The organism is Mesorhizobium sp. M0601, from assembly GCF_040320845.1.
Taxonomy (GTDB): Bacteria; Pseudomonadota; Alphaproteobacteria; order Rhizobiales; family Rhizobiaceae; genus Mesorhizobium.
Genome location: NZ_JAMYQK010000004.1, coordinates 220,860 through 270,911, shown reverse-complemented (window position 1 = coordinate 270,911; position 50,052 = coordinate 220,860). Strand labels below are relative to the sequence as shown.

General features: G+C 63.0%; 45 protein-coding genes (1 of these 45 cut by a window edge). 31 read left to right on the top strand and 14 right to left on the bottom strand.

Annotation, left to right across the window (positions count from 1 at the left end):
- Positions 1-241 precede the first annotated feature (241 nt).
- Positions 242-1,144, bottom strand: coding sequence for a LysR family transcriptional regulator (locus NKI41_RS07060; protein ID WP_352542338.1), 903 nt, complete (start codon positions 1,142-1,144; stop codon positions 242-244).
- A gap of 102 nt (positions 1,145-1,246) precedes the next feature.
- Between NKI41_RS07060 and NKI41_RS07055 the strand changes: the two genes are divergently transcribed.
- Positions 1,247-2,236, top strand: coding sequence for a zinc-dependent alcohol dehydrogenase family protein (locus NKI41_RS07055; RefSeq protein WP_352682157.1), 990 nt, complete (start codon positions 1,247-1,249; stop codon positions 2,234-2,236).
- A gap of 17 nt (positions 2,237-2,253) precedes the next feature.
- Here NKI41_RS07055 and NKI41_RS07050 read toward each other — a convergent pair whose 3' ends face one another.
- Positions 2,254-3,156 (bottom strand): LysR substrate-binding domain-containing protein, encoded by a 903-nt coding sequence (locus NKI41_RS07050; protein WP_352682156.1) that lies wholly within the window; start codon positions 3,154-3,156, stop codon positions 2,254-2,256.
- Positions 3,157-3,247: 91 nt separating this feature from the next.
- On the opposite strand from NKI41_RS07050, the gene NKI41_RS07045 reads away from it, so the two are divergent.
- The 6 genes from NKI41_RS07045 to NKI41_RS07020 all read left to right on the top strand — a co-directional run bounded on the left by NKI41_RS07045 (position 3,248) and on the right by NKI41_RS07020 (position 9,728).
- Positions 3,248-4,798, top strand: a complete 1,551-nt coding sequence (locus NKI41_RS07045; protein WP_352569798.1) for a trimethylamine methyltransferase family protein — start codon at positions 3,248-3,250, stop codon at positions 4,796-4,798.
- Between the two features lie 41 nt (positions 4,799-4,839).
- Positions 4,840-6,489 (top strand): ABC transporter substrate-binding protein, encoded by a 1,650-nt coding sequence (locus NKI41_RS07040; protein ID WP_352682154.1) that lies wholly within the window; start codon positions 4,840-4,842, stop codon positions 6,487-6,489.
- A gap of 105 nt (positions 6,490-6,594) precedes the next feature.
- A complete protein-coding gene (locus NKI41_RS07035; protein WP_352682153.1) occupies positions 6,595-7,074 on the top strand; it encodes a DUF3828 domain-containing protein in 480 nt (159 codons plus the stop codon).
- Between the two features lie 4 nt (positions 7,075-7,078).
- Positions 7,079-7,636, top strand: a complete 558-nt coding sequence (locus NKI41_RS07030; RefSeq protein WP_352682151.1) for a hypothetical protein — start codon at positions 7,079-7,081, stop codon at positions 7,634-7,636.
- Between the two features lie 11 nt (positions 7,637-7,647).
- Positions 7,648-8,832, top strand: a complete 1,185-nt coding sequence (locus NKI41_RS07025; RefSeq protein WP_352682149.1) for a mandelate racemase/muconate lactonizing enzyme family protein — start codon at positions 7,648-7,650, stop codon at positions 8,830-8,832.
- 110 nt (positions 8,833-8,942) lie between these two features.
- Positions 8,943-9,728, top strand: a complete 786-nt coding sequence (locus tag NKI41_RS07020) for an alpha/beta hydrolase (protein WP_352617767.1) — start codon at positions 8,943-8,945, stop codon at positions 9,726-9,728.
- 14 nt (positions 9,729-9,742) lie between these two features.
- Here the strand turns inward: NKI41_RS07020 and queF are convergent, their stop codons facing one another.
- The gene (queF, locus tag NKI41_RS07015) at positions 9,743-10,204 is read right to left on the bottom strand and encodes a preQ(1) synthase (RefSeq protein ID WP_023674394.1); all 462 of its coding nucleotides are present in this window, start codon (positions 10,202-10,204) and stop codon (positions 9,743-9,745) included.
- A 113-nt stretch (positions 10,205-10,317) separates the two neighbouring features.
- Here queF and NKI41_RS07010 point away from each other — a divergent pair, with 113 nt between their 5' ends.
- Entirely contained in the window at positions 10,318-12,363 is a 2,046-nt protein-coding gene (locus tag NKI41_RS07010) for an oxidoreductase (protein ID WP_352473628.1), read from the top strand.
- A gap of 141 nt (positions 12,364-12,504) precedes the next feature.
- Here the strand turns inward: NKI41_RS07010 and NKI41_RS07005 are convergent, their stop codons facing one another.
- Complete coding sequence (locus NKI41_RS07005) at positions 12,505-12,912, bottom strand: hypothetical protein (RefSeq protein WP_023674396.1); 408 nt, start codon at positions 12,910-12,912, stop codon at positions 12,505-12,507.
- A 117-nt stretch (positions 12,913-13,029) separates the two neighbouring features.
- Between NKI41_RS07005 and NKI41_RS07000 the strand changes: the two genes are divergently transcribed.
- The 3 genes from NKI41_RS07000 (at position 13,030) to NKI41_RS06990 (ending at position 14,232) form a co-directional block, all read left to right on the top strand.
- A complete protein-coding gene (locus tag NKI41_RS07000) occupies positions 13,030-13,455 on the top strand; it encodes a MarR family winged helix-turn-helix transcriptional regulator (RefSeq protein WP_352542347.1) in 426 nt (141 codons plus the stop codon).
- A gap of 79 nt (positions 13,456-13,534) precedes the next feature.
- Entirely contained in the window at positions 13,535-13,777 is a 243-nt protein-coding gene (locus tag NKI41_RS06995; RefSeq protein ID WP_352542390.1) for a type II toxin-antitoxin system Phd/YefM family antitoxin, read from the top strand.
- A 17-nt stretch (positions 13,778-13,794) separates the two neighbouring features.
- Positions 13,795-14,232: a type II toxin-antitoxin system VapC family toxin gene (locus tag NKI41_RS06990; RefSeq protein ID WP_352473630.1), complete on the top strand. Its 438-nt coding sequence runs from the start codon at positions 13,795-13,797 to the stop codon at positions 14,230-14,232.
- Positions 14,233-14,243: 11 nt separating this feature from the next.
- Here NKI41_RS06990 and NKI41_RS06985 read toward each other — a convergent pair whose 3' ends face one another.
- Positions 14,244-16,316, bottom strand: a complete 2,073-nt coding sequence (locus NKI41_RS06985) for a putative bifunctional diguanylate cyclase/phosphodiesterase (protein WP_352682147.1) — start codon at positions 16,314-16,316, stop codon at positions 14,244-14,246.
- A 265-nt stretch (positions 16,317-16,581) separates the two neighbouring features.
- Here NKI41_RS06985 and NKI41_RS06980 point away from each other — a divergent pair, with 265 nt between their 5' ends.
- Genes NKI41_RS06980 through NKI41_RS06970 form a run of 3 tightly spaced genes read left to right on the top strand, consistent with a single transcriptional unit; the run spans position 16,582 to position 19,494 of the window.
- Positions 16,582-17,769, top strand: a complete 1,188-nt coding sequence (locus NKI41_RS06980) for a glycine C-acetyltransferase (protein ID WP_352617758.1) — start codon at positions 16,582-16,584, stop codon at positions 17,767-17,769.
- A gap of 48 nt (positions 17,770-17,817) precedes the next feature.
- Complete coding sequence (gene tdh, locus NKI41_RS06975) at positions 17,818-18,852, top strand: L-threonine 3-dehydrogenase (protein WP_352473633.1); 1,035 nt, start codon at positions 17,818-17,820, stop codon at positions 18,850-18,852.
- An 18-nt stretch (positions 18,853-18,870) separates the two neighbouring features.
- A complete protein-coding gene (locus NKI41_RS06970) occupies positions 18,871-19,494 on the top strand; it encodes a DUF4304 domain-containing protein (protein WP_352473634.1) in 624 nt (207 codons plus the stop codon).
- Between the two features lie 30 nt (positions 19,495-19,524).
- Here NKI41_RS06970 and NKI41_RS06965 read toward each other — a convergent pair whose 3' ends face one another.
- Positions 19,525-19,962 carry a MarR family winged helix-turn-helix transcriptional regulator gene (locus NKI41_RS06965; protein WP_352473669.1) on the bottom strand — a complete coding sequence of 146 codons (438 nt, stop codon included), beginning with the start codon at positions 19,960-19,962 and terminating at the stop codon, positions 19,525-19,527.
- A gap of 153 nt (positions 19,963-20,115) precedes the next feature.
- On the opposite strand from NKI41_RS06965, the gene hmgA reads away from it, so the two are divergent.
- The 8 genes from hmgA to NKI41_RS06925 are packed head-to-tail and all read left to right on the top strand — an operon-like array spanning position 20,116 to position 25,139.
- On the top strand, positions 20,116-21,429 hold the full coding sequence (gene hmgA / locus NKI41_RS06960) for a homogentisate 1,2-dioxygenase (RefSeq protein WP_352682145.1): 1,314 nt from the start codon (positions 20,116-20,118) through the stop codon (positions 21,427-21,429).
- Positions 21,430-21,439: 10 nt separating this feature from the next.
- The gene (locus NKI41_RS06955; RefSeq protein WP_352682144.1) at positions 21,440-22,303 is read left to right on the top strand and encodes an MBL fold metallo-hydrolase; all 864 of its coding nucleotides are present in this window, start codon (positions 21,440-21,442) and stop codon (positions 22,301-22,303) included.
- Positions 22,300-22,653, top strand: a complete 354-nt coding sequence (locus tag NKI41_RS06950) for a hypothetical protein (RefSeq protein ID WP_352682142.1) — start codon at positions 22,300-22,302, stop codon at positions 22,651-22,653. The genes NKI41_RS06955 and NKI41_RS06950 overlap by 4 nt, the downstream gene beginning before the upstream one ends.
- 17 nt (positions 22,654-22,670) lie before the next feature.
- Positions 22,671-23,693, top strand: coding sequence for a fumarylacetoacetate hydrolase family protein (locus NKI41_RS06945; protein WP_352682140.1), 1,023 nt, complete (start codon positions 22,671-22,673; stop codon positions 23,691-23,693).
- Entirely contained in the window at positions 23,690-23,983 is a 294-nt protein-coding gene (locus NKI41_RS06940; protein ID WP_352682138.1) for a hypothetical protein, read from the top strand. The genes NKI41_RS06945 and NKI41_RS06940 overlap by 4 nt, the downstream gene beginning before the upstream one ends.
- A 4-nt stretch (positions 23,984-23,987) precedes the next feature.
- Entirely contained in the window at positions 23,988-24,536 is a 549-nt protein-coding gene (locus tag NKI41_RS06935) for a DinB family protein (protein ID WP_352682136.1), read from the top strand.
- Positions 24,537-24,586: 50 nt separating this feature from the next.
- Positions 24,587-24,841 carry a BrnT family toxin gene (locus NKI41_RS06930; protein WP_352682134.1) on the top strand — a complete coding sequence of 85 codons (255 nt, stop codon included), beginning with the start codon at positions 24,587-24,589 and terminating at the stop codon, positions 24,839-24,841.
- Positions 24,828-25,139: a BrnA antitoxin family protein gene (locus tag NKI41_RS06925; RefSeq protein ID WP_352457131.1), complete on the top strand. Its 312-nt coding sequence runs from the start codon at positions 24,828-24,830 to the stop codon at positions 25,137-25,139. The genes NKI41_RS06930 and NKI41_RS06925 overlap by 14 nt, the downstream gene beginning before the upstream one ends.
- A gap of 19 nt (positions 25,140-25,158) precedes the next feature.
- Here NKI41_RS06925 and NKI41_RS06920 read toward each other — a convergent pair whose 3' ends face one another.
- Together NKI41_RS06920 and hppD are read right to left on the bottom strand one after the other, a co-directional pair.
- Positions 25,159-25,383, bottom strand: a complete 225-nt coding sequence (locus tag NKI41_RS06920; RefSeq protein WP_352682132.1) for a type II toxin-antitoxin system Phd/YefM family antitoxin — start codon at positions 25,381-25,383, stop codon at positions 25,159-25,161.
- A gap of 50 nt (positions 25,384-25,433) precedes the next feature.
- Positions 25,434-26,546: a 4-hydroxyphenylpyruvate dioxygenase gene (gene hppD / locus NKI41_RS06915; RefSeq protein WP_352682130.1), complete on the bottom strand. Its 1,113-nt coding sequence runs from the start codon at positions 26,544-26,546 to the stop codon at positions 25,434-25,436.
- A 141-nt stretch (positions 26,547-26,687) separates the two neighbouring features.
- Between hppD and NKI41_RS06910 the strand changes: the two genes are divergently transcribed.
- Complete coding sequence (locus tag NKI41_RS06910; protein WP_352682128.1) at positions 26,688-27,155, top strand: Lrp/AsnC family transcriptional regulator; 468 nt, start codon at positions 26,688-26,690, stop codon at positions 27,153-27,155.
- A 262-nt stretch (positions 27,156-27,417) separates the two neighbouring features.
- Here NKI41_RS06910 and NKI41_RS06905 read toward each other — a convergent pair whose 3' ends face one another.
- The 4 genes from NKI41_RS06905 to aztA all read right to left on the bottom strand — a co-directional run bounded on the left by NKI41_RS06905 (position 27,418) and on the right by aztA (position 30,531).
- Positions 27,418-27,756 (bottom strand): protein tyrosine phosphatase family protein, encoded by a 339-nt coding sequence (locus NKI41_RS06905; protein ID WP_352473646.1) that lies wholly within the window; start codon positions 27,754-27,756, stop codon positions 27,418-27,420.
- A 123-nt stretch (positions 27,757-27,879) separates the two neighbouring features.
- Positions 27,880-28,821, bottom strand: coding sequence for a zinc ABC transporter substrate-binding protein AztC (gene aztC / locus NKI41_RS06900; protein ID WP_352473647.1), 942 nt, complete (start codon positions 28,819-28,821; stop codon positions 27,880-27,882).
- Positions 28,822-28,843: 22 nt separating this feature from the next.
- Positions 28,844-29,719 (bottom strand): zinc ABC transporter permease AztB, encoded by an 876-nt coding sequence (aztB, locus tag NKI41_RS06895; protein ID WP_352542391.1) that lies wholly within the window; start codon positions 29,717-29,719, stop codon positions 28,844-28,846.
- A complete protein-coding gene (aztA, locus tag NKI41_RS06890; protein WP_352682126.1) occupies positions 29,719-30,531 on the bottom strand; it encodes a zinc ABC transporter ATP-binding protein AztA in 813 nt (270 codons plus the stop codon). The genes aztB and aztA overlap by 1 nt, the downstream gene beginning before the upstream one ends.
- A 211-nt stretch (positions 30,532-30,742) precedes the next feature.
- On the opposite strand from aztA, the gene NKI41_RS06885 reads away from it, so the two are divergent.
- Positions 30,743-31,087, top strand: a complete 345-nt coding sequence (locus NKI41_RS06885) for a RidA family protein (RefSeq protein ID WP_023674415.1) — start codon at positions 30,743-30,745, stop codon at positions 31,085-31,087.
- 163 nt (positions 31,088-31,250) lie between these two features.
- On the opposite strand, the gene hutC is transcribed toward NKI41_RS06885, so the two are convergent.
- Both hutC and NKI41_RS06875 read right to left on the bottom strand, forming a co-directional pair.
- Positions 31,251-32,012 (bottom strand): histidine utilization transcriptional repressor HutC, encoded by a 762-nt coding sequence (gene hutC, locus NKI41_RS06880; protein ID WP_352682124.1) that lies wholly within the window; start codon positions 32,010-32,012, stop codon positions 31,251-31,253.
- Positions 32,009-33,361, bottom strand: a complete 1,353-nt coding sequence (locus NKI41_RS06875; RefSeq protein ID WP_352682122.1) for a formimidoylglutamate deiminase — start codon at positions 33,359-33,361, stop codon at positions 32,009-32,011. The genes hutC and NKI41_RS06875 overlap by 4 nt, the downstream gene beginning before the upstream one ends.
- Positions 33,362-33,459: 98 nt before the next feature.
- Between NKI41_RS06875 and hutI the strand changes: the two genes are divergently transcribed.
- The 7 genes from hutI to NKI41_RS06840 form a co-directional block, all read left to right on the top strand.
- Complete coding sequence (gene hutI / locus NKI41_RS06870) at positions 33,460-34,710, top strand: imidazolonepropionase (RefSeq protein WP_352682120.1); 1,251 nt, start codon at positions 33,460-33,462, stop codon at positions 34,708-34,710.
- Positions 34,707-36,242 (top strand): histidine ammonia-lyase, encoded by a 1,536-nt coding sequence (gene hutH, locus NKI41_RS06865; RefSeq protein ID WP_352473653.1) that lies wholly within the window; start codon positions 34,707-34,709, stop codon positions 36,240-36,242. The genes hutI and hutH overlap by 4 nt, the downstream gene beginning before the upstream one ends.
- 385 nt (positions 36,243-36,627) lie before the next feature.
- Positions 36,628-37,446 (top strand): N-formylglutamate deformylase, encoded by an 819-nt coding sequence (gene hutG / locus NKI41_RS06860; protein ID WP_352473654.1) that lies wholly within the window; start codon positions 36,628-36,630, stop codon positions 37,444-37,446.
- Between the two features lie 32 nt (positions 37,447-37,478).
- Positions 37,479-39,149, top strand: a complete 1,671-nt coding sequence (gene hutU, locus NKI41_RS06855) for a urocanate hydratase (protein WP_352682117.1) — start codon at positions 37,479-37,481, stop codon at positions 39,147-39,149.
- Positions 39,150-39,157: 8 nt separating this feature from the next.
- Complete coding sequence (locus tag NKI41_RS06850; RefSeq protein ID WP_352682115.1) at positions 39,158-39,745, top strand: HutD/Ves family protein; 588 nt, start codon at positions 39,158-39,160, stop codon at positions 39,743-39,745.
- Positions 39,746-40,012: 267 nt separating this feature from the next.
- Positions 40,013-48,583: a glycoside hydrolase family 94 protein gene (locus NKI41_RS06845; RefSeq protein ID WP_352682113.1), complete on the top strand. Its 8,571-nt coding sequence runs from the start codon at positions 40,013-40,015 to the stop codon at positions 48,581-48,583.
- Between the two features lie 363 nt (positions 48,584-48,946).
- On the top strand, positions 48,947-50,052 hold the 5' portion of the coding sequence (locus NKI41_RS06840) for a glucan ABC transporter ATP-binding protein/ permease (protein ID WP_352682111.1). 664 nt of this gene lie beyond the right edge of the window; only the first 1,106 of its 1,770 coding nucleotides appear in the window; its start codon is at positions 48,947-48,949; its stop codon lies off the right edge, out of view.

Genomic DNA, 50,052 nt, shown 5'->3' with positions numbered 1-50,052 from the left:
GCACCGTCATGTGTCCGCCGCTCCGCTAAACACGGGGGCTGCGCGGCGGACACGCCGACGTCACCGCAATGCCACGCCATTTTGCAGAACTTGACGCACACAACTACTGTCGCCCAATGCGAGGCGCGAGCGGATCGATAGCGGCGCTGCCGAGCCGATCGACGAAGCCTCGCCTCGAACGGCTTGTGCTTGCGTCGAGTCGTTCTCGAGGAAATCCACGCAGATAACCGCGACCGTGCATTCAAGTCATGAGCTTGGGCAGCGCTGCCGACAGTGCATCGACGGCAAGGCGGACTTTCATCGGCAGATGAGGCGTCTGCAACCACAGGGCATGAACGTCGTAGAGAAACCAGGATTGTTCCGACAACAGCGGGACAAGTACGCCGGCTTGAATGCGCTGGCGAACCAGCCAGTATGGCAGCCAGGCGAGCCCCATGCCGGCGGCCGCGGCATCGGCGATGGCATCGAGGTCGTCGAGCCGCAATCTGCTGACTGGCCTGACCTCAATCGCGGGGTGGCCATTGCGCGGAAACAGCCACGGCTGAACGGCACGCCCGGAACGGCGGTAGATGATCGCGTGACGGCTGCCAAGGTCATCTATTTCCTGCGGCTGGCCGTGCCGGTCGAGATAGGACGGCGACGCGCAGACGACCATGTGCTGGCGCGCGATGCGACGCGCCATCACCCCGGCCTGGTCCTCCAGGTCGCCCGTTCTAATGGCAAGATCGCAGCCGTCCTCGGCGAGGTCGGCGATGGCATCGCTGAACGACAGGTCAAGTTCCAGCGCCGGATATTGCTGCGCAAACCCGAACAGGATCGGGGCAACGCAGCGCCGGCCGAAATGCACCGGCATGAGGACACGCAGCTTTCCGCGCGGTTCGGCAAGCTGGTCGGCGGCGAGTGCATCCGCGGCCTCCGCTTCGGCAAGCACCAGCCGGCAGCGTTCATAATAGGCGCGCCCGAAATCGGTCAGGCTTTGGCGGCGCGTGGTCCGGTTGATGAGGCGCACGCTCAGGCGCTCCTCGAGAAACCGGACATGCTTGCCGACCATCGGCCCGGACAGATCGAGAGCCGCCGCCGCGGCTGCGAACGAGCCCAGGTCGACGGCTTTGACGAACACGGCCATGCTCGTAAGGCGATCCATATTCAAAACCTACAGTTTCTGCTGATCTACTCAAGCGGCCATTTATCCGCCTGATGAGCGCTGGCATAGCTGATTCAGTTCAAATATTTTGGAGTTTGACCGATGGCACGTGTCGTTCGCTTTCATGAGCTCGGTGGTCCCGAGGTCCTGCGCATCGAGAATGTTGACACGCCTGCGCCCGCGAGCGGTGAGATTCAGATCCGCGTCAAGGCGTTGGGCATAAACCGCGCCGAGGCGCTGCTGCGTTCGGGGACCTACATCCAGACCGCGCCGTTGCCTTCCGGTCTTGGGCTCGAGGCGGCGGGTATCGTCGAGATGGTCGGCCAAGGCGTGGACGGGTTTGCGCCTGGCGATGCCGTCAGCATCGTGCCGCCATTATCGATGGCCCGCTGGCCCGCCTATGGTGAGATTGCCACATATCCCGCCGAGCTCGTCGTCAAGCATCCACCATCGCTGAGCTGGGAAGAAGCCGCCGCAGCGTGGATGCAATATCTCACCGCCTACGGTGCGCTGATCGACATTGCCAAATTCCAAAGCGAGGACTTTGTTGTCATTACCGCGGCCTCGAGCAGCGTCGGACTCGCCGCGATCCAGATCGCCAACATGATTGGCGCGATCCCGATCGCGGTCACACGGACATCCGCCAAGAAGCGGGCTTTGCTTGAGTTCGGCGCGGCCCACGTCATCGCCTCGGCAGAGGAGGACCTGGAAGCCGGGCTGAAGCGGATCGCCGGCCCGGACGGCGTGCGCGTGGTGTTCGATGCCGTCGGCGGCCCGATTTTCAAGCCTCTGACGGCAGCGATGGCACCGGGTGGCATTCTCATCGAATATGGCGGCTTGAGCCTCGACCCGACACCCTTTCCGCTACCTGCAGTGCTGGCAAAGACACTGACGCTGCGCGGTTATCTCGTCCATGAGATCGTGCGCGATCCGGTCCGGCTGCAGGCCGCCAAGGCGTTCATCCTCGACGGACTGAGCTCGGGTTCGCTGAAGCCGGCAATCGCCAGAACCTTTCCGTTCGACCAGATCGTCGAGGCGCACCGCTATCTCGAATCGAACGAACAGTTCGGCAAGATCGTCGTGACCGTTTGACCGGGCATTTATCGGCCTCACGCCTGCGCGGCCAGCCAGTCCCGCACCTTGCGGGCATTGTCGCTGAGCTCGCGGTTCCTCGACCAGATGACATGAAAGCCCTTGCCGGTCGTCATCGTGTGGCCGGTGACGCGCACCAGCAGCCCTGATGCCAGCAGCCGCTCGGCGAGGTGACCCCAGCCGAGCGCGATGCCTTGCCCTTCCATGACTGCCTGGATCACCAGCGCATAGTCGTTGATGCGCAAGCCGCGTCCGGCATCGGCGATGTCGACACCGGCCGAGGCGAACCATTCGTCCCAGCTCGCGGCCTCGCGAAACGGCTCTTCAAGATGGATAAGGCGGTGCGATTGAAGGTCCGCGACACGCTCCGGCAGCCCGAACCGTGCCACATAACTAACGCCGGCAACGGGGAATATCACCTCATCGGCCAGCGGCAGCGAATGATAATCCGTCCATTCCCTGGGCTCGCCGCCGCGGACGCCGAGCGGGATGTCTTCGGCGATGATGTCGAGATCGCGGTCGGCGGTCTGGATGCGCAGGTCGATGCCCGGCAATTCGTCGCGAAACTGCTGCAGGCGCGGCATCATCCAGAACGAGGCAAAGGCGGTCGAGGCGGCGAGTGTCACATGCGCGCCGACGGCGATCTGGCGCAGATCCTCCGCCGACTTGCGAATGTGCGACAGGCCGAGCGAGACGTCGGCATGGAAGCGGTCGCCGGCCTCGGTCAGGCTGACTTGCCGGTGGCGGCGCTGGAAGAGTTTGGCGCCGAGCTGCTCTTCGAGCCCACGGATCGCATAGGAGACGGCAGCCTGCGTCATGCCGAGCTCGCGCCCGGCGGCGGTAAAGCTCGACAGCCGCCCGGCGGCCTCGAAAACGATCAGGCTGCCGGCCGACGGCAGCAGGTGGCGCAAGCTTCGCATAAGCTGAGCTTATACAAGAGATCAGGATTTTCCAGCGTCACAGCCGCATTTTGTCTGGCTAGATTGGTCGAGACAGGAAGATGGAGCCTTCATGAACGCACCGGCCGTTGAAGTGAGCGAACACACCAACCGCCGCAGCGGCGGCCGCCTGGGGCGCAAGGCGCTGCGGGGCGCACCCATAGCGTCGTTTCCAACCCTGGTCCGTCAGATTCCCGTCTATCAGATGGTCCCGGACGAGGCGGTTGAGCTGATCCACCAGGAGTCGCTCTCCATCCTCGAAGAAGTCGGATGCGAGTTCCGCGACGACGAGGCGATCGCAATGTGGAAGGCGGCGGGCGCCGATGTCTCGGAGACAAGGGTCCGGATCGACCGCGCTCTGCTGATGGAGCTCATCTCGAAGGTCCCGTCGGAGTTCACGCTCAATGCGAGGAATCCCCAGCGTTCCGTACGTGTGGGTGGAAACAACTCCATCTTCGTGCCGATGTACGGGGCGCCTTACGTGCGCGACCTCGACAACAACAGGCGCTACGGCACACTCGCCGACCTCAACAATTTCCACAAGCTCGCCTACATGGCGCCGGCGCTGCACTCGTCGAGCTCGATCATCTGCGAGCCGATGGAAATCGCGGTGCCGAAGCGTCACCTCCACATCATCCATTCGGCGCTTAAGCACTCCGACAAGCCGTTCATGGGCATCGTGACTTCCAGGGATCGGGCCGAAGACACGATGGCGATGGCGGGCATCGTGTTCGGCGAGGATTTTGTCCGCGACAACCCGGTCCTGGTGTCGATCACCAACTGCAATTCGCCGCTGGTGTGGGACGCCACCATGCTGGACGCGATGAAAGTCTATGCGCGCCACAACCAGCCGCTGATCCTCGCCCCCTTCGCCCTTTGCGGCGCCTCGACTTCGGCCTCTGCCGTCGGTGCGGTCGCGCAGGTCAATGCCGAAGCGCTCGCGGGCGTCGCGTTCACACAGCTCCTGCGTCCGGGTTCGCCGCAGATCTACGGACAGTTCATGGTGACGGTCGACATGAAGACCGGCGCTCCCATGGGCGGCACGCCGGAGGCGGCCCAGATGATGTATCTGATGGGCGCGCTGGCGCGGAAGTATCGTCTGCCGTGGCGCACGTCAGGTTTCCACGTCGGCTCGAAGCTGAACGACGCCCAGGCGGGCTACGAGGCGAACATGCTGATGCATGCCGCCATCCTTGCCGGCGCCAACTACATCTGGCACTCCGCCGGTTGGCTCGAGGCCGGCCTGACCTGCGGCTATTCGAAATTTGCCACCGACTGCGAGCAGCTTGTCGGCTGGTACAAATATGCTGGCGGGCTGCCATTCGACGATTTCAAGGAGGCGATGGCGGCTATCCGCGAGGTCGGACCGCAGGGCCATTTCCTCGGCACCCAGCACACGCTTGAACATTTCGAGTCCGCCTTCTTCATACCGAGCATCATGGACTTCAATTCGTTCGAACAGTGGAAGGCGGAAGGAGCAAAGGACCACGACACCCGCGGCCGCGAGAAAGCGCGCAACATGCTCGCCGATTATGAGGAGCCGAAGCTCGATGAGGGCATCGCCGATGGTCTCAAAGATTTGATTGCGCGGCGCGAGGAGAAACTTCCGGACAGCGTTAGTTGATCACGGGCGAAGACCCGATGCGAACCATAAGGGAGGAAAAAATGACACTCTTCAGAAGCAACGGCGATCGCGTACCGAGCGCCATCGAAGCAATGGCCAGCGAGGCGCGCGCCGGTCGCGTCGACCGGCGGGAGTTTCTGGCCCTGGCAAGCGCTTTCGGCGCATCGACGGCCCTTGCCTACGGCATGATTGGACTTGCCGTGCCGGAGCGGGCTTTGGCTGAAGAGCCGAAGAAAGGCGGAACGCTGCACGTTTCGATGTCGGTGAAGGCGCAAAAGGACACGCGCACCTACGACTGGGTGGAACTTGCGAACATTTCACGCTGCTGGCTCGAGCCGCTTGTCCGCTACACCCGCCAGTTTACATTCGAGCCGGTTCTGCTCGAAAGCTGGGAGGTCAACGACGACGCCACCGAATATGTGCTGCATGTTCGCAAGGGCATCGCCTGGAACAACGGCGATGCTTTCAACGCCGATGACGTGGCCTACAATCTGACGCGCTGGTGCGAGAAGGCTGCCGCCGGCAATTCGATGGCCGCGCGCGTCGGTGCGCTGATCGATGCAAAGACCGGCAAGGCCAGGGAAGGGGCGATCACCAAGGTCGACGACAACACGGTGAAGCTGAAGCTGAACGAGCCGGACGTCTCGCTGATCCCGAACTTCACCGACTATCCGGCGCTGGTGGTCCATCGCAACTTCGACGCCGACGGCGCCAATCCGATCGAGAAGCCGATTGGCACCGGGCCGTTCGAACTGGTGTCTTATGCGGTCGGCCAGAAAGCGGTCGTCAAGCGTCGTGAGAATGGCAAATGGTGGGGCGGTGAAGCGCTTCTCGACGGCGTCGAATTCATCGACTACGGAACCGATTTCAACGCCTCGATAAATGCATTCGACTCCGGCGAAATCGACCTCAACTTCGAGACGCCGGCCGACTTCATAGACATCCTCGACAAGATGGGGCTGGTCAAATCGGAGGTCGCGACAGCGACCACGCTCGTCGCCCGGACCAACATCACGAACAAGCCCTATGACGACAAGCGGGTTCGCAACGCCCTCCAGATGGCCGTCGACAACAAAGCGGTGCTCGAACTTGGCTACGCCGGGCGAGGCACTGTTGGTGAAAACCACCACGTCAGCCCGATTCATCCGGAATACTATGCGCTGCCCAAGAAGACACGCGACGCCGCGGGCGCCAGGAAGCTTATGGCCGATGCCGGGCAGGACGACTTCGAGCATGAACTGATCACCGTCGAGGACGATTGGCAGAAGAACACCGGCGACGCTATTGCCGGCCAGTTGCGCGATGCCGGGATCAAGGTGAAGCGCACCGTGCTGCCGGGATCGACATTCTGGAACGACTGGACGAAATACCCCTATTCGATGACCATCTGGTACATGCGCCCGCTTGGCGTACAGGTGCTGGCGCTCGGCTATCGCACCGGCGAGGCCTGGAACGAAACCGGCTACTCGAACCCTGATTTCGACGCCAAGCTCAAGCAGGCTCTTTCGCTCATCGACGTCGAGAAGCGCCGCGAGGTCATGAAGGATATCGAGCAGATCCTGCAGGATTCGGGCGTCATCATTCAGCCGTTTTGGCAGAAGCTGTTCAGCCACATGAACGAGAAGGTGAAGAACTACGGTGTCCACCAAACCTTCGAGATGGATCTCCAGAATGTCTGGCTGAACGCCTGAGTTGCCAGCAGAGGACGCGTTGCAGGATTTCATGGACCGCAAGAAAGCCGACGTGCAAAATGCGTGGTACTGATAGCTTCCGTCAGTGAACAATCGGGGACACCCATGAAACTGCCACTTTTTGTTGCCGCGCTTTCGATGGCCGTGCCGGCGGCCGCGTTTGCCGGCCCTGCTGCCAACGCCGTGAAGTTCTTTTATGTCCCGTCGGTCAAGTTCGAGGCCGATGCGCAATATCGCGACCGCTTCACCGCACCGGTGACGAAACTGTTCGAACTGAACGACAATGCGGCAAAGAACCATCCGGATGAAGTTCCCTGCATCGACTTCGCCCCTGGTCTCGATGCGCAGGACTATGACGAGAAGACCGTGGCCAAGACGCTGACGCTGGCCGAAACGCTGGACGACGACAGCGCCGAGGTGACGGCGACGTTCAACCTTTTCCCGGAAGGCGATGATTCCAAACGCGAAATGGTCTGGTCGTTGAAGAAGATCGACGGCCAGTGGAAGATCGCCGACATTACCTCGAAGACCAGCGGCTGGACCCTGAGTGCGCTCGAATGCCTGGCCGGGCAGTCGCCGGAGTGATGCCGTGCTTCGCTGCCGTCCCTGGATTTTGGCGACTGCGTGCCTGCTGGCCGGATTGAGCAGCGCCGCCGCTCAAGGCCTGTTCGGCGCGCCACCCGCAAACGCGCCGGCCGACAGTGCGGCACCTCCGCCGGCAGTGTCGCCGCCGGCAGAAAACGCGCCGGCCGCACCCGTGCAGCCGGGCTCGCCGACTGCGGTAGTGAAGCCGTTCTACGAGCATGCCGGGCTCGAGGTCGATCCGGCTCAGCGGGGCCATTTCACCGACCCGGCAAAGTCGGTGCTCGACAAGAGCGACGCGCTGCGGAAATCGGGGCAGGGCGAGTGCCTCGATCCCAACATGGCGCTCGACAATTCCGAATACGACAAGGCGGAGATCGACAAGAGCCTGAAAACCATCGAAGCGGTCAAGGGCGACCAGGCCAAGGTCGTCGTCGCTTTTGTCGTCTCCGGCAATCCGCACCGGCTGGAATGGAAGTTCAAAAAGATCGATGGCGACTGGAAGATATCGGACCTGCTCTCGGTGACCGGCGAATGGGCGCTAAGCCAATACCAGTGTGAGTGAGAACGGAACCGATGAAGATCACCAACATCCGCGTCACCCACGTCAACGTCCCGCTCGATGCTCCGTTCTGGTGGACGGCTGGTCTCTACGGCGGCGCCTCGAAATCGATCATCGAGGTCGAGACGGACGAAGGCGTGGTCGGACTGGGCGAGGCGCCATGGTGGCATTTCGGCGAGGTGATCAAGGCCGAGATCGCGCCGGCGCTGATTGGCGCCGATCCGCTCGACATCGCCGACTGCGAGGCGCGCTGTGTGCCGCCCTGGCAGATTACCGCCAACACCGGCGAGAATGCAGCCACGGTGGCGTTCGGCGCCGTCGAACTGGCGCTGTGGGATATAAGAGGCAAGGTCTTCGGCATGCCGCTCTACAAGCTGCTCGGCGGCGCGGTGCGCAAGGACATTCCGTTTTCGGAATATTTCGCCTTTCGCCCCGCTCACGGCGGAGCCGGCGGCGAGATGACCGCCGAAGCGATCGTCGACTACTGTCTCGGCATGCGAGAACAGCACGGCTCGACGATTTTCGAGGGCAAGCTGATCATGGGCGATCCCGAGCTCGAGATCAGGACAGTGCGCATGCTGCGCGAGGCGCTTGGCGATAAAGCCCAGATCAAACTCGATTCCAACATGCAGTGGTCGCTGACCACAGCGCGCTGGGTGCTGCGCGAGATCGAGCCGTTCAACATCCGCAACTACGAGGATCCGGTCGCGACCTTCGAGGAGATGGCTGCGCTGCGCCAGCATTCGCGCATTCCGTTCTCGACGCACATCCCGGATCTCAGACGGGCAGTCGCGCTCGGTGCGCCGGATTACTTCGTCTGCAATTTCGCAGCACTCGGCGGATTGTCGAAAACTCTGAAATTCATCGCCGCCTGTGAGGCGATGGGCAAGGGGTTCTGGTGCTATTCGAACGATCTCGGCATCATGACATCGGCTTATCTGCACGTCGTGGCGGCGACACCGTGGATCACCGAGGCGTCGCAATCCCTGTTTCGCTGGCAGATCGGCGATGTCATCAAGGACGGTCCTTTCCGCCAGACGGGCAATACGGTGCGCGTGCCGGAGGGTGACGGGCTGGGCGTCGAACTCGATCCGGCGGCAATGAAACGCTGGTCAGCGCACTTTACCGAACACGGGCCGATGCACCATTTCAGCGACCCGAACAGCCCCAGCCGCTACCGGCGGCTGCCGCTCAACTGATGCGAAGTGCACGTGACCGATCGATGAGAAGAGGTCCTGTCGTGGTTGCTTTATTCGCGGCGGTTTGCGTCCTGGCCTGCGCTGTCACCTGGGAGGCAGGAAGCCACGCGGTGGCCCGCGTGCCTCAGCAAAGCTTCACGCTGCCTGTGGGGTTACCGGTGGAGCGCATCGTTCTGAAGCGGGAGGGCGCGCCCGACCTTGCCGGTTGGGTGGCGGATCGGCAGGACAGTTGCGGAACAATCGTGCTGTTACACGGACGTGGTTCAAACAAGCTGGCCATGGTTCCAAGAGCGAAGCTGCTTTTCGAAAGCGGCTACTCGATCGTGCTGTTCGATCTGTCGGGACATGGCGAAAGCGGCGGCGATATCAGAGGCTTTGGTTACATCGAACGGCAGGACGCCAGCCGCATCCTCGCCTTTGCCCGGCAACGCTTCGCCGGTCGCAAGGTGGCGGCCATCGGCTCGTCGCTCGGTGCGGCTGCTTTTGTATTTGGCGCTCAGCAGGAGCATGCCGACGCCTATGTCCTGGAGCAGCTCTACGCGACTTTGCTGGAAACCACGGCGTTGCGAGCGCCCTTGCCTATGTTGCGCGACGTACAGGCGACCATCCTCTTGGCGCAGATGCAGCTCCGCCTTGGCTTCGGGGTAGATGATGTCAGGCCGGTCGATCGCATCGGCGCGATTGATCGGCCGATATTGCTGCTAGCAGGCAATTCGGATCCGTTTGTCGCTCGCAGCCAGACACTGGCGTTGAAAGATGCGGCAGGCGCTGACGCAAAGCTGGTCTGGTTCGACGGCGCGCGGCATGTTGATCTCTATCGCTATGACCAACAGCGGTACCGCGACGCGGTGATGCCTTTCCTGGAGACCAACCTGTGCCGGACCGGGATCAGGTGAGCCGCTCCGTCCGATCAGCCGCGCCCGCGATAGGGGGCGACGCCGGTGTCGGGCAGCCACACACCTTCCGGCGGCGCGCCGGTTTGCCAGAACACGTCGATCGGAATGCCACCGCGCGGATACCAGTAGCCGCCGATGCGCAACCACAATGGCTTGGTCGCGGCGATGATGCGGCGGCCGATCATGACGGTGCATTCTTCGTGGAAGGCGCCATGGTTGCGAAACGAGGTCATGAACAGCTTGAGCGACTTCGATTCCACCAGCAGCGCATCGGGTGCGTAGTCGATGACGATATGGGCGAAGTCCGGCTGGCCGGTGACCGGGCAGAGCGAAGTGAATTCCGGGCAGGTGAAGCGAACGATGGCCGGCGGGCCGTCGCCGCGCGAAAACGGCACGGTTTCCAGGACTGCCGCTTCAGGGCTCTGTGGCGCCTCGACGTTGGTGCCGAGCTGGGTGAGGTTTTTCGTATCGGTCATGAGCAGGTTCCTTGCTGCATGTCGCCCAAAACTGCGCAGCGATTTTGGGACAGCGACATGCGTAAAAACAAAATTTGCCGCTCATTAGCACAATTTGAAACAGCAGGAAGACGATGACCAGCAACGACCCGCTCCTCCAGCCCTATCAGCTCAAGCATCTGATGCTGAAGAACCGGGTGATGTCGACCAGCCATGAGCCGGCCTATTCCGAGGACGGCATGCCGAAGGAACGCTACCGGCTCTACCATGCCGAAAAGGCCAAGGGCGGCATGGCGCTGACCATGACCGCCGGTTCGGCGATCGTCTCGCGCGACAGCCCGGCCGCTTTTGGCAATCTGCATGTCTATGACGACCGCATCGTGCCGTGGCTCGCCGAGCTTACCGATGCCTGCCACGAGCACGATTGCAAGGTGATGATACAGATCACCCATCTCGGCCGCCGCACCGGTTGGAACAAGGCCGACTGGCTGCCCGTGCTGTCGGCTTCGCCGGTGCGCGAACCGGCCCATCGCGCCTTTCCCAAGACTATCGAGGACTGGGATATCGAGCGCATCGTAGCCGACTATGCGGCGGCCGCGCAGCGCTGCCAGGCTGCCGGCCTCGACGGCATCGAGTTCGAAGCCTACGGCCATCTGATGGACGGTTTCTGGTCGCCGGCCACCAACCAGCGCGACGACGATTTCGGCGGCTCGCTCGACAACCGGCTGCGCTTCACCGGAATGGTGCTCGACGCGGTGCGTGCCGCGGTCGGCGAAAAGTTCGTCGTCGGCATCCGCATGGTCGCCGACGAGGATTTCGAGAAAGGCCTGTCGAAACAGGAGGGCGTCGAAATCGCCAGGCGGCTGGCCGGCTCCGGCAAGGTCGATTTCCTCAACATCATCCGTGGCTCGATCGAGACCGATGCGGCGCTGACCAAGGTCATCCCGGTGACCGGCATGCGGTCGTCGCCGCATCTCGACTTTGCCGGCGAGATCAGGGCAGCGACGAAATTCCCGACCTTCCATGCGGCGCGGATTTCCGACGTCGCCACCGCGCGTCACGCCATCGCCACCGGCAAGCTGGACATGGTCGGCATGACGCGCGCCCACATTGCCGACCCGCATATCGTCAAAAAAGTGATGGAGGGCCGCGAGCACGAGATCCGCCCTTGCGTCGGCGCCACCTATTGCCTCGACCGCATCTATGAGGGCGGCGAGGCGCTGTGCATCCACAATGCGGCGACGGGCCGCGAGGCTGATATCCCCCATATTATTCCGAAAACCGAGGGACCGAAGCGGAAGGTGGTCGTCGTCGGTGCCGGCGCCGGCGGGCTGGAGGCGGCGCGCGTCGCCGCCGAGCGCGGGCACCAGGTGACGGTGCTGGAAGCATCGAGCCAGGCCGGCGGCCAGGTGCGGCTGGCAACGCAAAACCCGCGCCGCAAGGAATTGATCGGCATCATCGACTGGCGCCTGGCCGAACTCGACCGGCTGGGCGTCGAGATCCGCTACGACAAATGGGCGGAGACGGACGACGTGCTGGCGCTGTCGCCGGACGTGGTGGTGGTCGCCACCGGCGGCCTGCCGCAGAACCCGCCTCTGACGGCGGGCGACGATCTCGTCACCTCGAGCTGGGACATCATGGCCGGCAGCGTCAAGCCGGCCGAGAACGTGCTGCTCTATGACGACAATGGCGGCCATCAGGGCATGGGTGCCGCCGAACTGATCGCCAATAGCGGCGCCAGGCTGGAGCTGGTTTCACCAGAGCGCTTCTTCGCCCCGGAAATGGGCGGCATGAATCATGTGCCCTACATGCGCGCCTTCCAGGAAAAGGGTGTCACGGTGACCATCAACACACGGCTACGTTCTGTGCGGCGTGAAGGCAACCAGCTGATCGCCGAGCTCGCCTCCGACTTCGCCGATGGCTGGCGCGGCGAGCGGCGGGTCGACCAGGTGGTGGTCGAGCACGGCACGCTGCCGCTCGACGATCTCTACCTGGCGCTGAAGCCGCTGTCGAAGAACGCCGGCGCGATCGATTACGAAAAACTGATCAATGGCGGCGACATCTTTCCTGCGCGCAATCCGCAAGGCGGTTTCGTCGTCTTTCGCATCGGCGACGCGGTAGCTTCACGCAATATCCACGCTGCGATCTATGACGGCATCAGGTTCGGCTTGCGAATCTGAGGAATATTTTGGATTTGATTGGTGGCGCGCAGCCGAACCTCCGTACGGAGAGCCACCACGGTACGTCGGTCCGGTCTGCGCGCCGCGCACGCCGCCGGCCATCGCCGGGCACCGTACGATCTTGCGATTGCGGCAGGACGTTCAAAACATCCTGGCGGTGGCCATGCAGAACACGGTGATGACCAGCAGGCCGCCGGCGATGCGTTCGCCCTTTGTCATCTTGGCGCGCAACTGGGTTTGCTTCGCCGCATCAGCGCCGGCCAACTGCCTGCTGGCGGAACCCACCAGCGCGCCCTGAACCCCGGCGGCGATTAACGCCGTCAAGATGCCGAGCGCCAAGACCTTCTCCATCGAGCCGAAAGAGCCGTTGTGGAAGAAATACCACAGCAGCAAGCCGGTGAGGAAAACCACGCCGGCTGCGCCCATTTGCGGCCGGAAGAAACGTTCCGCCCTGATCTCCGGTTCGCGCGCAACCGCGATAGTGGTGCCGGCCCAGAACACACCCGCCATGACGTGAAGGCCGAGGACGATGATGTAGACATATTGCATGACCGCATTTCCTCTCTTGCCCACCGTCAGGCATATTGATAGATATCAAATGATTAGATGTCAACGCATAAGCTCGAGCCGGTTCCATAGGCTTTGCCCTTGTTCTAGTGTCGGATCATGACGCCCTTTGACCGCCCGCCGATCGGGATGAATCTCGCGCGCACCGCCAAGCTGGTTGCGCAGGCTTTCGACGCTGCCTTGGTCGAGGCAGGCGGCACGCTGCCGGTCTGGGTCACGTTGCTGTCGGTCAAGTCGCGGGAGCTGGCCAATCAACGCGAGCTCGCCGGCATGATCGGCATCCGGGGCGCAACGCTGACCCACCACCTCAACGCTATGGAGACGCAAGGCCTGCTGATGCGCCGCCGCGATCCCGAGAACCGCCGGGTTCACCAGGTGGAGCTGACCCAAGCCGGAGAAGCGCTGTTCCTGAAATTGCGCACCGCCGCGTTAGCCTTCGACAAGCGGCTGCGGAAAGGACTGTCCGACGACAGGCTGGCAGAGTTTGCACAGGTGCTGGCCGCGTTGCGGGCCAATGTCAGTTGATACCGATTGGACCGCAACCCTTGTTCCAAGCCGTCTGCAATGTTATATGACCATGGTAGTCATATGCGAGGGTGGCAACATGCGCGAAATTCAGTTGAAAGACGCCAAGGCGACGCTTTCGGCAGTCGTCGATCAGGCAATTGCAGGAGAGCCTGCCATTATCACACGCCACGGTCGGAAGCAGGCCGTCATCCTGTCGTTCGAAGATTATCAGCGGCTGTCTCGGGTGCCGAGCTTCGGGCGGCTGCTGGCGGCTTTTCCCGGGGACAAGGACGACATTCCGCCTCGTTCCCGTAAGCCGGCTCGCAAGGTTGCGTTGTAGCGCGGCGACCAGCCCTGATGTTTCTGCTGGACACCAACATCATCTCGGCAATGGCTCCAGCCAGGAAGGTTGATCGGGCGGCGCTGATGGCATGGCTCGATATGGCGAGCGAATACCTGTTCCTATCCGTTGTGACTGCGTCCGAAATCGCGGCGGGGATAGCGAAGGCGGAGCGCGACGGCGCGACCACAAAGGCCGCGCTGCTACGCGACTGGTGGCAGGCAGTCGAGCACCTTTACGGGGCAAGGATTCTGCCCTTCGATTTGCGAGCCGCGCATGCCGCGGGTTCTATTCTTGATCGCGCAAGGGCTCATCGACCGGGATTTGAAGATATAGCGATTGCTGCTACGGCCGAGGTTCACGGCCTGGTGATACTGACGGATAACGAGCGTCATTTCGCACCACTTGGGGTGCCGATGCTCAATCCGCTGAGAAACCTGCCGCCATTGCAGTAGTTCCGACTTTCCTACGCCCGGCAGCCCTGCAGCACTGTCAGCCTGGCCTTCTTGGGCGTTCGCGCCACCAGCCATTCGCGCACGCTGTCCGGCGGCATCGGGAAAGCGATGGAATAGCCTTGCACCTGGTCGCAGCCGATCGCCATCAGCGAGTCGAGCTCGGCTTCGGTTTCGGCGCCCTCGGCGACGATCGAGATGCCGAGACCGCGGGCGAGCTCGGTGAGGGCACGCACGATCTTGGTGTTGCCGCTGTTCTCGTTGATGTTCTGGACGAAACGGCGGTCGATCTTGAGCCGATCGATCTCGTTTGGATTGACATGGCTGAGCGATGCGTAGCCGGTGCCGAAATCATCGAGCTCAAGATGGATGCCGGCGGCGCGAATGTGCCGCAGCTTTGCCGCGATACCGGTCTTGTCATCGTCGAGAATGACGGATTCGACGATCTCCAGTGATAGTTTGTGCGCTGGCAGGCCAGCCCTCTCCAGCATGTCGAACAGGAAGACTTCGAAATCTGTCTCGCGCAGCTCCGAGCCGGATACATTGACGGCGATCCGTCCGAAGGCGATGCCTGCGCGGTTCCATTCGGCTGCTTCGTTGATCGCCTTGGCAATGACGATGCGGCCGATCTCGGACATCAAGCCGCATTTTTCCGCGATCGGAATGAACTCGCCCGGCGCGATCATGCCGCGCTCGGCGTGTCTCCAGCGAACCAGAGCCTCGATGCCGCTGATGGCGCCGTTCGACAGCGACACCTGCGGCTGGAAATAGACTTCGAACGCCTTCTCGGAGATTGCGGTCCTGATGTCGAGCTCGAGCTGCTTGCGATAATCGAGTTCGCGTCTCAGCTCCTCGGAGAAGAACGACAAGCTGCCGCCGCCCTGCTTCTTGGCGGAATACAGCGCCAGATCGGCATGGACGAGCAGGTCCTGAGCATTGTCGGCATCGATCGGGTAGACCGCAATCCCGGCACTTACGCCCGGATGGATCGTCGTTCCCCGGAAAATGATCGGCTCATTGAGTTTGGCCAGCATGCGCCTGGCGACGATATCGATGTCCTCGGTGCTGCCGGCGTCGTTGAGGACCACAACGAATTCGTCGCCGCCGAGACGCACGTTGAGATCCGACGTACGGCACGAATCACGCATGCGCTGCGCAGCCGCCACCAGCACATAATCGCCGGCGGCGTGGCCGAACGTGTCGTTGATCTGCTTGAACCGGTCGAGATCGAACTGCACCACGGCAACCCGTTCACGCCGTCGCTGCGCAGCATTGATCGGCGTATCGAAATGCTCGGTCAAGAAGGTGCGGTTGTGCAGGCCGGTCAGCCCGTCATGCACGGCGATAAAGGCCATGGAATTGCGCGCATCGACCAGCTCGCGCGTCCTGCGCAGGATGGCATTCGACATTGGCCTGAAAATGAAAAGCGCCACCAGCACGATGACGCCGATGGTCGAGTAGAACAATGTGCGGTTAAGATCGAGAAGTGTTTCGGATCGCTGGTCTGCAAAGGCGCTGATGCGCTGGCCAAGTGCGGCATAGCCCGACAATGTTGCGTTGGCAACGGAAGCGTTCAGGTTGACGCGCTCCTCTCCGCCCTTGTAGCCACCATTGCCGGCCATGTTGAGCCGCGATTCGAATGACGAGATCAGGCGTTCGCCGTTGGCGATAAGCCCGACCGAGAAATAGTCGAGATGGTACGGCTTGGCGAAAAGTACGCTCTCGATCGATCTCGGATCGAACCTTGCCGGCGACGCCGGATCGGCGGCGGTCCGTTCGAGCAGCAGATCGTAGTTCTCCTCGAACTCCACCGTCGCTTGCTTGAGCGCGCTAACCAGGGCCGGCTGCTGGTCGCGTGAGGCGGTACCGGTGGCGCCGGCAAGGAAGACGATGCGCTGCGATAGGGCTTTTTGTGTGCTGACCACATCGAGCAGTGCCTGGTTGTGCTGCTGGGCCGCCATCATCTGCTGCAGCAGGATGAAGGAGGCCACGACCATGGCGGCGATGATCAGCAGAGCCAGCCAGTAGCCGGATTTGATCAGGAGTATGAGCCTGCCCGAAACGGCGTGCACCGGCTGCTGTGACATTTTCTGAGGCGGCCCTCTCGCCAACGAATTCTTGTGCGACAACCTTTGGCTTCAAAGTGTTAACAGGTTTGGGACGGCAGCATGCCGGCGGCGGCGACCGTGGCGAGAAACCCGCAAAGTGGTTATTGCAATCTTTCGCGGCGCCTCCGCATTTGAACATCGTGGCCTCTGCCGTGCCATTGCCGCCACCGAAGCGGTCGCTTTTGCGATGGATTTTTCGTCCGCGCGGCGCGACAGTCCTCATCGATCTCAACAGGGCCTGATCATGACCGAAGCATTCCTTTCCCACATCGACAGCGAGCTTGAAGGACTGAAATCGGCCGGCCTTTACAAATCCGAACGGGTGATAACCTCGACCCAATCGGCCGAGATCGAGGTCGGCGGCGAGAAGGTGCTGAATTTCTGCGCCAACAATTATCTCGGCCTCGCCGACAGCGCCGAACTGCGCGAGGTGGCCAAGCAGGCGCTCGACCGGTACGGCTACGGCATGGCATCGGTGCGCTTCATCTGCGGCACGCAGGAAGAACACAAGCAGCTCGAGGCGACCATTTCTGACTTCCTCGGCATGGAGGACACCATCCTCTACGGCTCCTGCTTCGACGCCAATGGCGGCCTGTTCGAGACGCTGCTCGGCGAGGAGGATGCGGTCATCTCCGATGCGCTGAACCACGCCTCGATCATCGACGGGGTACGGCTGTCGAAGGCAAAGCGCTTCCGCTACGCCAACAACGACATGGCCGATCTGGAAGCGCGGTTGAAAGAGGCGCGCGACTGTCGGTTCCGGCTGATCGCCACCGACGGCGTGTTCTCGATGGATGGCATCATCGCCAATCTGAAAGGCGTCTGCGACCTCGCCGACAAATACGATGCGATGGTCATGGTCGACGACAGCCATGCTGTTGGCTTCGTCGGCAGGAACGGCCGTGGCTCGGCCGAACATTGCGGCGTCGAGGGCAGGGTGGACATCATCACCGGTACGCTGGGCAAGGCATTGGGTGGCGCGTCCGGCGGCTACACGTCGGGCAGGAAGCAGGTGGTCGACTGGCTGCGCCAGCGCTCGCGCCCCTATCTGTTTTCCAACACGCTGATGCCGGCGATCGCTGGCGCTTCGATCCGGGTTTTCGAGATGATCCGCAATGGCGATGCGTTGCGCCAGCGCCTATATGCCAATGCGGCGCGGTTTCGCTCCGAGATGGGCAAGCTCGGTTTTACTCTGGCCGGCGCCGACCATCCGATCATCCCGGTGATGCTGGGCGACGCGACGCTGGCGCAGGAAGTGGCGGCGCGGATGCTGAAGCGCGGCATCTATGTCATCGGCTTCTCGTTCCCGGTGGTGCCGAAGGGCCAGGCGCGCATCCGCACGCAGATGTCGGCCGCCCATTCCGGCGCCGACATCGAACGCGCGGTTGAGGCGTTCGCCGCAGTCGGTCGCGAACTCGGCGTGATTTCCTGAGCGGCCGGATCAAGAGATTCAAGCGACTAAGGTTCTGGGGACAAAAGAATGTCGAACATGATGAAGGCGCTGGTCAAGGCCAAGGCCGAGCCGGGCATCTGGATGGAAGAAGTGCCGGTGCCGGAAATCGGTCCGAACGACGTGCTGATCAAGATCAGGAAGACGGCGATCTGCGGCACCGACGTACACATCTACAATTGGGACAAGTGGGCGCAAAAGACCGTGCCGGTGCCGATGGTAACCGGTCACGAGTTTGTCGGCACCGTCGCCGATTTCGGCACGGCGGTGACCGAGTACAAACTCGGCCAGCGGGTTTCCGGAGAAGGCCATATCGTCTGCGGCCATTGCCGCAACTGCCGGGCGGGCAGGGGGCATCTGTGCCGCAACACGCTCGGCGTCGGCGTCAACCGGCCGGGCGCCTTTGGCGAATACCTTGCGATCCCGCAGCACAATGTCGTGCCCATCCCCGACGATGTGCCGGACGAGATCGCGGCAATCTTCGATCCTTTGGGCAATGCGGTTCACACCGCATTGTCCTTTGATCTCGTCGGCGAGGACGTGCTGGTCACCGGCGCCGGGCCGATCGGCATCATGGGTGCACTGGTGGCGCAGTGCGTTGGCGCGCGAAAAGTGGTCATCACCGACATCAACCCGGTGCGCCTGGCACTGGCGAAAAAGCTCGGCGTCCAGCATGTCGTCGATGCGTCGAAGGAAAAGCTGCGCGACGTGATGCCGGCGCTCGGCATGACCGAGGGTTTTGACGTCGGCCTTGAAATGTCGGGCGCCGCACCTGCCTTCCGCGACATGATCGACACCATGAACAATGGCGGCAAGATCGCCATTCTCGGCATCGCGCCGACCGGCTTCGAGATCGACTGGAACAAGGTCATCTTCAAGATGCTGCATCTGAAAGGCATCTACGGCCGCGAGATGTTCGAGACCTGGTACAAGATGATCGCGCTGGTGCAGGGTCCTCTCGACGTCAGCGGCCTGATCACCCACCGCATCGGCATCGACGACTATATTTCCGGCTTCGAAGCGATGAAGAGCGGCAATTCCGGCAAGGTGGTGATGGATTGGTGAGGCATATAGCGGTGCAAGATGGCGGATAGTGAGCACGGTCGCATCATTGCCTCGCAGGCAAAGATCGGACTGAAGCCCGCCGGATTTCAACGCAAAGGGAAGTCTCGAATCTGGATCGCCGATCGCGGCTTCTGGCTAAGTGTAGTCGAGTTCCAGCCCAGCTCTTGGTCCAAAGGCACTTACCTTAACGTAGCAGTCCACTGGCTCTGGGGTTCGCTCCCTGAAACAGTTACCTTCGATCGTCCTCAGCGCATTGGACAGTTCGTTCCGTTCGAGAGCCCGGCACAGTTTCTGCTCGCGGTTGATCAAATGGCCAAGAAGGCCGTCGAAATCGATCGGGTTCACCGATCAATGTTCCCTTCCGTGCAGGCGACAGCGACAATCCTCGTGAATGAATTGCAGCCGGGCGCCTACGGCGAGTGGGCGGCCTTCCACGCCGGGGTGGCGGCCGGTTTGGCTGGTGATTTTGAAACGGCAAGGCGGCTGTTTGAAAGCGCTCAGAGACATGCGGCTTCGCAGGCGCAGCTTCTCTTGGGCTACATCGATGATCCGATAGCATTTCGAAGCCGTGTCAGAGGCTTCATTGTAGCCGAACGCGCCTACTACGGTCTAGGAGCGTTACCTGCCGCAATAGCGATCTGATTTCTACGACGGTCAAACCCATGGAGGATTTCAACCCACTGTGAGTTTTGCCTCCAGCGCCGCTACCCCACTGACAATCGCCGCCCGCTCTTCCGCACCAAGCCTCTCCAGCAGCTCCCGCTCGAACTCCTTCGCCAGCGGCACCATTTCGCGATAGGCGGCAAGCCCCGCTTTGGTCAGCGTCAGATGCTCGACGCGACGGTCTTTCTCGTCTGGCGTGCGGGTCAGCCAGCGGCGCCGCTCGAGTTCGGCGACCGCGCGCGAAACCTTGGTCTTGTGCATGGCCGATTGCTCGCCGAGCGCCGTCGCCGTCATCGTGCCGTGCTGTCCAAGTCCCGCAAGCGTGCGCCATTCGGGCCGGGTCAGGCCGTGGCGGTCCTTGTATATCCTTGAGAATTCGCGGCTGACGGCATCGGCAAGCCGATAGAGCCGGTAAGGCAGGAAGGATTCCAGCTCGAGGATTTCCATGGTTGGCCCTGACTGGCATGCTGGCGGCTCATGCCGAAATCACCGTTGATGGTTACATTTTCAATGGTTACAAATGAAACCGGTATGGTCAACTCGGAGCATCCTTGCGGATGCGCAAACGATGCTCCGAGACCATGAATTCGGGAGGATTCCATGGCCTATTCCTACATGCCGGGTTTCGGCAACGACTTCGAGACCGAGACTCTGCCGGGCTCGCTGCCGCAAGGGCGAAACTCGCCGCAGCGGCCGGCCTACGGCCTCTATGCCGAGCAGCTTTCGGGCTCTCCTTTCACCGCGCCGCGCGGCACCAATGAGCGCTCCTGGCTTTATCGGATAAGGCCCAGCGTCAGGCACACCGGTCGCTTCAAAGCGGCGAATTATCCGCTTTGGAAAAGCGCGCCGAACGTCGGCGACCATCAGCTCGCACTCGGCCAGTATCGCTGGAGCCCCGTGCCGATGCCGAAGGAACCGACCGATTTCATCGCCGGCATGCGCTCGATCACCACCGCCGGCGACGTGCTCGGCCAGACCGGCATGGCGGCACACGTCTATGTCGCCAATCGCTCGATGGTCGACGATCATTTCTTCAACGCCGACGGCGAGTTGCTGGTCGTACCGCAGGTTGGAGCCTTGCGCTTCGTCACCGAGATGGGTGTTATCGAACTCAGGCCGGGCGAGATTGCCGTGCTGCCGCGCGGCCTGGTGTTCAAGGTCGAACTGGTCGATCCGCAAGTGCGCGGCTATGTCTGCGAGAATTACGGCGCCAAGCTGACGCTGCCGGATCGCGGCCCGATCGGCGCCAATTGCCTGGCCAATCCGCGCGATTTCAAGACGCCCTGCGCCTGGTTCGAGGACAAGGACACGCCCTGTCGGCTGATCGCGAAATGGTGTGGCCAGTTCCATGTCACCGAAATCGACCATTCGCCGCTGGATGTGGTGGCGTGGCACGGCAATTATTCGCCCTACAAATATGATCTTGCGACCTTTTCGCCGGTCGGTGCGATCCTGTTCGATCATCCCGATCCATCCATCTTCACCGTGCTGACCGCGCCGAGCGGCGAGGAAGGCACCGCCAATATCGATTTCGTCATCTTCCCGCCGCGCTGGCTGGTCGCCGAAGATACGTTCCGCCCGCCCTGGTATCACCGCAACATCATGAGCGAGTTCATGGGCCTCATACATGGTCAGTACGATGCCAAGGAAGAGGGCTTCGTGCCCGGCGGCATCAGCCTGCACAACATGATGCTGGCTCACGGACCCGATGCCTCTGGCTTCGAAAAAGCCTCGCGAGCGGAGCTGAAACCGGTCAAGCTCGACAACACCATGGCCTTCATGTTCGAGACACGCTTTCCGCAAATGGTGACCCGCTATGGCGCCGAGGTCGAAACCCGGCAGGACAATTACATCGACTGCTGGGCCGGCCTGAAGAAGCGCTTCAACGGCACGCCAGAGGGCGACTGGTCTTGAGCGCCGTCGCATGACGGATCGTCTGGTGCTTCTGGGTTCGAAGGGTGGCCCGGCGCTGCGGCCGGGCGGCCCGTGGCCGAGTTCGTCGCTGCTGGAGATTGGCGGCCGCACCATCGTCGTCGATTGCGGGCTGGGCGTAACGCGCGGGCTGACCGATGCCGGCATCAGCCTGAAGGCGCTCGACCTGATCTTCATCACGCATTTGCACTCCGACCATGTTCTGGAACTCGGACCTCTCATCCACACCGCCTGGACCGCCGGCCTGGCGGCGCCCGTCACTTTGTTCGGCCCGCCCGGCATCGGCCATTATTGGCAGCGCTTTTGCCAGGCAATGGAATTCGATATCGAGATCCGCATCGCCGATGAAGGCAGGCCGGATCTCCGCGACCAGGTTTCGATCGTCGAATTTGGTGAAGGCCAGGTGGCCGAAGAGCGCGGTCTCAAAATATCGGCGCTGCGCGTCGACCACCCGCCGGTGACGGATTGCTTTGCGCTGCGCTTCGATCATGCGGGGCAAGGCGCCGTCTTTTCGTCGGATACGGCGTTCTTTCCGCCATTGGCGGATTTCGCCCAAGGCGCCGACATACTGGTCCACGAGGCCATGCTGGAAGTGGGTATCGAGCGGCTGGTCGCGAAGACCGGCAACGGCGCAAGGCTGAGGGAACACCTGCTTGCCAGCCACAGCTTTGCCGAGGAGGCGGGCCGCATCGCCAGCGACGCAGGCGTCAAAAGACTGGTCGTCAACCACCTCATTCCGGCCGACGATCCCGAGATCGGCGAGGCCGACTGGATTGCCGCCGTCAGGAAAACATGGGCCGGCGACTTGACGATCGCCCGCGACGGCCTTGTTGTGGGGCTTGGGAGTGAGACGTGACCAAAGACAAGCTTTGGGAAGAGGTGGGCAAATCCGAGGAGACATCCTGGGCGCAGCTCTCCTTGTTTCTCGACAGAGTGGAAGACTTGCCGTCTTTTGTCCGGTTCCTCGATGCGTTGAGGAGGGATCGGGAAGACGCCGACCGCAAGGAGACTGCGATGCCGGGACCATCCGATCCCGGCTGGAACGGTTGGTACAACGGCTCGATCAGCACCTTTCTCGAATCGGCAGTCGCCTGGGCCGTCACCTGGACCGAAGACAGTCGGCGCGGCGACCCGGCGTTGCTGGCAAATGACAATCCCTGGAGAGCCGCGGCCAGAATTATCTATGCCGGCAAATACTACGAATAAACGCATAGGGAGGACGCATGAAGCTTGCCACATTGAAGGACGGGACGCGCGATGGAAAGCTCGTCGTCGTCTCGCGCGACCTGACGCGGTTTACCGATGCTTCGTTCCTGGTGCGCACGCTGCAGGCCGCGCTCGACGACTGGCATCGCATCGCCCCGCATCTCGCTGCCATGGCGGAATCGTTGGAAAACAATGCGGTACCGTCCGCCCGCTTTCACGAGCACGACGCCCATTCGCCGCTGCCGCGCGCCTACCAATGGGCCGACGGCTCGGCCTATGTGAACCATGTCGAGCTGGTGCGAAAGGCGCGCGGTGCCGAGATGCCGGCAAGCTTCTGGACCGATCCGCTGATCTACCAGGGCGGCTCGGACGCTTTCCTCGCACCGCGCGACCCGATCCGCATGGTCGACGACACCCTTGGCATCGACATGGAAGGAGAGGTCGCCGTCATCGTCGACGATGTGCCGATGGGCGCAAGCCTCGATGAGGCGCGGGCGGCGATCCGGCTGGTCATGCTGGTCAACGATGTAACGCTGCGCGGCCTGACCGGACCCGAGCTCGCCAAGGGGTTCGGCTTCTACCAGTCGAAACCGTCATCTGCCTTTTCGCCGGTTGCGGTGACGCCGGACGAGCTGGGCGATGCCTGGGACGGCGGCAAGGTCAGCCTGCCGCTGCTGGTCGATCTCAACGGCAAGCCGTTCGGCCGGGCGAACGCCGGCATCGACATGACCTTCGACTTTCCGGCGCTGATTGTTCACGCCGCAAAAACGCGGCCGCTGGCCACCGGCACCATCGTCGGTTCGGGCACCGTCTCCAACAAGCTCGACGGCGGGCCGGGCAAGCCTGTCTCGGCGGGCGGCGCCGGCTATTCCTGCGTCGCCGAGCTGCGTATGATCGAGACCATCGAAACCGGCGAACCGAAAACGCCGTTCCTGCGCTTTGGCGATAGCGTGCGCATCGAGATGAAGGACAGGGGTGGGCATTCGATCTTCGGCGCCATCGAGCAGAGGGTCGAGAAGTACGAGGGGGCAAGAGAATGACGGGCGAGACATTCTATCTGCTGTGCGGTGTCTGGGCCCTTGTCATGCTGGCGATCTTCATCCAGGCGATCCGCCTGAGCTATCGCATCGAGGCGCGCTCGCCCGGCCTGACCAACCGCAGCGGCCTGCCGCGCAAGGCGATGATGTTTCACACCGTCACCAACACGAATGTCGCGCTGGACCAGGAAACGCAAGCCATGCGGCGGCACATGATCGGGCTGCTGCTGATTGTTTTGGCTGGGTTTGCGCTTCTATGGGCGGGTGTGTCGCTATTCCGGGTCGCGCCGTGAAGTCATGGACCTGCTGAACCATTTCCGCCGCATGGCAGCCAACAATCTGTGGTCGAACGACCGGCTCTACCGCGCCGTGCTGCAGCTTGAGCCCGGCGAATTCGAAGCCGAACGGACGAGCTTCTTTCCGTCGATCAAGGCAACGCTGAACCACATCCTGGCGGTCGATCACCTCTATCTCGATTTTCTCGAAGAGGGCGGCGTCGGCGCCGCCGCCCATGACGATTTTGTGCCGTTCAATGATGCCAAGGCGCTTTTTGTTGCACAGGCGGAGGCCGATCGGCGGCTGATCGCCTTTTGCGGCCGCCTGTCGGCGGACGATCTCGAGCGCCGCGTTCTCACCGACCGGCGCGAGGACGGCATGATACCGGAACGGATCGGTGACCTGCTCGCCCATCTCTTCATCCACGACATCCATCATCGCGGCCAGGTGCACGCGATGCAGTCCGGCACCTCGGTGAAACCGCCGCAACTCGACGAGTTTTTCCTCGATTATGATCTGACACTCAGGAAAGCCGAGGTCGAGAGGTTGGTGCTCGAAGGTCGCAATTAGTTGTAGTTACGAAAATTATTGACTTAATTATTGTAGGTACATAAATTCTGATGAAGATCGTTTGGAACGAACCAAAACGGTTGGCCAACATTGACAGGCACGGCGTGGATTTTGCGGCGCTTGGTGACGAGTTTTTTCTTGCCTCGACAATCCGCACTGCCAAGGCCGGACGTCTCATGGCAATTGGCGGGATCATCGATGGCATCGTTGCGGTGGTTGCCCGGCTCGGTTCCGAGGGCATCTCGATAATTTCGGTGCGCCCGGCAAGTCCCGCGGAAAGGAGATTGTTCAATGGCAAAGCGTAAGGTGCGCACCGAGTTCGAAGCTGGTCGCGGCTACAGCAAAGAAGATTGGGAAGCCGTTTCGGAGAATCCGGAATGGACAGAGGAGGATTTTCGAAACGCTCGTCCTTTCGCCGAAGCGTTCCCTGAGCTTGCCGAAAGCATTCGCCGTTCGCGCGGCCGGCCGGCTCTCGATAATCCGAAGAAGCAGGTAACACTCCGTCTCGACAGTGACGTAGTCGCCCGCTTTCGTGCCGGCGGCCCCGGCTGGCAGAGCCGCATCAACGAGATTCTGCGCAAAGCCGCCGGCCTCGCCAAATAGACGTTTGCCTGTGACAGCGTCATTTGGCATACCCGTCCCATTCGGGACCGAGTTCGTCAAAATCGTCGGCAATCCTGATTTTGCCCTTCATGGCGCCGATGCGAGGGAGGGACTCGGGCACGGCCGGCGGCACGAGGCGAGCCGCGACTTTGCCGTAACGGGTAATCACAATCTCTTCGCCAGCTTCCGCGCGGTTGACGAGTTCCGACAATCTTGCCTTGGCCTCTGCGATTGGAATGTTCATGGCCAGAGTCTGAGCTACTACTGACCGAATCGCAAGAAGTCTGGTGCAGCCTACTCCGCCGCCTGCACCTTCAGCACGCCGCGCTTGATCTGGTCTTGCTCGATCGATTCGAACAAAGCGCGGAAGTTGCCCTCGCCAAAGCCTTCGTCGCCCTTCCTCTGGATGAACTCGAAGAAGATCGGGCCGATCACCGTCTTGGAAAAGATCTGCAGCAGGATCTTGGTGGTGCCGCCATCGACGACGCCTTCGCCGTCGATCAGGATGCCGTGCTTTTTCATGCGCTCGATCGGCTCTTCGTGCCCATTCACGCGGGCATAAGACATGTCGTAATAGGTCTCGGGCGGGCCCGGCATGAACTTCAGGCCGTTGGCGGCCAGCCTGTCGGTGGCGCCGTAGATGTCGTCGGTGCCGACGGCGATGTGCTGGATGCCCTCGCCATTATACTTCTTCAGATATTCGGCGATCTGGCTGGTCTCGTCCTTGGACTCGTTCAGCGGAATGCGGATCTTGCCGCAGGGCGAGGTGATGGCGCGGCTGACCAGGCCGGTAATCTTGCCGTCGATGTCGAAGAAATGGATCTGCTTGAAGCCGAACAGGTCGCGATAGAAATCCCACCATTTGTCCATCTGGCCGCGATAGACATTGTGGGTGAGGTGGTCGAGGTAATAGAAGCCGACGCCTTCCGGCTTCGGGTCACGCTCGCCCAGCCAGTCGAACTCGGCGTCGTAAGCCGAGCCCTTCTCGCCGTAGGTTTCGATGAAATAGAGCAGCGATCCGCCGATACCGACGATCGCCGGCACATCGAGCGTCTTGTCGTTGCCTTCATAGGGCGTCGCGCCCTTGGCCACCGCGTGATCGAAGGCATGCCTTGCATCGACCACCCGCCACGCCATCGAGGCGGCGCAAGGGCCGTGCTTGTCGACGAATTTCATGGCATGCGAGCCGGGTTCGGCATTGACGACATAGTTGATGTCGCCCTGCCGCCAGACGGTGATGTCCTTGCTGCGGTGCTTGGCCACCGGCACATAGCCCATGCGGGTGAACAGTTCGGCGAGCTTTTCCGGTTTGGCATGCGCGAATTCGACGAACTCGAAGCCGTCGGTACCGGCGGGATTGGTTTTGCTGATCGTGGCGGGCGGTGCGTCGTGCGGGAAGGGACCCATGGCAGTGTCCTCCAAAGCTGTTGTTGGCCGGGAAAAGCCATCTCAACACAATGATAACGCGGACGCGGTGCATGGTGCTTGCATTCAAACGCTTGAAATGATCAGATAATGCGTGAATTGTGCATATGTTTGGAAAAATCCATGGATGACGCGCGCATCGACCGGTTTGACCGCAAGATAATGGCTCTGCTGCAGGGCGATGCACGGCTGACCAACAACGATCTGTCGGAACGGGTGAACCTGTCGGCGTCGCAATGCTCGCGTCGTCGCCAGCGGCTGGAGGAGGACGGCTATATCAAGGGCTACCGGGCGGTGCTCGACCGCGACAAGCTCGGTTTTTCCCTGGTCAATGTCATCTCGGTGACGCTCGCCACCCACAACCGCGACAATGCGCGGCGCTTCGGCGAATTGGTGGCGCGGCTGCCGCAAGTGCAGGAAGCGCACGCGCTGACCGGCGAGATGGATTATATATTGAAAGTGGTGACGCCCGACCTCAAATCATTGTCGGAGTTCGTCAACGGCGTGCTGCTGCCGCACGAATCGGTGCAGCATGTGAAGACGGCGATCGTGCTTGAGACATTGAAGGAAACCGGCGCGCTGCCGATTTAGCCCAGACGGCTTTTCGTTAGATATGGCGGAGGGACAGCACCCAGGACAGCACCCCCCTCTGGCCTGTCGGCCATCTCCCCCTCAAGTGGGGAGATTGGCAGCTCTGACCTCGCTGCCCACTCCGCAACGCTGAAAATTGGCGAAAGCCAACGCGACATCCAATCTCCCCACTTGAGGGGGAGATGTCCGGCAGGACAGAGGGGGGTGTGAAGGATCGCCACAGTGCGGAACTTGACTTCTTCCGCTCGGAACGTGAGGCCGTTCACCCCTTCGACTGCTTGATCAGCCCATAGAGATTGGTGCAGCGGGCGCCGGAGCGGCAATAGGCGAAGACCGGGCTTTCGAGTTCGTCAAGCGCCTCGGCCTGGTCTTCGACATTCTCGGCGGTGATCTGGCCGCTGATGACAGGGATGTAGCGGAAGGCGAGCCCGGCGCCCTCGACTGCCGCTTTGACGGTGTCGGCCGATGGCTGGCCGGGCTGCTCGTCGTCTGGCCGGTTGCAGATCACGCTCTTGAAGCCGGCGGCCTTGATGGTCGCGACATCTTCGGGCTGGATCTGGCCGGAGACCGAATAGTCCTCGCTGATCTGACGGTATTCCATGGCTGGGGTCCTCACAATCTGGCTAGCGGCAGTCTTGCCACTCCCGGACCCGGTCGGCAACCGCCATTAGATAGAAATCCGGCCGGGCAATTTCAGCCCGACCGGATGGAGTGACTAGACAGCTCAGCTGCCGAGGATCGCGCCTTTGATCTGGGCGATGTTGTTGTGCATCAGGTCGATATAGGTCGCGGCCGGGCCGTCGGGCTGCGACAACGCATCGGAATAGAGCGTGCCGCCCACCTTGATGCCGGTCTCGCTGGCGATCTGCTCGATCAGCCGCGGGTTGGTGATGTTCTCGACGAAGATCGCCGCCGCCTTGTCCTGCTTCACCTGGCTGACCAGCTTGGCGACGTCGGCGGCGGAGGGCTCCGACTCGGTCGACACGCCTTCCGGGGCCAGGAACGTCAAGCCGTAGGCCTGCTCGAAATAGCCGAAGGCGTCATGCGAGGTGATGACGACGCGCTTCTCCTGCGGGATCGACTGGATCGCCGCCTGCACTTCGCCCTCAAGCGCCTCGAGCTTTTGCGTATAAGCGGCTGCATTGGCCTTGTAGCTGTCGCAACCCGCAGCGTCGGCCGTGCAAAAGGCGTCGGCGATGTTCTTCACATAGATCTTGGCATTGGCGATCGACTGGAAGGCATGCGGATCGGTGACCGTCTTGCCGCCATCGGTTTCCGCGCCTTCGGCGGCATCGGCCTCGGCGAATTCGGGTTTGAAATTGATCGGCGTGACCCCCTTGGTCAGCACGGCAATCGAAGCCTTGGTGGCGCTGGCGTCGACCAGGCGCTGCAGAAAACCTTCGAAATGCAGGCCGTTGACCAGCACGATGTCGGCCTTGGCCATCGTCACAGCATCGGCGGGGCTCGGCTCGTAGACGTGGGCGTCGCCGTCCGGCCCGACGATGGTGGTCAGATCGATGCGGTCGCCGCCGACATTCTTGGCGAAATCGGCGATGATCGTGAAGCTGGCGACCACTTTCAACGGCTCTGCGAAGGCCGAAGATGCGCCAAAGGCGGTTAATGTTATAACGCTCACGGCCAAAGCGGCGCGGATCGATTTCAGCATGGACAGTTTCTCCTTGTTGGGATCAGGCAGTTCTGTGGCGGTGATGGACGATGCGGGCGCGCAGGATGCCGCGCGTGCCGAACAGGATCGAGGCGAAATAGACGACGCCGGCGGACAGGATGATGGCCGGGCCGGAGGGCAATGACGCATGGTAGGACAACAGCAGCCCGGCAATGCAGGAGGCAAAGCCGATTACTGTGGCCAGCACGCACATCGGCTCGACGCGCGAGGTCCAGAAGCGGGCCGCCGCTGCCGGCAGCATCATCAGCCCGACCGACAGCAAGGTGCCGAGCGCCTGGAAGCCGCCGACGAGGTTGAGCACGACGAGGCCGAGAAAGATGAAATGCACCGGGCTGCCCATCCGGCTGACCGAGCGCAGGAACAAAGGGTCGAGGCATTCGGCGACCAGCGCCCGCCAGAAGGTGGCGAGGCTGACCAGCGTCACCACGACGATGCCGCCGATCAGCGTCAGCGCCTCGTTGTTGAGCGCCAGCACGGTGCCGAACAGCACATGCATGAGATCGACGCTGGAGCCGCGGATCGACACCATGAGCACGCCGATGGCCAGCGAAATCAGGTAGAAGGCCGCCATCGAGGCGTCCTCGCGCTGGATGGTGAAGCGCGAGACGGCGCCGGCGCCGAGCGCCACGATGATGCCGGCGATCAGTCCGCCGATCGTCATCGGCAGGATCTCCAGGCCATAGAACAGGAAGCCGGCGGCGGCACCCGGCAGGATGGCATGCGCCATGGCATCGCCGGACAGGCTCATGCGCCGCAGCATCAGGAACACGCCGACCGGGCAGGCGCCGAGCGACAGCATCATCGAACCGGCAAGCGCCCGCTGCATGAAGGCGTAGTCGGCGAAAGGAGCGACGAACAGACCGTAAAGCACCTCCATCATGCTGCCCTCGGCCCGGAGCCGTGATAATGCTCGTGGTCATGGCTGTGCTCGTGGCCACCGTGCTCGTGATCATGCTCGCCGGGCTCACACCATGGCGCGTTGTCCTCCCAGGCTTCGTGGAAGCGGCGCGCGCGCAACAGATTCTCAGGCCGCAGCGTCTCTTTGGTCTCGCCCCAGGCGATCGGCTGGCGCGCCAGGAGCAGTGTTTCGGGGAAATTCTGCCGCACCAGATCGAGATCGTGGACCACAACCATGATCGTGCGTTCCTCGCCGTGCCAGCGCTTGATCAGCGCGATCAGGTCGCCGACCGTCTTGGCATCGACGGCGTTGAACGGCTCGTCGAGCAGGATGAGCTCGGCATCCTGCAACAGCACGCGGGCAAACAGCGTGCGCTGCAGCTGGCCGCCCGACAGTGTGTCGATCGGGCGCTTCTCGAAGCCGCCGAGGCCGACGGCCATCAGCGCCTTGCTGACCGAGTCGCGGTCTTCCCTCGTATAACGGCCGAGCATGCCGCGCCGCGGCCACAGGCCAAGCGAAACCAGGTCGACGACCCGGGCCGGAAAGGAGCGGTCGAGCTCCGATTGCTGCGGCAGATAGGCGGCGCGTACGCCGGGCGCCCGGATCACCGCGCCGGCCATCGGCTTCAGGACGCCGACAATGCCCTTCATCAGCGTCGACTTGCCGGAGCCGTTGGCGCCGACGACCGCCGTCAGCGATCCCTTGCGGATCGTACCATTGAGGTGGTGGACCGCAGGATGGCTATTGTAGCCCAGCGTCAGGTCGCGGAAGGTCAGGCAGGTTTGGCTCATGTGACGATCCATGGGGCGATGATCGGTGCTGCAGGGGCGGATTCGATATGTGATGTTATTACATTAGTCAACAAGCCAATCGGGCGGAATTGCGGCCGGGCCGTCTTGTTGTGTGCTTTGGCTTGGCTCAAGAAGTTCCGCTCGAGCGGCCTTGCCCCCGGCGAACCCGGCCCCTAAACAGGCGCAGCGACAAGAGGAGAAGGAATATCCAATGAGCATTCGTCGTATCGATGTAGGCCCGCGCATGAGCCAGATCGTCATCCACGGCAACACCGTCTATCTGGCCGGTCAGGTCGGCAAGCCGGGCGGAAACGTCGGTGCCCAGACCAGGGACATTCTGGCGGCGATCGACGAATTGCTGGCCAAGGCCGGCACCGACAAAACCAAGATCCTGCAGGCGATCATCTGGCTGGCCGACATGAGCACCTTTGCCGAGATGAACGCGGAGTGGGACAAATGGGTGCCGCAAGGCAACACGCCGGCCCGCGCCACCGGCGAAGCGAAACTTGCCGGACCGGAATATCTGGTCGAGATTATTGTTACCGCGGCGATTTGAGGGTCTTTACCCTCCCCCTCGAGGGGAGGGTCGGCGAGTAGTCGGAGCGAAGCGGAGACTGCGAGACGGGGTAGGGTCGGCGAGGTTGCACCGACCCCACCCCGCGTCACAAAATGCCGCCATGCGGCAATTTGCTCCGCGACCCTCCCCTCGAGGGGGAGGGTTACCCCCTTGACGGCGTGAACCGCGCCACCAGCGTGTGGTTCTCTGCCGCATAGGTGAACCGGACATGGGTGACGGGGTGCTCGGCGCTCCATGTCCGCCGCTCGATCACCAGGCACGGCGCACCGGTCTGGATGTCGAGCGCCGCCGCGATGTGCTTTTCGGCGGCAACGGCGCGAATCCGATGCTCGGCGGCACTCCACGGCACGCGCCCGATCAGCCACGGACCGGGCGCCGTGTCGAAAAACGCCTCTTCGACAGCCTCCGGCACGGCGGCCAGATTGATCAGCCGCTGCTCGTGGGCGAACGGCCGCTTGCCGGCGAAATGCCGGCATTCCAGCACCAGCACCGGCCCGGCGACGTCGAGTTCCAGCAGGGCGCGGTCGTCGGCGCTGCTGCGCCTTCTGTTTCGCGCCATGCGCTCATAGCGGTAGGGCAGGCCAAGTGCCTCGACCTCGATCCGGATGTCGTGGATTTCGAGAACGGCTGCCTGCGACTGCGGCTGGCGGACAAAACTGCCCGAGCGACGCCGGCGCTCGATCAGCCCGGCCTTGGCCAGTTGCGACAGGGCCTTGTTCACTGTCATGCGCGAACATCTGTATTCGGCCGTCAGTTCATGCTCGAACGGGATGCGGTGGCCGGGCGCCCAGGCACCCGACAGGATCCGTTCGCTGATGTCCGACAGGATGCGCTGGTGCAGCGAAAGAACCTCGCCGCCGTCCGCGCTTCCGGAATCCGCGCTTATTGTCCCGATCATGCTCATGCCGAAAGCGCCGTCATCACCTTGCGGAAGCGCTCGGCGATGGCATCGCGCCTGGCATGCATGCCGCCGCTGACCAGTTTCTTGCCATACACCCAGACGCAATCGACCTTGGTGCCGTTGGCAAAAATCCAGGCATCAAGGATTGCATCGCCCGTCTTGCCGGCCAGCGATGGATGCTTGCCGTCGAGCGAGACGAAATCGGCCGAGGCACCTGCTGCGATCTGCGAGAGGCCGGCGCCCAACGCGGCACTGCCACCATCGAGCGCTGCATCGAACAAAGCACGGCCGGTCGAGCCACCGGCCACCGCCAGCACGTTGCGGGCGCGGTGGGCGAGGCGCTGCGAATATTCGAGCTGCCGCAACTCGTCCGGCAGGCCGATCAGTACGTTTGAATCCGAGCCGATGCCGAAGCGGCCGCCATGCTGCATGAACAAGGACGCGGCAAAGGTGCCGTCGCCGAGATTGGCCTCGGTGATCGGGCAGAGGCCGGCAACGGCGCCGCTTTTCGTCATTTGCACCGTCTCGGTCTCGGTCATGTGCGTAGCGTGGATGAGACACCAGCGCCGGTCGACCTTGGCGTTGGCAAGCAGCCATTCGACCGGCCGCGCCCCGGACCAGGCAAGGCAGTCCTCGACCTCCTTCATCTGCTCGGCGATGTGGATGTGGATCGGCCCCTCCGGCGCCATCACCGTGATGTCTTCCAGTTCCTCCGGTGTCACGGCACGCAGGCTGTGCGGGGCGACGCCGACGACGCCTTGATTCAGCGCGCGAATGGAGTCTCGGCATTTGTCAACAAGCCGCGAGAACTGGTTCACATCGTTGATGAACCGGCGCTGGCCTTCATTTGGCGCAGCGCCGCCGAAAGAGGAATGCGCGTAGGACACGGGCAGCAAAGTCAGCCCGATGCCTGTCTCGGACGCTGCGGCAACAATGCGCTGCGCCATCTCGGCGATGTCAGCATAGGGCCGGCCATCACGGTCGTGGTGGAGATAGTGAAACTCGCCGACGCGCGAGAACCCGGCCTCCAGCAACTCGACATAAAGCTGGGCCGCGACCGCCTCGACCTGGTCCGGCGTCATCGACAGCGCGAAACGGTACATCACCTCGCGCCAGCTCCAGAAACTGTCGGCGGAAGGGCCGCGCAATTCAGCAAGGCCGGCCATGCCGCGCTGGAAGGCATGGCTGTGCAGGTTCGGCATGCCGGACAAAAGGATGGCACGGCGCTCGTCGCCGGGCAGGAGCGAGGTATTCGCCTCGACCGTGGCGATCCTGCCGTCGGAGATGACGATCCGCACATTGCTGTGCCAGCCGTCGGGCAGAAGCGCCTGTTCTGCAAAGATTGCTGTCACGTTTTTCTCCAAATCCCGGTCTGCCGTGCGATGATAGCGCTTGCAGTGCCTTTTCATATGTATATACATAATCGTCACCTATTGAAACGGAAAAGATGATGGCTGCAGAGAGCAAAAGCCGGGCAGGGGAGGTTCGCCTCTGGCGCAATGCGCGCCTCGCGACCATGGCCGAAAGCAGCCCCGGGTCAGGCGTTGTCGAGCACGGTGCAATCGCCGTGCGCAATGGCCGGATCGTCTATGCCGGGCCGGAAGCCGACATGCCGGCAGCGCTCCGCCCCAGAGCACTTGGCAAAGACGCCGAGGCGACCGACTGCGAAGGCCGCTGGATTACGCCCGGCCTGATCGACTGCCACACCCATCTGGTTCACGCCGACAACCGTGCCAATGAATTCGAGATGCGGCTGGCCGGCGCTACCTATGAAGAGGTTGCCAAGGCGGGCGGCGGCATCGTTTCCTCGGTCAAGGCACTGCGCGCCGCCGGCGAGGACGAGCTGGTCGCCCAGTCGCTGCCGCGCCTCGATGCGCTGATCGCCGAAGGCGTCACCACCGTCGAGATCAAATCCGGCTACGGTCTCGACCTCGAAAACGAGAAGAAGTCGCTGCGCGCCGCACGACGGCTCGGCGGTGAGCGGCCGGTGACGGTCAGGACCACTTTCCTCGGTGCTCATGCACTGCCGCCCGAAGCAAAAGGCGACAAGGACGCTTTTATCGATCTTGTCGCCAACGAGATTTTGCCGGCCGTCGCTGCCGAGGGCCTGGCCGATGCCGTCGACGGCTTTTGCGAAGGCATTGCCTTTTGGCCGGAGCAGATCGCCCGCGTGTTCGATGCCGCAAAGGCTGCGGGCCTGCCGGTCAAGCTCCATGCGGACCAGCTGTCCAATCTGCACGGCGCCGAACTTGCGGCGCGCTATGGTGCGCTATCGGCCGACCACCTCGAATACACCGACGAGGCCGGTGCGGCGGCGATGGCGAAGGCCGGAACCGTGGCGACCATCCTGCCCGGCGCCTACTACTTCATCCGCGAGACCAAGAAGCCGCCGATCGCCTTGTTTCGCCAGCATGGCGTCAGGATGGCCGTTGCCACCGACAACAATCCCGGCACGTCGCCGCTGACCTCGCTGCTGCTGACCATGAACATGGCCGCGACGTTGTTCGGCCTGACCGTCGATGAATGCCTTGCCGGCGTTACCCGCGAGGCTGCCCGCGCGCTCGGGCTGCTTGGACAGACCGGCACGCTGGAGGCCGGAAAATCCGCCGATCTGGCGATCTGGAACGTCGAGCGCCCGGCCGAACTCGTCTACCGCATGGGCTTCAACCCGCTGCATGCCCGCATCTGGAGGGGACAATGACCGAACTCAAGCTAAGGCCGGGCAATGCCACGCTGGCCGATTGGCGCGCCATCTATCGCGGCGCCGCACTGAGGCTCGACGATGCCTGCCGGCCGAAGATCAAGGCCAGCGCCGAGGCCGTCGCCAGGATCGTCGCCAAGGGCGAGCCGGTCTATGGCATCAATACCGGCTTCGGCAAGCTGGCCAGCGTCCGCATCCCCGCCGCCGATCTGGAAACGTTGCAGCGAAACATCGTGCTGTCCCATGCTGCCGGCGTCGGCGAGCCGATGCCCGTCGCAATCTGCCGGCTGATGATGGCGCTGAAGCTGGCCAGCCTGGCACAGGGCGCCTCCGGCGTGCGGCCGCGGACGATCGAACTGCTCGAGGCGATGCTGGCCAACGACGTTATCCCCGTGGTGCCGGCGCAAGGCTCGGTCGGCGCTTCCGGCGACCTTGCGCCGCTGTCGCACATGACCGCCGTGATGATCGGCGTCGGCGAGTGCTTTACCCCGCATGGCCGCTTTCCCGCCAAGGTCGCCTTCGTTTCGCACGGCCTGGAGCCGGTGACACTGGGTGCCAAGGAAGGCCTGGCGCTGCTCAACGGCACCCAGTTTTCGACCGCCTATGCGCTTGCCGCTTTGTTCGAGGCGGAAGTGCTCTACCAGTCGGCACTGGTCGCCGGCGCGCTGTCGACCGATGCCGCCAAGGGCTCCGACGCTCCGTTCGATCCACGCATCCATCTGCTCAGGAAACATCGCGGCCAGATCGAGACGGCCGAGGCGTTGCGCAATTTGATGGCCGGCAGCGCCATCCGTGAATCGCACCGCGTCGGCGACGAGCGTGTGCAGGATCCGTATTGCCTGCGCTGCCAGCCGCAGGTGATGGGCGCAGCGCTCGACGTGCTCCGCAAGGCCGCCGAGACGCTCGGCACCGAGGCCAACGGCGTCACCGACAATCCGCTGATCTTTGCCGAGGACGACTCCGCACTTTCGGGCGGCAATTTCCATGCCGAGCCGGTCGCCTTCGCCGCCGACATGATCGCACTCGCCGTCTGCGAGATCGGCTCGCTGTCGGAGCGGCGCATCGCTATGCTGGTCGATCCGGCGCTGTCGGGCATGCCGGCCTTTCTCACGCCCAAGCCGGGTCTGAATTCCGGTTTCATGATCCCTCAGGTCACGGCGGCAGCACTGGTTTCTGAAAACAAGCAAAAGGCCTATCCGGCCAGCGTCGATTCGATCCCGACCTCGGCCAACCAGGAAGACCACGTCTCGATGGCGGCGCATGGCGCGCGCCGCCTCATCGGCATGGTCGAGAATGCGACGGCCGTCATCGGCATCGAATTGCTGGCCGCCGCGCAAGGCTGCGATTTCCACGCACCGCTGGCCTCGAGCGCGGCACTGGAGGCGGTGCGCCGGCTGGTCAGGGCAGAGGTGCCGCATCTCGACAACGACCGGCACTTCCACCCCGACATGGAGAAGGCCATCGCCATGATACGCAGCGGCGCGGCGGTGAAGGCCGCGGGTGCGGTGAAACTGCCGGGCGTTGCGTCATGAGGCGGTGTACCGTCACAGGCCGCGTTCTGTCGCGCCCCCCTCTGTCCTGCCGGACATCTCCCCCACAAGGGGGGAGATTGGCCATCATCGAGTCTTTCGCCAATCTCCAACGTTGCAGGATTGAGCGAAGCGGCGAAGCTACCGATCTCCCCCCTCGTGGGGGAGATGTCCGGCAGGACAGAGTGGGGCGCTGTCCCGCCAACCTCAGCCCGGCAACAAAAAACCCGCCTCAAAGGCGGGTCGTCGGGCCGAATCAGCACCATACCGAATTTAGTAGCATAGCTGCCGGCACAAAGCAAGAACAAAATGCGTTGCGAGCGATAAAAACCGAAGTCGGTGTTCAAGGACGATTGCAAAGTCGCGTTCCTTCGCGCGGAGACTTCCGATGACCTCACCCTCCTGGCTCACCGTCACCCAAGGCACAGCACCCCTGCTGGTTTCGATCCCGCATACCGGCATCGATCTCGCCGGCCTCGACAGCCGGCTGGTCTCGCCCTGGCTCGGCCGCCGTGACGCCGACTGGTGGATCGACAAGCTTTATGACTTCGCCGAGAGCCTCGGCGCGACGGTCGTGCATACGGCGATTTCGCGCACCGTTATCGACGTCAACCGCGATCCGTCCGGCGTTTCGCTCTATCCCGGCCAGACGACGACCGGGCTCTGCCCGACAGAGACCTTTGACGGCGATCAGCTCTACCGCAAGGGCGGAGAGCCGGAACCGTCTGAGATCGACGAACGCCGCGAGAAGTTCTTCGTACCCTATCATGCGGCTCTGCAGGCCGAGATCGACAGGCTGCGCGCTTTGCACGGAAAAATCGTCGTCTATGACTGCCATTCGATCCGCTCGGTGCTGCCGCGCCTTTTCGAAGGCAAATTGCCGGTCTTCAATCTCGGCACCAATGACGGCAAGAGCGCCGATCCGACGCTGCAAGCGACGGTTGGCCAGATCCTCGCCGAAACCGGCGAGAGCTACGTCGTCAACGGCCGCTTCAAGGGCGGCTGGATCACGCGCCATTTCGGCCAGCCGCAAGCCGGCGTCCACGCGCTGCAGATGGAACTCTCCAACCGCGGCTATATGCGCGAGCCCGAAGGCAAGGGCGAACCGGCTAACTGGCCGGTGCCTTACGAGGCCGAATTCGCGGCGCCGATCCGCGTCACGCTGAAGAAGATCCTGGAAACCGCGATCGCCTGGGCCGAACGCTGACGCGCGGTGCACCTCACTCGAAAGGGACAATCATGACCGATCCTCGCCACAACATCCGTGAAGTGCGCAGCCCGCGCGGCAGCGAGCTCAACGCCCGCACCTGGCTGACGGAAGCGCCGTTGCGCATGCTGATGAACAATCTCGACCCAGACGTCGCCGAAAACCCCAACGAGTTGGTCGTCTATGGCGGCATCGGCCGGGCGGCGCGCACCTGGAACGATTTCGACCGCATCGTTGCCTCGCTGAAGACGCTTGGCGACGACGAGACGCTGTTGGTGCAATCGGGCAAGCCGGTCGGCGTGTTCCGCACTCATCCTGACGCCCCGCGCGTGCTGATCGCCAACTCGAATCTCGTGCCGCACTGGGCGACATGGGAGAAATTCAACGAGCTCGATAAAAAGGGCCTGATGATGTACGGCCAGATGACGGCCGGCTCGTGGATTTACATCGGCACGCAAGGCATCGTGCAGGGCACCTACGAGACCTTCGTCGAAGCCGGCCGCCAGCACTATGGCGGCAATCTCAGGGGCAAATGGATCCTGACCGGCGGCCTCGGCGGCATGGGCGGTGCCCAGCCGCTCGCCGCGGTCATGGCCGGCGCCTGCTGCCTGGCGGTCGAATGCGATCCCGACCGCATCGATTTCCGGCTGCGCACCCGCTATGTCGATGAGCGCGCCGACACGCTTGACGAGGCTCTGGAAAAGATCGAGCGCTGGACCAAAGCCGGTGAGGCGAAATCGGTTGGCCTGGTCGGCAACGCCGCCGACATCCTGCCGGAACTGGTGCGGCGCGGCGTGCGCCCTAACATCGTCACCGATCAGACCTCGGCGCATGACCCGCTCAATGGCTATCTGCCCAAGGGCTGGTCGCTGGCCGAGTGGCGCGAGAAACGCACCTCCGACCCGAAGGCCGTCGAAAAAGCTGCCCGCGCGTCGATGCGCGAGCATGTCGAGGCGATGGTGGCGTTCTGGAATACCGGCGTGCCGACGCTCGACTACGGCAACAACATCCGCCAGGTGGCGAAGGAGGAGGGGTTCGAGAATGCTTTTGCCTTCCCGGGTTTCGTGCCGGCTTACATCCGTCCGCTGTTTTGCCGCGGCATCGGCCCGTTCCGCTGGGCAGCGCTTTCCGGCGATCCCGAGGATATCTACAAGACCGACGCCAAGGTGCGCGAGCTGACCCCCGGCAACACCCATCTTCACAACTGGCTCGACATGGCGCGTGAGCGCATCGCCTTCCAGGGCCTGCCGGCGCGCATCTGCTGGGTTGGGCTTGGCGATCGCCACCGGCTCGGCCTCGCCTTCAACGAGATGGTCGCCAGGGGCGAACTGAAGGCGCCGGTGGTCATTGGCCGCGATCACCTCGATTCCGGCTCGGTCGCCTCGCCGAACCGCGAGACGGAGGCGATGAAGGACGGCTCCGATGCCGTCTCCGACTGGCCGTTGCTCAATGCCTTGCTCAACACGGCGTCCGGCGCCACCTGGGTGTCGCTGCACCATGGCGGCGGCGTCGGCATGGGCTTTTCGCAGCATGCCGGCATGGTCATCGTCGCCGACGGCACGCCCGAGGCGGCCAAGCGCCTGGAGCGGGTTCTGTGGAACGATCCGGCGACCGGCGTCATGCGCCACGCCGATGCCGGCTATGACATCGCGATCGAGTGCGCCCGGGAGAACCAGCTCAACCTGCCCGGCATTTTGGGCTGAGCCGCGCCTTGCGCATCCTTCGGGCAGCCGAATACCGGTCGATGCCGTGGAAGAACGGCGGCGGGGTGACGACGGAGATTGCCGTCTCGCCGCCAGGTGCCGGGCTCGACGATTTCGACTGGCGCGTCTCGATGGCGCTGGTCGAGGGCGGCGGCCCATTTTCCGGATTTGCCGGCGTCGACCGGACCTTGGCGTTGCTGGAAGGCGAGGGCATGATCCTCGACATCGCCGGCCGGCTACCGGTTGAAATCACCAAGGCTTCCGCACCGCTTGCCTTTCCGGCCGACGTGCCGACGCAAGCCACGCTGATCGCCGGTCCGATCACCGACCTCAACGTCATGACCCGCCGCGCCCGGGCGATCCACACGGTCGAGCGCCTGCTGATTTCGGCTCCGACGGAGATCCAGGCCGAAGCCGATGAAACACTCATCCTGTGCGTCGACGGCGAACTCAGCGTGGCCGGCGCGGCGCCCATGCAACTGGGGCCGCTCGATGCGCTGTTGCTTGGGGCGCAAGCGCCGGAACTGCGCCTGGATCCGGTCCGGCCGGCCATGCTGTTCGTGATCCGCATCGACCGCATTGCCGGCAACGATTAACGTCTGTTTCCAAACATGATCGTGACGCCGGCCAAATATCGCGTAAGCTGGTCGCTGCATCACGAAAAAGCCTGAATCTTCCGCCGATCAGAAGCCGAAACGATGCTCATAGTGCCCGCCTGGAAGTTGTCGAAAAACGGCATCTTGTCGTGGTGCGGAAACAAACTTTCGGCCAAGTGTTGCGATGCAACCAATTGCATTTGGACCGGTTTTAGGGACATTGCCGTGGCGGTGACGCCGCACTGCGTCCCCAACACGGAACCTTAGATGAATATCCAGACCAATCTCGCACAGATCGAAAAGACGAGCGCCAGCTTCCCGGCTGTCACCGACGAGCCGATACGCTCCAATTTCCTGCCGGAAGATCGGCTGCGCGCTTTGGGCGCAGCCCTTGCCAATGGCGATGCCAAGGACTTGTTCGGTCTGACGCCTTTCGATTTTCAGGCGCGCATCCGCGACAGCGCCAGGAAAATTCTCGATGTCTACCGTTCCACCAACGCTGCCCAGGCGAGGGGCGAAACGATCACGCCCGCGGCGCAGTGGCTGCTCGACAACAACTACCTGGTCGAGGAGACCATTTTTCAGGTCAAGCGCGACCTGCCGCGCCGCTTCTACCGCCAGTTGCCGACGCTGAAACTGTCGGATGGATCCAGTGTGCCGCGCGCACTGGCGGTCGCGTGGACCTATGTCGCGCATTCCGACAGTTCCGTCTCGTCGGCCATGTTCAAGGCGATTGTCGAAGGCTTCCAGTCCGTCGAGCCACTGAAGATCGGCGAATTATGGGCGCTGCCGTCGCTGCTGCGCTTCGTCCTGATCGAGAACCTTCGCCGGATCGCGGTCCGCGTCAATCGCACGCGGGAACTGCGCCAGATCGCCAACGAGGTCGCCGACCGTGTGCTGGCGACGGACGACAGCGCCGACCGGCAGGCGATACTTTCCCACTACAGCGCCCATGCGCAGGACACCACCTTCGCCACCCAGTTGCTCTACCGGCTGCGTGACGGCTCGCAAAATGCCGGCAGGGCGCTGGAATGGCTGGAGGGCGAGCTGGAACGGACCGGCTCCGACGCCGAGGAGATCATCCTCAGCGAGCACCACACGCTGTCCAGCGGCAACGTGACCACCGGCAACATCATCCGCGGCCTGCGCCTGATCAACGACATCGACTGGACGGTGTGGTTCGAGGGCGTCAGTCGCATCGACACCTTGCTGCGCGAACGCACCGATTTCGCCGCGCTCGATTTCTTTTCCCGCGACCAGTACCGGACTGCGATCGAGGAGCTGGCGCGCCGTTCCGATCTCTCCGAATTTCGCGTTGCCGAAAGGGCGATCGAGCTCGCCGGCCATGCTGCCGCTGCACCGGGCTCCGAAACCGGTCCGATCGCTTACACCGACGTCGGCTTCTTTCTGGTCGGCCCGCGCCGGCAGGAGCTCGAGCGGTCGATCGGCTACCGGCCGACCATCGGCAAGACGCTCAACCGGACCTTCCGCAAGACCGGATGGCTGGGCATTGTCGTGCCGGTGTTTGCGCTGACGGTCCTGCTTCTGGTCGTTTCCGGCAATGCGCTTGCCAATCTCGGCCTGTCGGTGCCGTCGATCGTCCTGATGCTGGCCCTGTTCGCGGTGCCGGCCAGCGAAGGCGCGCTCGCGTTCTTCAACACCGTCGTCTCGCTGTTTTTGAAGCCGACGCGTCTCATCGGCTATGATTTCAGGCACGGTGTGCCGCCCGAGGCGCGCACGCTGGTGGTGGTGCCGTCGCTGATCGGCTCGCGCGACGATGTCGAGGAGAACATCCGCAACATCGAGGTGCATCACCTCGCCAACACGGCGGGCGAAGTCTATTTCGCGCTGCTTTCCGACTGGCCGGACTCCAAGACCGAGATCGATACGGCGGATGTCGAAATCCTCGAATTCGCCCGCGCCGAAATCGCCAGGCTGAACGCCCGCTATCCCTCGGAAGGGGCGCCGCGCTTTTATCTGCTGCATCGGCGCCGGCTCTACAACGCGTCGCAAGGCGTCTGGATGGGCTGGGAGCGCAAGCGCGGCAAGCTGCACGAATTGAACCTTCTGCTGCGCGGCGACAGCGACACCACCTTCCTGCCGTTGGAAGTGCCATTGCCGGAGAGCGTCGTCCACGTGATGACGCTGGACGCCGACACCCGCACCACCCGCGACGCCGTCGCTGCGCTGGCCGGCAAGCTTTGCCACCCGCTCAACCGTCCGCATTTCGATGTCGCACGGCGCGAGGTTACGGCAGGTTATTCCATCCTGCAGCCGCGCATCACCGCGTCGCTGACCAGTGGCGACGAGGCGTCGTTCTTTCAGCGTGTCTTTTCCGCCAATCGCGGGCTCGACCCGTACGTCTTTGCCGTGTCGGACCTCTACCAGGACATCTTCGGCGACGGTTCCTTCACCGGCAAGGGTCTTTACCATGTCGACGCCTTCGAGGCGGCGCTGAAGGGTCGCATCGAGGAAAACACCATCCTCAGCCATGATCTGCTCGAAGGCGCCCTGGCGCGCTCGGCCTTGGTCACCGACGTCGAACTGGTCGAGGACTATCCGACCCGCTATTCGGTCGATGCGTCGCGCCACCATCGCTGGGCACGCGGCGACTGGCAGCTTCTGGGCTTCATCCTCGGCCCACGCTCAAACGTGCCGGCGCTGTCGCGCTGGAAGATGGTGGACAATCTGCGCCGCTCGGTGACGCCGATCTTCTGGGTGATGGCCGCGATCGCCGGGTGGACGCTGCTGCCCTTCACGCAGGCCGCGCAATGGCAGGCGCTGCTGATCCTCACGCTGTTCATGGCGCCCACTTTCGACATCGTCAACGCCATCCTGCCGAAGAGCGGCGATCAGACGCCGCGCGGCCATTTCTCGGCACTGGCGCGCGACGTTGCCTTCGGCACTGCCCTGGTGGCGCTGAAGATCGTGCTGATGGCGCACCTTGCCTGGATGATGGGCGACGCGATCATCCGCACGCTCTACCGCCTGTTCGTCAGCCGCCAGAACCTGCTCGAATGGCGCACCGCCTCGCAGGCACACAAGGGCGGCGACAACGATCTCGGCTCCTACTACAGCATCATGTACGGCGCCGTGATCATCGGCGTCGTCGGCCTCGCTGTCCCGGTGCTGGCCGATTCCACCGGCGCCTTCGTCGCCTTCTTCTTTGCCTTGTTCTGGATCGGCTCGCCCGCCATCGCCTGCTGGATCAGCCGTTCGGCCGAAACCGAGGACCGCCTGCGCATATCGGCCGCCGACATCCACGCGCTGCGCACCGTGGCGCGGCGTACATGGCACTATTTCGAGACCTTCGTGACGGCCGAGCATCACCATCTGCCGCCGGACAATTTCCAGGAAAGCCCGGCCCCCGTGGTGGCGCCCCGCACCTCGCCGACCAATATCGGCGTCTACCTGCTGTCGGTGATTTCGGCACGCGATTTCGGCTGGATCAGCCTCTCCGACGCCGTCAACCGCATCGACGCGACCATGTCGACCATCGAGAGCATGCCGCGCGACCGCGGCCATCTCTTCAACTGGTATGACACGACGACCCTGAAGCCGCTCTACCCACTGTACATTTCGGCGGTCGACAGCGGCAATCTCGCCGGCCATCTGGTGGCCGTGGCCGCTGCCTGCGCCGAATGGGCCGAAGCGCCGTCGGTGCATGTGCAGGGCGACTTCGAAGGCATCCTCGACACCGTCACCATCCTCGACGAAAGCCTTGAGGAACTGCCCGACGACCGGCGTCAATTGCGGCCCTTGCGCCAGCGGCTCGCCGACCGTCTCGACGGCATGCGGCGGGCGGTCGAATTGATCAAGGCGCAGCCGGAGATGGCGTCGATCCGTACCATCAACCTGGCCGTCCTGGCCGGCGAGATACGCAAGCTCGCGACAGCCATCCACACCGAGGCCGCGTCGACCCAGAGCGACACCATCGCCGATTGGGCGGCCAGGCTCGAAGCCACCTGCGAGGCGCATGTGCACGACGCGCACAGCGACGAAAACGCGGTCGCGGCATTGCGGGCCAAGCTTCTGACCTTGCGCGAGCGCACGCGCCGCTTCGCCTTCGAGATGGATTTCTCGTTCCTGATGCGGCCCGAACGCAAGCTCTTGTCGATCGGTTACCGGGTCGAGGAGCATCAGCTCGACGAAAGCTGCTACGACCTTTTGGCCTCCGAGGCGCGGCTGACCAGCCTGTTCGCCATCGCCAAGGGCGATTTGCCGACCGAGCACTGGTTCCGGCTCGGCCGGCCGATCGTCGAGATCGGCTTCCAGGGCGCACTGATGTCCTGGTCCGGCTCGATGTTCGAATATCTGATGCCGCCACTGGTGATGAAGGAGCCGCAAGGCAGCATTCTCAACCAGACCAGCAAGCTCATCATCAAGCGCCAGATCCAGTATGGCCGTTCGAAGAACGTTCCCTGGGGAATTTCGGAAGCGGCCTACAATGCCCGCGACCGCGAGCTGACCTATCAGTACACCAATTTCGGCGTGCCCGGGCTCGGCCTGAAGCGCGGCCTTGGCCAAAACACGGTGATCGCGCCTTACGCGACCGTGCTGGCAGCGCAGTTCACGCCGCATGAATCCGTGCAGAACCTGGCCAGGCTGAGGCGGCTGGGCGCACTGGGCCGGCATGGTTTCTACGATGCGGTGGATTTCACGCCGCAACGCGTCCCCGAGGGCACCGACCATGCCGTCGTGCTCAACTACATGGCCCACCACTCCGGCATGTCGATTGCCGCAGTTGCCGATGCGATCTTCGAAGGGCGCCTGCGCGACCGCTTCCACAGCGATCCGGTGATCGAGTCGGCCGAATTGCTGCTGCAGGAAAGGGCGCCGCGCGACATCCCGACTGCGACCGTCAGGACCGAGGCCGACGAGCGCTCGAAGGACGAGACCGAGCTGGAAAGCCCGGATACCCGCATCGTGCTCGATCCGCTCAGGGCGCTGCGCTCGACCAGTGTCATGTCCAATGGCCGCTATTCGGTCATGGTCACCGCCACCGGCTCCGGCTACAGCCGCTGGGGCGAACTTGCCGTCACGCGCTGGCAGCCGGATCCGACCGAGGACCGCCTTGGTTCCTATATTTTCCTGCGCGACGCCAGCAGCGGCGACTGGTGGTCGGCCACCGCCGAGCCGAAGCGCGCCGCCGGCGAGCGTGCGCAGACGCTGTTCTCCGACGACAAGGCGAGCTTCGTCAAATCGATTGGATCGCTGCGTTCGGAAGTCGAGTGCATCGTCATCTCGGAAGGCAATGGTGAGGGCCGACGGGTGACGCTCCACAATGATGGCCCCGCCGACCGGCATATCGAAGTAACCTCGTTTGCCGAACTGGTGCTGGGCTCCGAGCCCTCGGATAATGCCCATCCGGCTTTTTCGAAGATGTTCGTGGAAACCGAGATCGCGCCGAACAACGGCGCGATCTTCGCCACCAGGCGCAAGCGCGAAAAGGACGAACCCGACGTCACCATGGTGCATTTCGTCACCGACCCGTCTGGATCGGCGCGAGACGCCGAGGCGGAAACCGACAGGCGCGCCTTCATCGGCCGCGGCCGCACCATCACCGAAGCGGCAGCCTTTGATCCCGGCGCCAAGCTTGGCGGCCATTCCGGCTTCACCCTGGATCCGATCGCATCGCTTCGCCGGCAGGTGCGCGTGCCGGCCAACAAGAAGATTTCGCTGACGTTCTGGACCGTCGTCGGTACCCATCGCGCCGAATTGGATGCCGCCATCGCACGGCTCGACCATCCCGAAAGCTTCGCCCGCCAGGCGATGCTCGCCTGGACGCGCTCGCAGGTGCAGACCCGGCACCTTGGCCTCAGCCTGTCCGACGCCGCCAATGTGCAGAAGCTGGCGCGCTATCTGATCTATCCCGATCCGTTCCTGCGCCTTCCGGGCGAATCCATCGTCTCCGGGCTCGGCAGGCAGTCCAGCCTGTGGCCGACCAGCATATCCGGCGATTTTCCGATTTTCCTGGTCAGGATCGCCGATGTCGCCGATCTGGAGATCGTCGCCCAGGCGCTTCGCTTCCAGGAATACATGCGCGCCCGCGGCATGATGATCGATTTTGTCGTCGTCAACGAGCAGGCGTCATCCTACGTGCAGGACCTGCAGCGCGCGGTGGAGACGCTGTGCGAAAACAGCCGGTTGCGCGGCAAGGAGCTGGGACCCCGCCAGCACATCTTCGCGGTGCGCCGCGATCTGATGGAGGAAACGACCTACAGGACCTTGCTCGCCGTCGCTCGGGTGGTGCTGCATACGCGCAACGGCACCATCTTCGACCAGATCGAGCGCGCCGAGGCCGCGGCATTGCAGGCGCGGGACGCCGCCCTCCAGCCGGCAGACCTTGCAGCGCTTCGCGAGCCGTCCTTGCCGGTGCCGACGTCGCAAGCATCGGCCGCTCAGGCACTGATCGAGGGCCGCGTCGACGGCAGCGGGCTCGACCAATGGAACGGGTTCGGCGGCTTCGACGGCGGCGGACGCCACTACGTCGTGCGTCTTGCCGGCCGGCGCACGACGCCGCAGCCGTGGATCAACGTCATCTCCAACCCATCGTTCGGGTTCCATATTTCGGCTGAAGGCGCTGCCTTCACCTGGAGCCGCAACAGCCGCGACTATCAGTTGACGCCATGGTCGAACGATCCGGTCACCAACCGGCCGGGCGAGGGCATCTACATCTACGATCACGCCAGTGGCAGGGCGTTCTCGCCAATCGCTGCCGTGGTGCGTGATCCGACAATGACCTACGAAACCTGGCACGGGCAGGGTTTTTCGACGCTCCGCTCAAAACGCGGGCCCCTGTCGATGGACCTGACCCATGTCGTCGATCCCGTCGATCCGGTGAAGATATCGCGGCTGCGCATCCAGAATTCGGGTTCGGTGCCGATGCGGCTGCGCGTCTACGCCTATGCGGAATGGGTTCTTGGCGGCCATCGCTCGCGCACCGCTGCAAGCATCGTTCCGTCGAGGGATGCCGCAACCGGCGCATTGCTGGCGCAAAATCCCTATGGGCTCGATTTCGGCGAGCGGATCGCCTTTCTGGCCGCCGACGGTGCTGTGCATTCGGTCACCGCCGACCGCGGCGAGTTCATCGGCAGGCAAGGCACGAGCGAGTTTCCGCATGCCGTGCTGAGCGGCGCCGGCCTGTCCGGCCGTGTCGAGGCCGGCGACGATCCCTGCGCGGCCATCGCACGCGACATCGACATCGCTGCCGGCGGCGACGTCACGCTGCTCTGGCTGCTCGGCGACGCGGCCTCACCCGAGGAGGCCAGCGCGCTGGTGCAGACCCATCGCTCCAGGGATTTCGATCAGCGGCTGGCTGACAACGAGCGCACATGGCGCGGCTTTCTCGACACCATCCAGGTCGAGACGCCGGACAAGGCACTCGACGCCATGGTCAATCACTGGCTGCCCTATCAGAGTCTGGCCTGCCGCATCCGTGCCCGCTCTGCGTTCTATCAGGCGAGCGGTGCCTTCGGCTTCCGCGATCAGTTGCAGGATACCTTGGCCTTGCTGGCGCATGACCCCAAGCTGGCGCGTGATCAGATCCTCAACGCGGCGCGGCGGCAATTTCCCGAAGGCGACGTGCAGCATTGGTGGCTGCCGCGCACCGAGGCCGGCGTCCGCACCATGATCTCGGACGACGTGGTCTGGCTGGCCCACGCCACGGCCCGTTACCTGCTGGTGACCGGCGACACCGCGATCCTGAAGGAGCAACTGCCCTTCATCGAAGGGCAGGCGCTGGGCGAAGGCGAGCACGATGCTTTCTTCATCCCGGAAATCTCGAAGAAGACAGCCTCGCTCTACGACCATTGCGCGCGGGCGCTCGATCTTGCCGTCAAGCGCAGCAGCCCAGCCGGGCTGCCGCTGATCCTCGGCGGCGACTGGAACGACGGCATGAACCGCGTCGGCGAGCACGGCAAGGGCGAGAGCGTGTGGCTGGGCTGGTTCCTGCTGAAGACGCTGGGCGACTTTGCCGCTGTCGCCAAGGCTGAGCGCGATGCCAAGCGCGTGCAGGCCTGGACGAAGCACGCCGAGGTGCTGAAACGGGCGCTGGAAAGCACCGCCTGGGATGGCGAGTGGTATCGGCGCGGCAGTTTCGACGACGGCACGCCGCTCGGCTCGCGCAAGTCGGACGAGTGCAAGATCGACTCGATCGCCCAGTCCTGGAGCGTGCTTTCGGGCGAGGGCGACCCGGCGCGGTCGACCACGGCAATGGCGCAGGCGATGAAAGCGCTCGTCGACGACGACCTCAACATCGTCAAACTGTTCACCCCGCCCTTCTCGAAGACGGAAAAGGACCCGGGCTACATCAAGAGCTATCCGCCGGGGGTCCGTGAAAACGGCGGCCAATACACGCACGCGGCAACATGGTTCGTCATTGCGCTCGCCGAAATGGGCCGCACCGACGATGCCTACCGCTGCCTTTCAATGCTCAATCCGGTCTACCATGCGCGCGATGAAGCCGCGGCAGAGCGCTACCGCGTGGAACCTTATGTCGTCGCGGCCGATGTTTATTCCGGGCAAGACAAGGGCGGCCGCGGCGGCTGGACCTGGTATACCGGGTCGGCGGGCTGGCTTTATCGCGCCGCGGTCGAGAGCATTCTCGGCATAGAGCGCCGCGGACAGCGCCTCCAGTTCACGCCGAGGCTTCCTAGCCATTGGGACGGCTATTCGGCAACTCTGAAGATGCTGGGCGCCGAGATCAAGGTACGCGTCGTCCGCGACAAAAAGGCCCGGGCCATCTCACTTGAAGTGAATGGCACGAAGACCAAATCTTCGTCCTTCGAGCCAAAAGCCGGAGATAGCGCCGAGGTGGTCGTCAGAATACCGGCCTAGATTCAAGGGCTTGGAGCGTCGCTTAGCGTTCCCAGGGCACGCACGGGCGCTCCAAGTGCCTCTACCGGTTATATTTGCGTTTGACCTTGCTGAATGCCTGCACACGACTTTAGACGTCGTGCCCAGGGTCTTGCTGATTAAAATTGTGGCAGTGCTTTCCAGCTGCCATGATTTTGCCGCAACGCTGACATTTCACCTTTTATCTCAAACTGTTAGACGATCACGGCAAATTTCGAAGCGTCGTCATCTTTTGTTCGCGGAATGGGAACGGAAGAGCTAGACGAGCATTGTTTTGCGACGCGTCAACCGATACGAGTCAAAAAATGACGCACTGCACCATAAATAATTGGCGGAGTAGCTGAAGTGTCACTTCTGCAAATCTACTGGCGAGCCCTTGGTTATCTCGCTGCCGACAGGAAACGCGTTGCGTTTATCTGCGGGGCGAATGTCGCGCTTGCCATTATCGCCATTCTCGAGCCGATCATGTTCGGCCGGGTGATCGATGCCATTTCGGACCGCGGCTCGGTATTCGCGACGCTCGCAATGTGGGCCGGCCTCGGCGCGTTCAACATCATCGCCTTCGTGCTGGTGGCGCGCGGCGCCGACCGCTTTGCCCACCAGCGGCGCAGCGAGGTTCTTTGCCAGTCGTTCGAGCGCGTGATCACCATGCCGCTTGCCTGGCATCATCAGTGCGGCACCTCCAATTCCCTGCACACGCTCCTGCGCGCGGTCGAGACCTTGTTCAGCCTCTGGCTGGAATTCATGCGGCAGCATCTGTCGACGGCGGTTGCGTTGGTCCTGCTGGTGCCCACCGCGCTCAGCATGGATATCCGCATGTCGATGGTGCTGCTGGCGCTTGGCGCGCTCTATGTCGGCATCGGACGGCTGGTGATGCGGCGCACCAAGGAAGGCCAGGCGGCCGTGGAGCGGCACTACCACAAGGTATTTGCGCATGTGACCGACTCGGTCAGCAACGTCGCCGTCCTGCAGAGCTACAACCGCATCGGCCATGAGACCGAGGCGCTGAAGTGCTACGTCAAGAACCTGCTCGACGCACAGAATCCGGTGCTCGACTGGTGGGCGATGGCCAACGCGCTGCACCGCCTGTCGTCGACGATTTCGATGATGGTGGTGCTCTTGATCGGCGCCTATCTGGTGACGCACGGCCAGTTGCGCATCGGCGACGTCATCGCCTTTACCGGCTTTGCCACGCTGCTGATTGCCCGGCTCGACCAGATGTCGGCCTTCGCCAACCAGATTTCCGAGGCGCGCGCCAAGCTCGAGGAATTCTATCATCTCGAGGACTCTGCATCCGACGCCGCCGAGCCCGATGGGCTGCGCGATCTCGTCAACGTCACGGGTCATGTGCGTTTCGAGAATGTCTGCTTCGAGTTCGGCAATTCCGGGCAGGGCGTCGACGACGCGTCGTTCGAGGTCCAGGCCGGCCAGACCGTCGCCATCGTCGGCCC

Excerpts from the sequence above, each read along its gene's own strand:
- NKI41_RS06940 (WP_352682138.1), top strand. The coding sequence starts at position 23,690 with ATGACGGGCGAGACATTCTATCTGCTGTGCGGTGTCTGGGCCCTTGTC.
- NKI41_RS06845 (WP_352682113.1), top strand. The coding sequence starts at position 40,013 with ATGAATATCCAGACCAATCTCGCACAGATCGAAAAGACGAGCGCCAGC.
- NKI41_RS07025 (WP_352682149.1), top strand. The coding sequence starts at position 7,648 with ATGAAGATCACCAACATCCGCGTCACCCACGTCAACGTCCCGCTCGAT.
- NKI41_RS06955 (WP_352682144.1), top strand. The coding sequence starts at position 21,440 with ATGACGGATCGTCTGGTGCTTCTGGGTTCGAAGGGTGGCCCGGCGCTG.
- NKI41_RS06945 (WP_352682140.1), top strand. The coding sequence starts at position 22,671 with ATGAAGCTTGCCACATTGAAGGACGGGACGCGCGATGGAAAGCTCGTC.
- NKI41_RS07045 (WP_352569798.1), top strand. The coding sequence starts at position 3,248 with ATGAACGCACCGGCCGTTGAAGTGAGCGAACACACCAACCGCCGCAGC.
- NKI41_RS06995 (WP_352542390.1), top strand. The coding sequence starts at position 13,535 with ATGCGCGAAATTCAGTTGAAAGACGCCAAGGCGACGCTTTCGGCAGTC.
- tdh (WP_352473633.1), top strand. The coding sequence starts at position 17,818 with ATGTCGAACATGATGAAGGCGCTGGTCAAGGCCAAGGCCGAGCCGGGC.
- NKI41_RS06985 (WP_352682147.1), bottom strand. The coding sequence starts at position 16,316 with ATGTCACAGCAGCCGGTGCACGCCGTTTCGGGCAGGCTCATACTCCTG.
- NKI41_RS07010 (WP_352473628.1), top strand. The coding sequence starts at position 10,318 with ATGACCAGCAACGACCCGCTCCTCCAGCCCTATCAGCTCAAGCATCTG.
- hppD (WP_352682130.1), bottom strand. The coding sequence starts at position 26,546 with ATGGGTCCCTTCCCGCACGACGCACCGCCCGCCACGATCAGCAAAACC.
- NKI41_RS07060 (WP_352542338.1), bottom strand. The coding sequence starts at position 1,144 with ATGGATCGCCTTACGAGCATGGCCGTGTTCGTCAAAGCCGTCGACCTG.
- NKI41_RS06885 (WP_023674415.1), top strand. The coding sequence starts at position 30,743 with ATGAGCATTCGTCGTATCGATGTAGGCCCGCGCATGAGCCAGATCGTC.
- hmgA (WP_352682145.1), top strand. The coding sequence starts at position 20,116 with ATGGCCTATTCCTACATGCCGGGTTTCGGCAACGACTTCGAGACCGAG.
- NKI41_RS07005 (WP_023674396.1), bottom strand. The coding sequence starts at position 12,912 with ATGCAATATGTCTACATCATCGTCCTCGGCCTTCACGTCATGGCGGGT.
- NKI41_RS06905 (WP_352473646.1), bottom strand. The coding sequence starts at position 27,756 with ATGGAATACCGTCAGATCAGCGAGGACTATTCGGTCTCCGGCCAGATC.
- NKI41_RS06980 (WP_352617758.1), top strand. The coding sequence starts at position 16,582 with ATGACCGAAGCATTCCTTTCCCACATCGACAGCGAGCTTGAAGGACTG.
- NKI41_RS07000 (WP_352542347.1), top strand. The coding sequence starts at position 13,030 with ATGACGCCCTTTGACCGCCCGCCGATCGGGATGAATCTCGCGCGCACC.
- aztC (WP_352473647.1), bottom strand. The coding sequence starts at position 28,821 with ATGCTGAAATCGATCCGCGCCGCTTTGGCCGTGAGCGTTATAACATTA.
- NKI41_RS06965 (WP_352473669.1), bottom strand. The coding sequence starts at position 19,962 with ATGGAAATCCTCGAGCTGGAATCCTTCCTGCCTTACCGGCTCTATCGG.
- NKI41_RS07055 (WP_352682157.1), top strand. The coding sequence starts at position 1,247 with ATGGCACGTGTCGTTCGCTTTCATGAGCTCGGTGGTCCCGAGGTCCTG.
- aztA (WP_352682126.1), bottom strand. The coding sequence starts at position 30,531 with ATGAGCCAAACCTGCCTGACCTTCCGCGACCTGACGCTGGGCTACAAT.
- NKI41_RS06910 (WP_352682128.1), top strand. The coding sequence starts at position 26,688 with ATGGATGACGCGCGCATCGACCGGTTTGACCGCAAGATAATGGCTCTG.
- NKI41_RS07050 (WP_352682156.1), bottom strand. The coding sequence starts at position 3,156 with ATGCGAAGCTTGCGCCACCTGCTGCCGTCGGCCGGCAGCCTGATCGTT.
- hutG (WP_352473654.1), top strand. The coding sequence starts at position 36,628 with ATGACCTCACCCTCCTGGCTCACCGTCACCCAAGGCACAGCACCCCTG.
- hutC (WP_352682124.1), bottom strand. The coding sequence starts at position 32,012 with ATGAGCATGATCGGGACAATAAGCGCGGATTCCGGAAGCGCGGACGGC.
- NKI41_RS07040 (WP_352682154.1), top strand. The coding sequence starts at position 4,840 with ATGACACTCTTCAGAAGCAACGGCGATCGCGTACCGAGCGCCATCGAA.
- NKI41_RS06920 (WP_352682132.1), bottom strand. The coding sequence starts at position 25,383 with ATGAACATTCCAATCGCAGAGGCCAAGGCAAGATTGTCGGAACTCGTC.
- NKI41_RS06935 (WP_352682136.1), top strand. The coding sequence starts at position 23,988 with ATGGACCTGCTGAACCATTTCCGCCGCATGGCAGCCAACAATCTGTGG.
- NKI41_RS07035 (WP_352682153.1), top strand. The coding sequence starts at position 6,595 with ATGAAACTGCCACTTTTTGTTGCCGCGCTTTCGATGGCCGTGCCGGCG.
- NKI41_RS06990 (WP_352473630.1), top strand. The coding sequence starts at position 13,795 with ATGTTTCTGCTGGACACCAACATCATCTCGGCAATGGCTCCAGCCAGG.
- hutH (WP_352473653.1), top strand. The coding sequence starts at position 34,707 with ATGACCGAACTCAAGCTAAGGCCGGGCAATGCCACGCTGGCCGATTGG.
- NKI41_RS06930 (WP_352682134.1), top strand. The coding sequence starts at position 24,587 with ATGAAGATCGTTTGGAACGAACCAAAACGGTTGGCCAACATTGACAGG.
- hutI (WP_352682120.1), top strand. The coding sequence starts at position 33,460 with ATGGCTGCAGAGAGCAAAAGCCGGGCAGGGGAGGTTCGCCTCTGGCGC.
- aztB (WP_352542391.1), bottom strand. The coding sequence starts at position 29,719 with ATGGAGGTGCTTTACGGTCTGTTCGTCGCTCCTTTCGCCGACTACGCC.
- NKI41_RS06925 (WP_352457131.1), top strand. The coding sequence starts at position 24,828 with ATGGCAAAGCGTAAGGTGCGCACCGAGTTCGAAGCTGGTCGCGGCTAC.
- queF (WP_023674394.1), bottom strand. The coding sequence starts at position 10,204 with ATGACCGATACGAAAAACCTCACCCAGCTCGGCACCAACGTCGAGGCG.
- hutU (WP_352682117.1), top strand. The coding sequence starts at position 37,479 with ATGACCGATCCTCGCCACAACATCCGTGAAGTGCGCAGCCCGCGCGGC.
- NKI41_RS06970 (WP_352473634.1), top strand. The coding sequence starts at position 18,871 with ATGGCGGATAGTGAGCACGGTCGCATCATTGCCTCGCAGGCAAAGATC.